Raw genomic sequence first — 57,671 nt, 5'->3', positions numbered from 1 at the left:
AACAAGTGTGTCAAAGTTATTGACTCAATAGGAACAGATTAAAGAACATTTAAGCAGATGAAAAAAACTACCATAGCGATCTATAATTCCTTAAAAATACGGTAATGCGCTCAAACTGCCGTATAGGTACGGAGAATAGCAATGACCAAATGGCAAAATAGGTTGATGGCAGGAATACACTGGATTGGGCAAATCCAAAGTTACATGAAAAAAGCTTTTGGCGCAAGTGAAGCGATAAGCCGGGTACGGCTTGCGCCAAGGGCGATCGCACAAAGCGATAAGTTCCAAGGAAACTGGTCAAAAGGAAATTCTCTTCGAGACTTTGTATGTCTTTTTTTGGTGGGTGCAGGTTTGAGTGTTGCGATCGCAGCTTGTTCTGCCACCACCTCAGCAGCCAAACCCGATGTTAAATTAAACCTCGTGTCATTTTCAGTAACTCAAGCAGCTCACGATCGCATCATTCCTAAATTTGTAGAAAAGTGGAAGAAAGAACGCGGTCAAAATGTCATTTTCGAGCAGAGTTACGGCGGATCTGGAACTCAAGCCGAAGCAGTGATAAAAGGTTCGCAAGAGGCAGATATAGTACACCTAGCACTTCCCCTTGATGTCAATAAAATTCAGCAAGCTGGTTTAATTGAAAAGAATTGGGAATCAAGAGCGCCTAAAAGTAGCATTGTCACTAGATCTGTAGCAGCGCTCGTGACTCGTCAAGGCAATCCCAAAGGCGTCAATACTTGGACAGACTTGACAAAAGAGGGTGTTAAAGTCATCGTCGCTAACCCCAAAACTTCTGGTATTGCTATTTGGGAATTTTTAGCTTTCTGGGGCGCTGTCACTCAAACAGGCGGAGACGAAACACAAGCACAAACCTTTACGACTAATGTTTATAAAAACGCTCCCGTGCTCGCTCCTAGTGCGCGTGATGCTAGCGAGCTCTTTTTCCAACAAGGAAAAGGAGATGTGTTGATCAATTACGAAAACGAAGTTTTTTTGGCTGAGCAAAATGGTCAGAAATTACCTTTTGTAGTGCCTAATGTGAATATCTCCATTGATAACCCCGTTGCCATAGTAGACAAAAATGTCGAGAAGCATGGCACTAAAGAAGTTGCAGAGGCATTTGTAGATTTTCTTTATTCAACAGAAGCCCAACGTGAATTTGCCAAGTTAGGCTATCGTCCCGTTAATCCCACCATCCTTGAAGAAGTGGCAAATAAATATGCTCCAATTCAAACCTTTTTCACTGCTCAGGATTTAGGAGGTTGGGATCTTCTTCAAAATAGATTTTTTAATGATGGAGCACTTTTTGATAAAATTTGGACTTCTAGCAAAGCATAAATGGGGATTGGGGAACTCGGGGTCCCCTCTGGGGATAAGGGGCGATGGGGATTGGGTATGAGTTCTTATCTCTTGTCCCCCTATCCCCTACCCCCTACCCCCTACCCCCTATAAATTACAGGAATTTAAGTTATGAGCTTTTACAGTAGATTCAAGTGTCAGGTTTTGTTAGCATCTATGGTTGTTTTATCTCTTGGTATAACTTCTTGTAATAGAGCCAACGAGAAAGCAACTGAAGTCAGTATAGATGGTGCAGCTGTAGGTTTTCCAATATCTTTGGCAGTTGCAGAAGAATACGAGAAAGCGTCACCAAAGGCAAATGTGAGTGTTGCTTCAAGCGGTACGGGAGGAGGCATAAGTAAATTTTGTGCAGGCGATCTTGATATCGTTGGTGCTTCGCGTACCATTAGAGATGAAGAAATCAAAACCTGTGCCAAGAAAGATATCAATTTTGTAGAAATACCGATTGCTCTTGACGGAATTGCTGTTATTGCCAATCGTCAAAATAACTTTGCTCAATGTTTGACGATTGATGAACTGAAAAAGATGTGGAATGCTAAAGCAACTAATAAAATCAAAACCTGGAATCAAGTTAATCCAAAATTTCCTAACAAGCCACTGAAATTGTATGCCCCTGCTTCTGATACGGGAACATTTGATTATTTCACACAAGCTGTCACTGGAAAAGCCAAAAACGGACGCACGGACTATACACCAAGTCACAACCAAAACATTCTTGTCCAAGGGGTAGCTGGTGATGAAAATGCTCTTGGATATGTTGGTATATCTTATTATTTGCAGAACCAAGATAAGTTAAACTTAGTTGCTGTAGAAAGTCCAAAAGGAAAATGTGAGAAGCCCGTTCCAGTGGACAATGTTGTCAAGAATATTTATACGCCTTTGTCTCGACCTCTATTCATTTATGTGAGTAAGAAGTCACTGGATAACAAACCAGCTGTTAAAGATTTTGTGAATTTCTACATAGAAAACTCTTGGAAATGGGTTGAGTCAGTCGGTTATGTTTCGCTACCCGATGAAGCTTATCCCAAGGTGAAGCAAAAAGTGGCTAAAGGAACAACTGGTACTAAATTTAAGAAGGCAAAACCGGGCGAACCAATTACGAATTTCATTTAATTTGTGGGCTTCAAAAAACAAAATGACTCAGAATGTCTTGACCAAATGTCTCAATATGTAGGGTGGGCAATGCCCACCACATAAAGTTCTTGGTGGGCATTGCCCACCCTACTTGTATTTCAACAATCAAATAGAAGTCCTATACCAAACCAACTTCTCCAGTATCAAGATCGTAACGACCTCCAACAATTTTCAGCTTACCCTCCAACAATCGTTGAGATATAATCTTTGAATTTTGTTTCAATTTCTGAATTTGATACTGAACGTTTGCAATCACAGCTTTATCAACAGCGTCGTCTAATGATTCGCCTTTTGTCTTGGAAATAACGGGTTTGATGGCTTTAACAAAAGAACCAATATGACCGGGAAGTCGTTCTCCCTGAACTGCCGCAGTGACAGCACCACAGCGTTCGTGACCTAAAACCATAATCAAGGGAGTATTCAGAAGATCTACAGCATATTCTATACTCCCTAGCACCTCATTTGTCACAATGTTTCCAGCGACACGAATATCAAATAGATCGCCAATTCCTTCATCAAACAAAATTTCGGGAGGGACTCGCGAATCCGCACAGCATAGCAAAACTGCAAAAGGGTGTTGCGATCGCGAAACTTCTTTGATTCGTGCTTTTGATTGGTCTGGATGCTTACCCTTTTGCCGAACAAACCGTTGATTGCCATCAATTAATCGTTTTAAAGCAGCATCGGGTTCTAGAGATTCAATTTGGTCAGCACTTGCGCGTTTGGGCTGCATACTCCAAAAAGCACTTCCCGTAACTGCAGCTACTAAGGCAATTCCACTGGTTCCCGTTAAGTTCAAAAAACGGCGACGATCTATCAATCCATGATTTTCATTCATAATACCATTTTAGATTTTGGATTTTAGATTTTGGACCCTGAAGAATGTTGGGTTTCGTTCCTCAACCCAACCTACTTTACAAATGACTTTACAAATGACCAATGACGTTACTTGTGACGATCTCACTACAATGATGCAACACATCTCATTGAGCGAATTTCTGTAGCATCTGAAATGTAGCAAGTCCCTCCAAATTTGTTCAAAATTGGTCGAATAATTTCTACTGTTGATTTAATTTTGTCTGGAACACAAAAGGCAATTATGTAAACATTATCCAGCAGAGTCATTTCCAAGTCTTGAGAGCCACCTATAAAACCTTGTCCGGCAACATTTCGGATCAACAAATATCCCGCAATATTTGCCTGTTTTAAACCATCTAACATTTTTCCAAGCTCAGCTGAATTCACAATGATTTCTATTCGGTTAACTGGATGCATAATTTTATCTCCAAAGTAGATTAATTCCGTACAGATATAATGGAATTCCCACAATGATATTGAAAGGAAACGTTACAGCCAGGGCAGTAGAAACATATAAGCTGGGATTTGCTTCTGGAACTGTTAACCTCATAGCTGCAGGAACGGCGATATAAGAAGCACTCGCACACAACACTGCAAACAACAAAGCATCTCCCTGGGACATTCCGATTAATTTCGCAATGAGGAGTCCGATAGCTGCATTAACAAGTGGAATTAGTATTGCAAAAGATATAAGGAAAGCACCTGTTTTTTGCAAGTCTTTAATTCTTCTAGCAGCGACTAGTCCCATGTCAAGTAAAAAGAATGTCAGGATACCGTAAAATAATCCCTGAGTAAAAGGTTCTAAAACGTGCCAACCGTGTTCTCCTGTCAGCACTCCAATCACAAGACTTCCTACTAGTAAAAAGACAGAACTATTTAAGAACGCTTCTTGTAAAACTTCTGACCAAGCGAAATCTCGATCTTTTGAACCGGCTGTAAATAGATTGACGAGAATCAAACCAACAATAATAGCTGGAGATTCCATGAGTGCTAAAGCAGCCACCATATAACCATCGAATGCAATTCCTAGTTCGCTGAGAAATGACCCAGCCGTAATAAAAGTTACAGCACTGATAGAACCATAGGTTGCAGCGATCGCTGCAGCATCATAGACATCAAGTTTGACTTTGAGAACAAAAAAGGTATAAATTGGCACAAAAATAGCCATCAAAATTGCTGCCAGAAGCGTTAACACGACTTCCTGGGTCACTCCGCTTTTGACGAGTTCCACTCCTCCCTTAAATCCTATCGAGAAAAGCAGGTAAAGGGATAATAGTTTTGGAAAAGGAGCCGGAATTTCAAGATCTGATTTGACAAAAACTGCTACCATCCCCAGAAAGAAGAATAAAACTGGTGGATTTAGAATATTTGAGACGATTAGACTTGCATTCATACCTACTCCCCACCTAAAAAAGCAAAGAATGTCAGAAAATTTTCTATCATGAACATAGACCATCACAGCTGGTGTACAACCACTGTATGGCAATTAAGTCACCAGAAATATATAAGTAATTTTAATAACATTTATAAATAAAACTTTTATGGTAATGTAGCTTTCTGATTTTTGACAATAATAATTACGTAATTTCACTGTAAAATTATATTACTATAGTCTTTCTAATACTTGTTGTACTGAAGAAGCCCAATACTCATCGTTATACTCAATATAAATGTCTGTTCTCTACCACTGAATTTCTCCACGAGCTAACCGATTCTCGTAATTCTCTAAATTGGATAAGTAGTCTGAAAAATCTGACTCAACTATTTCTTTGGACTCGGTATCCTCAAGGCATAATGACGAATCTTTACTAGTTTCCTTCCAGAGCAGGAAGTCGATAAACTCGTTTACTTCCTGGACTAAAGATTCTGGAAGAAGATGAATCTTTGTAATTGCTTGGTCACGTAAATTCATAAGCTTTGCCTAACGTTTATATTCGGTATATAATATTTATTTGATGATTTAAATACAAATCAAAAAAGGATTATAGTATTGTAGGAACGGCGGTCAAGCTTCACGCCATTTAAAGAGTATTTGCTCGTCAGCTTGTCTGAACTCGATATCAAATTTATCAAATACTACTTCCCGACCCAAAAGCAATTGCTCTCCGCCTGTATTAGTTTGCAACCACGCTACAGGAGCAAGAAAACTATACTTATCAATTGTCATTTCAACATTTCGTAAAACATACTCTACTCTTCCACCTATGGTTTCTGCCAATAAATTTGATTCCGCATCAGCTAAAGTATATCCTAAATCCTGACCTACTTTTAATGAAATTAAACTCAGTTCAGCCCCGGAGTCTACTAACATTGTTGTAGAAATCTCTATTTCCCTATGCCTGAGTTTTACATGATAATTAGGTTGTCAATCATGTCGAGTTACAGTGCGAAAGCGGATGGGTAAAATTTGAATAGAAGCAGTGCGTCGTGGAACTAAATAAAGTGCAAAATGTTGGTTGGAAGCCTCTGCTAAATCTAAAACTTCCCGAAGGTTTTCACTATGAGCGATTAAACCATTAGCATTGTAAGCAATATATTGATTTCGATAAAGATCTAACAACATCTGCCGATTTTGGTTTAGCCACTTCAGCATCTGTCGGCTTTCATCTTGAGAAAATGTTTTACTCATAGATTTTTCATTTCCTAAGCTTTATTTTATTTTACAAAGTCATCTTTAATCATAACTTGCGATCGCATTATAACGATTTTTGAATCAACTAATAGGTTGTAGCAAGGGATTAGTTCTGATTTCAGATAAACTCTCTTCTAAAGACAATCCTTGAAGAAATTCCCACCATTGTCCCGTATGCCTCATATAAGCTACATTGAAGCGATTTGGACTTGTATACTCTAAACGAGCAAATCTGAATTCAAAGGAGGGAGAAATTGCATTTTTTCCCGGACAGTTATAGATGGAGCAAAAATAAAAATAGTTGCGATACCACTTCCCAAAAATATCTATTACGTAGTTCCAAGGATAATCTTCATCTCTTGGTACTACGTATTTGGGTTTAAGCTCCTTGTCGATAAAATTGTTACACTGCTGTTCAATCAGTTGTTTTTCAGTAGCAGGTACTTGAGGTTTTGGCTTTTTCTCCAGTAGGCGTATCCATCTTTTCTTTGCCATAAGACTTCCCCTAAAGATTATCTTTTCGCTTTCTATTATCTAACTAGTGATGAAAGCTACTGTACACCTATCATATCAACTAGCTGCTAATTTCTCGTAATATTCTCAAAATGCGATCGCTCATATTATCCCAAAGTTTCAAGGAACAATTTCATCTCTTCTACATCACGTAACATTCCTAGAAGATTAAAACCATTCATTGCCTTAATTGCATACTGACGAGCTGATTCTATACTCCCCCATTTTTTTTCCCAACGAGCAAAAGAACGTTGATAGCGAGCAAGACGCCGTTTGTTGTTACTACTTTCGGCTACCGTTAAACCTTTAGTAATTAACTGTTGAGCTTCGTGCCTTTCACCTTGTTTTATAGCTATATCAGCCAGCCAATTTTGAGCAGAATTCATCACTCTATGCCAGTTAATATTTTCTGCTTTTTGTATCACCTCTTGAAAAAGTGCTTTAGCTTTCAACCACTCGTCTTCTAAATGAAAAATTTCGGCACGATGGTAGAGAATAGGAATTATATAACGAGTATGTTGTCGTTCTTCTAGCTCGGCTTGTTGAACGAATTCTTCTTCTAGTGTTAACCAGTGCTTTGCTTCTTTATACCTTTTTTGTCGGATTTTCAACCTAGCTGTTCCTTCTGCTAAGTCAGCTTGAACGCATAAATCCGCATGATCTCGAAGTACCCATGTCCGTCGCAAAATTTCTTCTGCTTCTTGCAAATTCTGTTGCGAACACATCCGAATTAACAGCCAACTTTTTCGGATGGAGAATTTTATAAAAGATGACCATTCATTTCTCCGTTCCGATTGTTCTATCAGCCATTGCAACCAATCCAAGCGATCGTCCCAGTAAGCGTAAAGATTGGCATAATGATATAAAAGCAGCCATAAATCTCTGACTTCTTCATAACGATCTCGATCTTTACACCAGTAAAGAACTGCTCGTAAATTCTCTTGCTCTTCGTCTAACTTGCTGTAATGTATCCACTTTTCCCAATCTTCCCCTGCATTGCTTTGAGCAAAATCTAGATAGTATCTCACCCAGCGCCGACAAGCTTCTTTTTCAAAAACTGGGTATGCAGCGAGTTCGGCTAGAACGTACTCTCTTGTTAGAGAAAGCATTTCATATCGTCCAGTTTCTTGGTTTAAATTCACTAGCGAGAGTTGCTGAAGACGTGCTAAACCATCATTGACAGAATCAGGGGCTGCTGTGAGTCCAGCTACCTCAGCCACAGCAGCAAGTGTTGGAGGATCGGGAAAAATTGCTATTGACAACAGTAATTTGCTAGCTGGTTTTTCCTTGATACCTTGTAATGATTGTTCAAAGCAAAAACGAGCAACATCACTTGTTGTTGAAGCCAGCCTTTCTAGGACAAAATTTAATGAATAGCCACTAGAGACTTGACCGATCGCATACACAATAGCGAGGGGAATTCCTCCAGTCCGTTTGTATAGTAAGCTGGAATTTTGAGTGGTTATTGCGACTCCTTTTTCTTCAGCTTGTTGCTGAATTAATTTCAATCCATCATCTAATGGTAAGTGTCGGAGACTGATGGGAAGTAAAGCAATTCGTTCGCGAGTCGTTAAGATAACTTTGACGTGTGCGGGTAAGTCGTACAAGAAACCAATAACCTTTTCTGTCTCCTCTATTGTTTCCATGTTGTCAACAATCAGCAGAGTTGGTTGTTTGGAGAGACTTTGGCGGACGCGATCGAATTGATCGTCGAGAGGAGATTGAATAATGGTAGGGTCGTTGAGAGTATGAGCAATCTCGCGAAAAATATCCCGTAGATTACGCTGTCCCTGATTTCTTCGCAAAATACTATTGGGAATGAGTTCTTGTTGTTTGGCTGAAGTGAAAATAATGGCTTCAAATTTGGGTGCGCTAGATAGATTTTTCTGACTAACTTTTAGGCAATGATAGGCTGCTGCTAAAACCAAAGCAGTTTTACCTACACCTCCAATCCCATCTACTGTAATGATATGAGCAGCATGCGTGGGTGAAAGTCGTTGCAGTAGAAGTTTCATTTCCGCCTCACGCCCAATAAATTCTGTGTAAGTTGGGGCGGGTAAGTTATGAGCGATTGTGGAACTACTGACACTAGATACTGCAGCGCCCTTACGATATCCGTGTCTTTCCAGAATGTACACTAAGTTACCTGACTTAACACTTTTACTTGGTTCTCCTGTCAAAGCTTCTATATCTCTATAGATACTGCTTACACTTGTTCGGACAACAGCATTTTTTTTCAGCAGATCTATACTAATCTTTTTTAGACTATACCCACATAATAATCCTAGTAATAAGTCTTTTCTTGTATCCCGTCTGTATCGTTTTTGTGTTGCTGCCTCCAAATCAGTCAGTAGACGGTCTATGTCCCATTCCTTCAAAATATTGTGATTCCAGCTTTTGGGTAAATTCCAATCTTCTGAGCGGCTTGACATAAATATTACCTTATAAGTTGATTGTTTATGATTATTTTTATATACTTAATAACATTTTCATAGATAAAATTTTAACAATCCACTAACAAATTATTAACACTGTTAATTGGCTATTTGTAATTCATTAATTACGCTAGTGTTAAAGCTCTACAGAGAGCGATCGCACTGAGAGGTAACTTCTAGCAAATATAAATTTAATACCCTCAATTGTAGCAGTAATAATAGAAACTTTGGCAAAGAATACTACGCTCTACTTGTAGGAGAACTTTGATGAAAATATTGAAACACTTCTTGGCTTCTTTTCTTAGATCGGAAAAACAAAAAGTATGCTTTCCTGGTACAAAACAAGTTTATCTGTTCACAAAGCGTCCCATACTTCACCAAGACTTTACACCAAAATCTGTACAGGACGCGATTAATGAATTGCAAACAATATTATATGCTCAAGGATTCCTTGAAAATATTAGTGGGAATTTTGATTTAGAAACTGAGGAGGCAGTTAAGGAGTTTCAAAGAACAAATAATCTACACGTTGATGGAATCGTTGGAGCGCTAACTTGGGCTTGTCTTTGTTATCCGATGATTTATCGTAGTCTGAAAATTTTGACACCTAAATTACAAGAGTCTGTCAAAGAATTGCAAAGTATTTTGCACAAAGAAGGATTTTTTAAAAAAGAACCTTATGGAGTTTTCGATCGGCAAACGGAAAAAGCTGTAAAACATTTTCAAAGAACTTACGGACTGAAAGACGATGGGATAGTTGGGGCTGCTACTTGGGCTGTCTTGTTGGGAATGCGGCAAAGAAAAGATGTTCGTACTCCTAGAGTGTTTTGTTTTTTGCCATTGCAGGTGTTTTCTTTTTGGAAACAATTCTTAATGCTTGGCTTTATCATATTAGGCATCTATCACAGTCCTATACCAGGTTCACAACCTCAGTTAAATACAGCATTAGCAACTGCATATGCACTGACTTACATTGTGCCTTTTGTACTACAGTGTATTCCATTTAAGCAAGTTAACGAGCAAACATTACCGCTTTTTGAATATGCTCCCTATATGTTAACTGGTATCTTTTGGAAACCCATTCTCAACTTCATTGAGAAACTCGTTAACTAAAAATGAAAGCGATGATAAAGGGCGGGTACGGGATTTGAACCCGCTAATCCCCAAAGTGGTGGAGATGTTATCCGATAATCCTAAATTCTTCGTCCTTGAAAGGCAAGTAGCGAATCAGGATAACCCGCCAAGAAATAAATTGCCCTCAGAATAGAATTCTGGGGCTACACAAACGCTCGTCCGCCTACGCGGACTAATCACAGCCTGCGGAGGCAGCTCCAAACTTAGAGAAGACCAAGAAAATAGATACACCGCCTACGCGGACTAATCATAGCCTGCGGAGGCAGGCTTCGTTTGTATAGCCACGAATTCTATTCGTTAGGTATTTTGACAAAATTGGAATGCTCTCAAGGATATATTGTTTTGCATATCCTTTACCTACAATTCGCCTATAGCCAACATTTGGATAATCCGAGGTATGCCAGGGTCAAAGCCACCTAAGTCCCAAGACAACGGATCTTTAGGATCTACTAATGTAATCCGGTAAGGTGTAAGAGTGATATACACTGCCTTGGTATTGGGATTTACCTTTTGACGGTACTCAGCGAGTGCTTGACTTGGATGTTTGTAACCAGCCCATGATTCGCTGTCTGTCCAGAAACAAACAATGTCGGCTTTGAACTTGTTTTTAATCATCCAGTCATAAGCAACGGACGCATCTGTTCCACCAAAGTTTTGGTTGCTAGCTTTGCGAACTGCTGACCTAAAGCTATCATTGGCGGTGATACCCAAATCGCGGAAGTCGGTGGCAAAACCACGAATCATATAGTTTTTCTCTGCTTTTGCTGTCACTAATGCCATTGTTGCAGCTACTTCACAACAGGTAAGTCCCATATCGACAATTGGGCAACCCATAGAACCAGAGACATCTACGGCATGCATGAAGACTTTACCTGTGGGTTGCACGACATCAAAGGATAGTGCTAAGGACTTTTCTAGGATTTCCACAATTTCATCGACTGGGTTCCAAGTCTTTTTGCTACGTCCCAATGTACCGCCGGATTGATAGGTTTTGAGAGCTTTTAATACATCAATTGGATGTATCCGTCCTTTCTGCAGATGCTCTTTGTTGTTGAGCACTGCTTCTACTCTCTTTAAGTTGGCACGTTCGTTTCGCGCTAACACACCTATTTCGGTGAGGGAACCTAAATTACGTAACAACGCACCAATTGGCATTTCATTGAATAGCAACTGCCAAGCACTTAGATCCATCTTGCCTACAGGTGCAGCCATTTCATGAGTTAAGCGTCCTTGTATTATGGCTTCATTGGTCTTTTCTGGATTCCGCTTCAACCACTCATACCACCAAATCTGCGCTAGTGCTGCTGAAGGGATTTCTTCTGGTAGGGCTTCCCAACCTTTGACAACCCACTCAAACAATCTTTGATGGTCTTCTGTCATTGGTTTGACGTGAAACAACCGCAAAGCATCTCGGTTGGAAAAACCATGACGTTGCTGGTATTTCAGCAATTGGTAAGCCAAACCTTTAACGTCTTCTTTTGCAAACCAATTTTTACCAGCTTCTCGCACAACTTTACCAAATCCTCTCATAGACTTAGTATAGTTTAACCATTCGTAAAAGTGGCTCCCGGTGCGAACAACTTCGGGGAAGATTTCGCAAAATGCTGTCTTTGCTTCTGGTGCTTCTCCCATGGACAACAACACCAAAGCAAGAATGGGCGCACTGTTGTTGATGGCTCGTCCATCGCTAGCATAAAGTATTTCTTCCGCAACTCGTCCGGGATTTTCTGCGCTCGCCTGTCTGACAACCTCAACAAAATCTTCTGTCAGTTCGTGTTTGCCAGCATAGTAAGTGCTTTTGGCAGTACCAACAAGCAAACAGCGCCGCAGCATTTTCCAAAGACCTGCATCAAACATGAACCCGCCCGAACGTCCTTGGATCATCTCTGCTTCCCGTCCGGGAATGGGCTGAGTTTGTGGTGTGGCTGTCTTTTTTTGAGTAAAAAATTTGTAATTCATTGTATTATCTCCCAGCCCTTGCGGACAAAAACAAAGGTGGCGGAGCAGGACTCGAACCTGCGACATCCCGCTTGGAAGGCGATAACCCTCATTCTTCGTCCTTTTCAGGCAAGGGATGAATAAGGATGTTTAGGCGTTCTATCCATCTGAACTACCCGCCACATGAGGATTGGGGATTAGGGATTAGGGATTGGGAATTCAATCCCCAATCTCTAATCCAAAATAAATTGGCGTGGGAGGCAGGATTTGAACCTACGAATGATGGAACCACGATAACCCTCAATTCTTCAGCCTTTACAGACAAGTTTGTGAACAAGGACTATGGGCAATTTGCCCATCCACTGCCTTACCAGACTTGGCTACTCCCACGTGAAATTTCTGGTTTCAGATTCATTTCAATCCAAAATCTAAAATGAATTGGTGTGGTGGGGCGGGACTTGAACCCGCAGCATACCCGATCTGCAATCGATAACCCTTAATTCTTCGGTCTTTTCAGACAAGGGGTGAATAAGGATGTTTTTGGTGCGTTTACCATTTCGCCACCCACCACATAAATAATTCATCATTCATAATTCGTGATGAATTGGTGTAGCGGGGCGGGATTTGAACCCGCGTCTCCGGTGAATCAAGGGAGGGATCGTTAACAGCGATAACCCTCAATTCTTCGTCCTTTTCAGGTTATGTTGGCGCTCTACCTTTTGAGCTACCTGCCACATATCAGCTTGTAATATTTAATGTAGTATATGTATTATCAAGTGTCAAGTGGGTGAGTCAAAAATTTTGCGATCGCTGTAGGGTGAGCATTGTCCATCAACATCGAACGTTTGACAATGCCCCACCCTACTTTTTGAGGGACTTCCAAATAAAAAAATAACCAACTTTCTATTGTGGTACGGAGAGCAGCGCCGTGCGGGGGTTCCCCCCGTTGAGGCGACTGCGGGGCTTCTAGCCCGTTCTTTATTAGTGACGGGCTAGAAGCCCGTACCACAAGATGTATAATTTTTTCTTGAACATCCCTTAGAGCACTGGAGGCGGAGCCTCTGGTAAGTCATTCCCAGGCTCAGCCTGGGAACGAGGGGAAACGAGGAAAACTAAGAAATTACCTAGTCCCTAGTCCCCAGTCCCCAGTCCCATTTTTGCCGAAAATTTTTGGCAAATAGACAATTGTTACAAACTATTGCCATGTTTTTTGCCAAGATAATATTATTATTTTCCTATAAAGACACATGGCATTAATCGGCATGAGTGAAAAAACAATAGAAAGCTACGGCAAGGGTTTTCTAGTTCTACTTTTGCCTATTTCGTTTTTAATTATTTTCCTAGTTGCCACCTGGCGAATCTGGCTAGGGGTAATCCTTCTCGTCTTGGTGCTGAATATTTGGCAATTCTACAAATGGCAACAGTGGACTCAACAAGTGAATCCAATGTTCCATCAATTGCTTAAGGAAAATCAAGGCAGGATTACACCTGTAGACTTGGCAATGAAGGGCAATTTTTCTGGAGAAACGGCAAGACGTTACTTAGAATCAAAAGCAGCAGAATTTGGTGCTCGCGCTCTTAACTCTGAAGATGGAGGTAAAGTTTACTACTTTATCACTGCTAGCACTCTGGGTAGCATTCTTGACGATAGCGAACCACCTAAAGAATTGCCTGCTGAGCGTGTTGCCTACGAACCTTCACCTATTTTTGCTCCATCTCCACCTAAACCGCTTGTGGAAGAACCAGAGGCTGAGTTACCACCTCAGCCAGTTGAAGAAAAACCAACAAAAGCGCTGGAAAAACAGTTGTTTTTTGGTTCTCTGATTCAATCTGAACTTGCTAAGCGGCTTAATGTTTACTCTAGTACCGTCTATAAAAGGAGAGACGATCCAGATTTTCCAGAATGGAGTCGCAGCAAAGATCCAGATGGTATTGCTTGGAAATTCTCGCGAAAAACTAAGGAGTTTTTCCCATTAGAACTAGATGAAAAAGGTTAAAAATCAAAAGAAATTTCTTTTAACTTTTGCCTTTTTTACTTTTGAGAGCCAATAGCTTCTGAGATAGAGTTAAATCCATTTTGTTCTAGCTTAGATAACAAACCTTGGAGAATGCGCTTTGTCATAGCTGGACCTTCATAGATCCAGCCCGTATAAACTTGGAGAAGGCTAGCACCAGCAGTAATTTTTTCCCAAGCGTCTTCCGCCGTGAAGATTCCACCAACGCCAACGATCGGTATTTGACCTGCTGTTTGCTGCCAAATAAAACGAATCACTTCGGTGGAACGTTCTCTTAATGGAACACCACTGATACCACCTGCTTCTTCTTGAGGCGATTTTCCTGTTTTGGGAATGACTTGAGTTCTCAATCCATTCCTACTAATAGTGGTATTTGTTGCAATAATTCCAGCAAGTTGATAGTTTTTTGCCAAGGAAATAATATCAGTTATTGCCTGCCATTCTAAGTCAGGGGCTATCTTGACAAACAGCGGCTTTTTTAGGGAATTTTCCTGTTGTAATGCTGACAAAATAGAACTTAACATGGAAGCATCTTGGAGCGATCGCAAACCAGGTGTATTTGGGGAAGAAACATTGACAACAAAGTAATCTCCATAATCCTTAAGTAAGTGAAAACTATTGCGATAATCAAGAGCAGCATCTTCCAAGGTGGTTATCTTAGATTTCCCCAAGTTTAAACCTATAGGTATTAACCTTAAATTTTGCTTAACTTCTGCTAATCGTATTGCCATTGCTTCCGCACCGCTATTATTAAATCCCATGCGGTTGAGGGCGGCTTTATCTAAAGGCAAACGGAACAAGCGGGGAGAGGGATTTCCTGGCTGTTGGTGAAAAGTAACGGTTCCCATTTCTGCAAAGCCAAAACCCAAGCTAGACCAGATGGGAACTGCAACTCCATCCTTGTCAAAACCAGCAGCTAAACCAAGGGGATTGGGAAACGTCAGTCCAAATAGATTTTGTTCTAAGCGTTCGTCATTAAAACAAAACGATCGCTTCAATTGTTCGTTCATCCAGTTTCCGGGAGGACGAACTCGATTCTGTCCCAACCAGCTCAAGCTGCGGATAGTTTGCTGGTGCAGCCATTCTGGATCTGTTTTTGCTAGATCCAACAAAAGGGGACGAATTGCATCTTTGTAAATATCCAATTGAGTCTTCCCAATTTTTTAATTCAAAACTTCACAATCTCAGAGCGGAATTCGCTCGATCCACGTGCTTTTATGGGCATCTTATATAGTAACAATCTAAGTTAACCAATCATTCAGATGTTGCCCCCTCAAAAACCAACAGCAAGCGACCAACACATATTTTCCTTGGGGCGCGTCCTCCAGAGCCTTAGAGAGGAAAACGATGTTGATGTTTTAATTGAAACCACGATTTCTTACCTTAAAGAGCAGTTTGACTATAAGTTGGTGTGGATTGCTCTTTACGATCGCCTGAACCATATCTTATTTGGTAAGGGTGGTCTCTCTCCTGTCGCTGATAGCAGTTACTTGAGACAGCGAGTTGTACTCAGTCCGGGAGATTTGTTAGAACAAGTGGTCATCGAGCAACGCCCCATAGGTGTAGCTGACTTAAAAGCTGAAAATCGAGCCGAACAATGGCAAGGATTTGCAGCAAAATTTAACATACAGGGAACAATTATACTACCAATTCGGTATAAAGATCGCTGTTTGGGTGTTGTATTGATGGGTTCAGATCGTTGGGGTTATACGCTTGGTGGGGAAGCAAAAGCTCGGCTAGTCATGGTTTTGGGGGAACTGGGGGCAGCACTGTATCAAAGCGAAATAGATTTGCAGCAAAAGCAAACCAAGCGCTTGGACGAGCCTTTATTGCGGTTGTTGGAAAGCGTGAGAACTCTGGGTAACTTAGAGCAAAAACTGGAAGCTGTCGTGCAAGCCACTCACGAATTCGTTTCACCAACCCGAACAAAGATTTACTGGTTCGATCGCGAAAAACGGTATTTTTGGTTGCGGTCAAGCGATCGTTATAGTAAGACGCAAGGCGAACAGCAACAAAGTGGAATTACAGTACAAGAACTTAATGATTTTTATTATGCACTGTCAGTGAATCAAATTGTCTCAATTGGGGAGGGGCGTAGTTCGTTAAAAAGTGCTTTTACAGTCAAGTTGCTGCAACGCTTGAACGTGCGATCGTTATTAGCAGCTCCCATTGTATGGCAAAAAGATTTACTGGGTTTTGTAGCGGTTGAAGCTAGAGACGCTCGAATTTGGTCTGATGTGGAAAAAAACTTCGTTATTGGTGCAGCTGGTTTGCTTTCTTTAACAGCACCTACCGAAGGTATGGAAACCACTGTCAAACAAGTTCAAGAAGATGCTCAACTCACCAGTCAAGTTGCCAAAGCTATCTGTAAAGATTCTGATACTCTAGAAATTTTACGTGTGTGTGCTACCAGAGTCTTAGAACGTTTGGGAGCAACTCGTTTTTTGCTACTCGATCTAGATACAGATAGAGATAGATATAATATATTATACCAAAACTCACATAAAAATCGGAGAAATTTAATACTATCTCTTGATGCTCTTAAAGAATTAGATTGGCAATTACTACAGCATTCATCAGAGGCAGTGGGAATTGAAGATGCTGAGGAAGATTTAAAATTTTATAATTGGCGGTCTGAGTTAGTAGAAAATGGAGTGCATTCTTTTCTCATTAGTAACTGTACTCAAGGTCATGTACCAGAATCTCTTTTACTTGTTACCACTGAAACTCCTCGCTATTGGACATCTCAAGAGAAGGAACTACTGCAAGCAGTGAGCCAACAGATTGGTGTCATTGTTCGTCAATGGCGACTGCATCATGTCACCGAACAGCAAGAAAAAATATTACGTAGTTTTCAGCAATGCTTTCGACTGTTGGAACGAACTCAGACTTCCATCCCTCAACTTGCTGACCAATCTTATCAGTTTGAACGGGCTGCACTCGAACAAATAGCTTTTGTTCTTGGCTGTCCTCTGGCATTACTGTTGTCATGGACAGCCGAACAAGATATGGCAGAAGTGATACCAGGAGTCATGGCTGACAGTCAATTTGAAATTAACACCGATGTCAAGATTCCTATTCAAACCGAACCTATTATTTATTGGGCATTTGCCACAGATGGTTTATTAGCCATCAAAGTAGACGATTTACCCGAACAAACAAAAAAATGGCTTAACGCTACTGGTATCGGTCAAGTTTTAGTCATGGCTTTACGCACTAGCCCAGACTACCAACCCACAGGTGTTGTGTTAATAGCAGATCGTGCAGAACGTCAGTGGTCAGAACAAAGCCTAACTGCTTTAGAATCGTTGATTTGTCAGTTTGCTTGGTCGCGTTGGCATTTGCAAATTACGCAAATTCTCCAATCCACAACGAACAATCTTCAACAATTAAATTGGTATAAGCACCGTCGTTTGGAGGAAATGCAAAGAACGCTTGTACTTTTACTTAGCCAAATGCACGATTTGGGCGTTCCCACAAACGAACTCACTCACACGCGCCATCTACAGTTACTGCGTCAGATGGAAACGATCGCTAACTCAATGACAGGAATGCTCAAATTCGAGCAGTGGCAAGTGTGTGTTAGTCAGGAAACCGTGCCAATAGCTAGTTTACTCAAGCGATCGCTCGAACGAGTCGAACTCTTGCTCAAACAACAAAAGTTGTGGGTAGGAGTGCATGGATTAGGACAACCAATAGACAGCACAGAAAAAACTTATTCTACTTTATATAACTCTTCTGACGGGTCGAAAACCCAAGCCATGACAGTTGTTGGCGACATAGTAAAAATTGAATTAGTTTTATATGAATTGTTAATGAATGCTTGTCGCCGCTCAGTAGGTGGTGGGAGAATTGACATTTGGTGTCGCCGCATGGACGAGCAGTTGCTTGAGGTATCGGTGACAGATAATGGTGTTATTGAAGCTCAACTTTTAGAACAATTACATCAAGATGCACCCAAAAAAGTGCTATCACTCTCCAGTCTTAGTCAACCACCGGGGTTGCACTTGTTAATCTGTCAAAACCTCATGCAACTGATGGGAGGGGAATTGCATTTTTATCAGTTACCAGATGGCCGGGTTGTCAGCCGATTGTTATTGCCTTTGACTAGTTAGCTTACACCTTGGTGCATTATATCAAAGAGTTTAGGAACCGCAGCCTGTAGCAGCCCGTAGCAGATAGTGTATGCTTCATCAGGATAACAATTGCTGTATTTTCATACCATGCTTTTGTAACAAATGCGGTTATAATATACATCCAAATCTCAGAAATCACATTCAAATCAGCACCGTATTTATATGGCACGTGCTCGTTCTAAATCGGACTTGCCTACAAAAATCTGTCCGGTATGTCAGCGACCTTTCACTTGGCGCAAGAAATGGGCTGATTGCTGGGATGAAGTCAAATACTGCTCGGAAAGATGCCGTCGTCGTCGTTCTGAGGCTAGCGACTAGGGACTGGCGATTAGGGACTGGGGACAAGGAGGATAAAGGGAAAGTATTAATAACCAATTCCCCAATCGCCAATCGCCAATCGCCAATCACCAATCGCCAATCGCCAAATTAAATAACCGCAAAGGCACGGAGTAAATAAGTAAACAGATGGATATACAGGTGCAACCTAAATTAATTATTCATGGAGGGGCTGGAGCTTCTCTCAAAGGGAAAGGAGGATTAGAAGTAGTGCGCCGATCGCTCCATAAAATAGTGGAGGAAGTTTATGCTCTCCTCCTGTCTGGAGAAAGTGCTAAAGAAGTCGTCGTTAAAGGTTGTCAACTATTGGAAGATGAACCTCGCTTTAATGCTGGAACTGGTTCTGTGTTGCAATCAGATGGTCAGATCCGTATGAGTGCTTCTCTTATGGATGGTGCTTGCCAAAGTTTTAGTGGAGTGATTAATATCTCGCGAGTCAAAAATCCTATTGATTTGGCTCTTGCTCTCCAAAGCTCTCCCGATCGCGTGTTATCTGATTACGGTGCTGCTGAATTAGCACGAGAATTACAAGTTCCAAGCTATAACGGCTTAACTGAATTGCGGTTACAAGAATGGATACAGGAACGTCAAGATAATTTTAAAAGGGCAATGGCTGGGGTCATTGCTGAAGAAGAATTGCTAGAAACAAGCAGTGCTCGACGCGGTACGATTGGAGTAGTCGCTTTAGATACTCATGGAAAACTAGCAGTAGGTACTTCCACGGGGGGCAAAGGGTTTGAGCGTATTGGGCGCGTCAGCGATTCTGCTATGCCCGCAGGCAATTACGCCACAAAATTTGCTGCTGTTAGTTGTACTGGTATTGGAGAAGATATTATGGACGAGTGTTTAGCACCACGGATTGTAGTACGTGTCACAGATGGAATGTCACTTTCTGAAGCAATGCAGCGCTCCTTTACAGAAGCAAGCAAAAACCACCGAGATTTTGGAGCGATCGCTATTGATGCGAGTGGGACAATAGCTTGGGGAAAAACCTGCCCCACTCTTCTAGCTGCATTTCATAACGGTGAGAAGATTAGCGATACTTTGGAAACACCCGAAGGTACGGAAGTAGGCGGTTGTTAAAAATTATGAATGATGAATGATGAATTATGAAACCTTTCATTCATCATTCATCATTTATCATTCATCATTTTTCAAGCGCCAGCCTGGTTTTTCTACTTGACGAGCACGGGCAATAACTAGACAATCATCAGGGACATCTTTTGTCACAGCAGAACCAGCTGCTATGTAAACATCATTACCTATTGATAAAGGAGCGACTAAAACGCTGTTTGCTCCGGTTTTTGTGCGATCGCCAATTGTGGTTGGATGTTTCTTTACTCCGTCGTAATTGGCAGTAATTGTTCCCGCACCAATATTGACTTTGGTTCCTGCCGTAGTATCACCTAAGTATGATAGGTGAGCTGCATTAGATTGGTCGCCTAGCTTGGTATTTTTTAGTTCTACAAAATTTCCGATTCGGCACTTAGCACCGACAACAACATGACCGCGTAAGTGAGCGAAAGGACCGATTGTGGTTCCTGAATGTACGATACTGTTTGTAACAACAGAATATTGTACGGTAACATTTTCACCGATTTGACTATTTTCAATTAAACTACCCGGTCCAATGCGACTTCCCGTTTGAATAACTGTACTACCTCTTAGATGAGTTTGAGGTTCAATAATGACATCTGGTTGTAATTCTACGGTGTCATCGATTGTAATACTGGTAGGATCTAGAAGAGTGACACCAGCTAACATCCATTTTTCTTTAATTCGCCTTTGTAAAATTTCGTATGCTATAGCAAGTTGCAGGCGATCGTTAATACCAAGAATTTCTCGATAATCTTCTAAATCCACTGCCATCACTGGCTCAATCTGGCTAACCGCATCAGTGAGGTAGTACTCTTTCTGAGCATTATTTGCTTGTAGATGAGGCAAAATTTTAGCTAAATCCTGCCATCTGAAGCAGTAAATTCCGGCATTAATACGCTTGTTCTCTTTTTGCTCTAGCGTGCAATCCTTATCCTCAATAATTTGTTGAACTATATTTTCACTATTACAAAAAACCCGTCCGTAACCCTTGGGATTATCTACTTTTGCTGTCAAGATAGTGGCAGCGTTTTGATTTTTGGTATGAGTTTCTAGCAAATTTGTGAGGGTTTCTGGACGTAGCAATGGTACATCGCCATATAGTACTAATAGGTCTCCAGTGTAACCTTCTAAATAAGGCAATAACTGCTGAACTGCATGACCTGTCCCTAGTTGTTCTGTTTGTTCCACAAACTCCAAACTTGAAATTGGCTGTAGGGCTGCTTTGACTTCTTCTGCTTGATACCCCACAATAACCATCTGCCGACTCGGCGAAAGCGGTTTGACACTCTCAATAACTTGTTCGATAAGCGATCGCCCGCCTAGGGAATGTAAAACTTTAGGCAAGCTGGATTTCATGCGCGTTCCACGTCCGGCTGCCAAAATTGCTACAACTACCATAATGATTGTGAATTGCTTTGACTGATTACTTAATCGAGTCTAAACTCGATTAACACCAGGTTACGCATTTTAAGACTAGCAATTCTTGCAATAAATCGCGACAAACTCCTCAAACTGCTTCATTAGTTCGGGATTTCGCCAACCCTTGTCGGTTTCCTCTGCCATCACTTTGATAGCTTCTTCAGGGGTAAGTGCTTTTTTATAAGATCTTTCGCTGGTTAAAGCATCAAAAATATCAATAATTTGAAAGACTTGTGCTATGCGGGGAATTTGTTCGCCCACAAGCCCATCAGGGTAACCCGACCCATCCCATCGTTCGTGGTGATGTCTGATAAGAGGGATCACACCTCGCATACTGCGTAGCGGTTGGCAAATCTTTTCTCCAATTAAAACGTGCTGCTTCATGATTGTCCATTCGTCAGGAGTCAGTTTTCCCTGTTTCAGCAGTACGCAATCGGGAATACCCACCTTGCCAATATCATGAAGATAGCCGCCCCACATCAAATCTCGAATTTGATTGCGTGTTAAACCCAGGTACTCACCAAAAGCTTGACCCAAATTCATTAACCGTTCGCAGTGATCTCCTGTGTTGGGGTCGCGACTCTCAATGGCTCTAGCAATGGAAAACAGAACTTGTTCGGCGTGGTCTAAATCTTCATTTAATCGCTTTTGTTGTACGAGAGACTTGACACGAGCTGCTAGTTCTAGGCGATCGAAGGGTTTGGTTAAAAAATCGTCTGCACCTACCTCAATTCCTCGAATACGCGATCGCCTGTCATTTAACGCCGTAATAAAAATCACTGGTATGAGCCTAGTTAACTCTTCCTGTTTGAGCACCTGGCAAACTTCAAATCCATCCATCCCTGGCATCATTACATCTAATAGAATCAGGTCTGGTTGTTTTTGCGTTACCAGTTCTATGGCAATACAACCACTATCTGCTTCTATCACTTCGTAGCCTTCCATAGCTAAAAGAGCAACAGCCGTCATCCGACTAGCAGCATGGTCATCAACTACTAAAACTTTCGGTGCATCCAGCTCGCTACCATTCACTGTCCAACATGCGGTTTGTACTGTTCTAGATATTAATAAATTAGATATAGAATTTACACGAGAGTTTACCCAAGAAGCAGGGCTTTCTGGATCGACAAGCTTGATTTCTTTTACAGATGAGATCGACGCATCATCCTTATTTTGCAAAGATGATGTATTATTTGTAACTCCAGTATTATTAACTGGGTTGGACAAGTCTGACTCACTAACAATTCCTTGGGTAGAGCCTGTAAACTTGGATTTCCATTGAACCACAAGGGTACTCCAATTTCAAAATAGTTGACAGTGATGGCTATTAAAAGCAAGTTTACTTTTTATCATCATTTTTATGCTAGCAAAACACGTTTTTTCTTATGAATAGCATAAATATTTCACTTTTTTAAGATATTAGAAATGATGTTATATTCATTCATCTCTATCTCTCCAGTATGAGCAATTTCTGGTTGAGTTAAATCGGGTTTTTTACGGAGATTTTTTAGCATAGTCTTATAAAGAAGAATGTTCCCTTGTTTGCGCTCTCTATTAAAATTCAGTATTGATAATTTAAAGATTTACCTTCAAAGTAAGTATTTACGCATTTTTGTCGTCTACTTTACAATAACTACAAAACTATTGTCATTTTTATTACTTTTCAAGTGACATTAACAAATTTTTTAGTATATTAGGCTACAAAAATTTTTATATAACTAAGCTCATCCTCCTATAGTAATAAATTTTACACTATTTCTCTAAATTTTTAGATAGCCATCTTTTTCGCCAATGGGATGTAGGTTCTAGAAAAGAGGCTTGTTGCTCTTGTTGCCGTCGTTTTAAAATGACATCACCCGAATCGTTCAGTTGTGGATCTCGGTAGGGGATAGCTGCACGAGTTAATAAATGTTCTTCTTCTGCTTGGGACAGAGGAGGGAGAGGGGACTCCTTGTCTTTCAAATGGGCTGCAACAGTACCGGGTGTTCGCCTCCCAACGGGGGATGTGGAACCGATTTCTAGTCCTACGGCTTTAAGTGCAGTTCTTACAGCAGCAGCACAAGAGTAGGTTGCAAGTAAACCGTTCAAATCTAAGCAAAGGGAAAGTTGCTCAATAAATTCAACAGTCCACAACTGCGGACAGTGAGGAGGAGAAAATGGATCGAGAAAAATAGCATCAGCTTGAAACCCAGATTGATTCACAAGTTGAATTGTGCCTCTAGCATCACCAATTAGGAGCTTTGCTGTCAGATAATCTCGGACAACTTGATGTTCGCAAGCCAACTGAGCGAGAATTCGAGTGTACTCATATCCCCAATTGTCATATAAATTATGCGCGATCGCTGCTTGCGGTACGGCAGCATTGAGTTCTAAACCAATAACTTCCACATGACACTTGGGGTTAACTTCCCAAATAGTTTGTAAAGCTGCTGCTGTGTTATATCCCAATCCATAACAAACATCCAAAAGCCGCAAGTGGGATTTACTTGCAGCAAAAGCAAGTTGCGTTGGCACTGAGAATTTAAGAAAACTCTCTTGACGAGCTCCATAGTGACTGTGGAACAATTCGCCAAATTCTTGTGAAAAGAAGGTAAATGAACCATCTGCCGTTGATTCTGGTGTAAAGTTATCTCTCATTTTGTAAGTAACTGGACTAGAATGGATACACTCATAAAAATTGGGCATGGGGCATAGGGCAAAGCAAAAACATTATTGAAATTAATTATGTCCAACAACTGAGACAATGTTTGTAAATTACTTTAAAAACATCCTCTTAAATAGCTAATAGGTATCTTCAGACATCGATTATGCATTACCCGAAGTCTTGGTAGGAGCACGGCGGCAAGAGCGCCCCTACATCTTTTCTACTAAATGTCTAATAACTAATGGTACAAATAGCAACTAGCAATTAGCTAATCAACTTTATGAGCGATAAACATTTCGTTATTTCTTGTGAATGGTTGTTAGAACATCTTGAAGATCCACAAGTTGTTATAGTGGATTGTCGCTTTTCTCTTGCCGATCCGCAACTAGGACAGCAACAGTACAAAAAGTGTCATATCAAAGGGTCATACTACTTAGACTTAAATCTAGATCTTTCTAGCCCTGTTGGAAAACATGGAGGCAGGCATCCTTTACCAGACCCCCATGAATTAGCGCAAAAATTATCAAAAATTGGAGTCAATTCCCAAGGAACTCTTGCGATCGCCTATGATGATTCTCATTACGCCTTTGCTTCTCGATTTTGGTGGTTGTTGCGCTACCTCGGACATGAAAAAGTAGCGGTACTCAATGGGGGTTTTGCTGCATGGCAAAAAGTTGGTTATCCTGTAACGAATGTTGTGCCAGAATACAAAGTATCAAGGGAACTTACTTTTATACCTAATATTCAACCAAACATGGTAGTAGATTTTGCTACTCTGAAAGAGCGAAAAGATTTACAAGACGTTGTGTTGGTTGATTCGCGAGAAACAGAGCGTTACTTAGGAATTAGAGAACCAATTGATAAAATGGCCGGACATATTCCTGGTGCAGTCAATTATCCTTGGCAAGAAGTCACGGACTCTACAGGGTATTTATTGCCAAGTGTAGAGCAACGACATCGCTGGTCTGATGTTGAGAATGCCAAGGAAATTTTGGTTTATTGCGGTTCTGGAGTAACTGCTTGTGTTAACTTACTATCGCTGGAATTAGCAGGCATCCACACAGGAAAACTTTATGCTGGCAGTTGGAGTGATTGGATTAGTTATCTGGGGATTGGGGATTAGGGACTGGGGATTGGGGACTGGTCACTGGTCACTGGTGAGTCCAGTCCTGCAGGCGGGTTTCCCGCCGTAGGGACCTGGCGAACCCGGAGGGTCACTGGTCACTGGTCACTGATTTAAAATCTCCCCAATTCCAAATTGTAATTAATAGTAAAAAACCAGCCGTCAAAATCAATGTTGCCATCGGTGGAACCTCCTAAATTTACACCCCCCTGTAAACTTAGATATGTATAATTAGATACATTATAATTTAAGTGACCGTAGATTCGATGGTATTCGTCTTGTCTGTCGCGACGGGTAAAGTCTGACAAACTAAATTGGTAGTTCAAACCCACTTGAAGTGTTTTTTGCCAATAGTAGTTTAAAGAGAGCCACAGGGTATTGGAGATGCGATCGCGATTATCGAGATCGCTTGGAGGGTTAGTAAAACTGGCTCGCAGTTCATAAAACGTATCTAGCATTAATTTAGGCGTGAGGGGATCTCGTCTCCCAAAAGATAATTGAACGGAATTTTCGTTAAGGAAGCGGTCTCCTGCACTATAAAAACTGCCATTCCGGGCGTAGAAAAACTGTTGATTGCTCCAGCCCAGTTCTCCATACATTCGTGGGGATAGCTGCTGGTAAACGCTAGCATTGAATCTTATTTGGTTATAGTTATATTTAGATTGGTCTAAATAACGGATTATATTGCCATCAATTGACGCATTTAAATAAGTTTTAGAACCAAGGCGCAGAGGAGCAGAAGCTAGAGATAAACCTGTATAGAATAAACCATCTTGTTTTGGGTCTATCTCTGAGGAAAAAATATTACTGGTTTGAAAGTAGCCAACGCGAGCAAATAGGAAGCCTACTGGTTTTGGTTGAATGGTTGGCTTTGCTTGGGGTGGAGGAGGTAGTTGCTCCAGTGGTTTTTCCCGAGCCAAGATTATACCTAATTCTCCATGATTACCTTCAGGTTGTTGATTTTTTTTCAGTAGTTGCTGTAGTCTTTCGAGTCGTTGTTTGCGTTCTATTTCTGGCGATTGCAGGCGTTGCTCTATCTGCGGTGCATTGGGTGGGTTTGTCAAATTACCCGGTTGCCCTTCTAACTGAGGATTTTCAAGCTGAGGAGGGGTTTGTGTATTGGGAGGAGGTTCTTGAGGGGGCGTCTGTGGTACAGGTGCGGGTTGTGGTTGTTCTACAGGTGTTGGCAGTTGGTTTGGATCTGCCTGTGCCTGTAGGTTTGAATCTAAAAAATGACTACAATGAAGAACGCAAAGTTCAGTATTTCCCTCTGTTGAGCGCGGAAATTCTTGAAGCACCAGGTTTTTTGTAATTTCTTTATGAAAACTTTGTAATTGTTCCTGTGTTGGGGGTTGCTCACTGGTGTCGTAATTAGAATCAGTTATGCGTATGCGTCCTAAAAATGGTATCTTTAATATTGGTTCATGATTCTCGTCTTGGGAATGAGGATTGGCAGCCCACGCCGCATCTACTTTGATGAAACAACACCAGGTTGTACTACTGGCTAGTAGAATCAGAAAGAATAAGTTTTTCCAGCCATTGGGTTGCATACGAAATCTTTTTTAGCAAAATTAGACCTAAATATGCACTTAAAGTTCTGTGGAGATATAATAACTTCTCCTCTGAAACTTCAGTAATAGTGGGTGATAACGATTACCTATCGAGTCATCAGAAACTATGAATTTTACAGTATACCATTTAAGATTGTTTTTTTCTTAAAAAAACTTAATAATTTTCTAATGGTATTTACACGTACTTCATAAAATCTAGATGGTTCATTAGATTTAAGCAAATTTACGGAAAATTATTGCTATAACAGATTACAGGTTGAAAAGCTTACATTAAAATTCATTCTTATTGGTTTGGTTCAGTATAAATATTCGAGGCTCCAAACGATGTTACGCAAGTTTTATATACTCCTGGCGATTAGTCTCATAGAAGTTGTCGTACTGCCTTTGCCGAATCGGGCGAGTGCAGCCACTCCTCTAACTCAGGCAGTCATTCAAGAACTTCGCAATTTGGTACAGATCATGCCCCAGAATCGACCGAAGCGTCAAGCACGTCGATCCGATGCCATGACGCCTGGTGATGGGTTATCTACAGGAAGATCTTCTTTAGCAGATTTGCGTTTCAACGATGGCTCTTTAGCTCGGATAGGTGAACAAGCTGTATTTCGCTTCTTACCAAGAACGCGAAATTTGAGCCTCAACAATGGAACTGTAGTGTTACTGATTCCACCAGGAAAAGGTCAAACTCGGATAAAAACTCCAAATGCAGCAGCAGCAATTCGCGGTTCAGCATTATTTGTACGTTACGATCCGATCGCTGACACCACAATTGTTGGTGCATTGACAACTAGCGGCATTGAAGTCATTCCTGATAAAGATCCTTCTCAACGAAAAGCCCTTGACGCGGGGCAATTGATAGTTATTGTCAAGGGCAAATTTCAAGGTTTGTATGATTTTGATTTAAGAACTTTTTATGATACGAGCGATTTAGTTCGAGGGCTAGATTTACCCATGAAAACAGGCGTACCAAGCGCCGATCCAGCGATCGCTAGCGTTCAAGCAGAAACTGCTGCTGCTCTTTCAGCACAGCAACCAGTCGTTGGTGAAGGGGTTGTGGAAAATCCTGCTTTCTTAAGGTCAAACACTGCTTCTACAGATCCACTTAATAACGTTAGTAGAGATAATGCTCCTGTTGGTACTTTCATCGAAACAGGACAAGTTGTATCTAATAATGATGAGCGATCGAATGGTAGAAATGGTAGAGATCCTGGTACAACTAACCCATCGGGTGTCGGCACAACTAACCCATCGGGTGTTGGCACAACAAATCCATCGGGTGTCGGTACAACAAATCCATCGGGTGTCGGTACAACAAATCCATCAGGTGTCGGTACAACAAATCCATCAGGTGTCGGCACAACTAACCCATCGGGTGTCGGTATAACTCCAACAACTCCAACAACTCCAACAACTCCAGCCACTCCTTCCAATCCAGCACCAACTAATCCGACCGGACCTACCTCGTCTCAACCACAACAACCTGCGCCATCACAACCACCAGTATCACCAGTACCCGCACCAGCACCCGCACCTGTTACACCGCCAGTGACACAACAACCAACGACGCCGACGCCCGCACCCGCGCCCGCACCTGTTACACCGCCAGTGACACAACAACCAACGACGCCGACGCCCGCACCCGCGCCCGCACCTGTTACACCGCCAGTGACACAACAACCAACGACGCCGACGCCAGCAACACCAGCACCAGCACCTGTTACACCGCCAGTGACACAACAACCAACGACGCCGACGCCAGCAGCACCAGCACCAGCACCCGCGCCTGCGCCCGCACCTGTTACACCGCCAGTGACACAACAACCAACGACGCCGACGCCAGCAACACCAGCACCAGCACCCGCGCCTGCGCCCGCACCTGTTACACCACCAGTGACACAACAACCAACGACGCCGACGCCAGCAACACCCGCGCCAGCACCCGCACCCGCACCTCTAGCACCTACAGCAGCACCTGTAGCACCTAGTCCATCGGTCATACAACAACCTACGCCATCGCCTGTGAACCAACCAGGGAAAACTTCCATGAGACCGCCCACTTAAAATTCACTAGCTTTGAAAGAATTTCGGATACCAGGATGCATCAAAGCAAGCAACGAGTTGTAAGGATTGGGCATAGTACCCAATCCCTAATCCCCAATCCCCAATCCCCAATCCCCAATCCCCAATCCCTAATCCCTAATCTTGACAGTTGATTGAGAACTCTCATCAGATATTCCTGACCAAGGTGTAGTCGGGTTGTCTGAATCTTCTAGATAAAGGGTATCTGTGGGTAATTCTTCTGGCGACCAAGTTGGTGTTCTCTCAGTTACTTGTACCTCTTCTAATGCCTTCAGCGCCTCAGATGCCGATTGGTAGCGTTGTTGAAAATCTTCGCGCACCATTTTACTGAGAAAATTTGCTAATGAAACGTTAACTTGTGCCTTATCAACCCAAATTACCTCTCCATTTGCATCTCGATTAAGCTCGTGAGGAGCCATACCTGTTAGGGCTTTAATCCCAATCATGCCAACTGCATAAATATCACTGCTGTATTGAGGACGCCCGTAACACTGCTCGCTTGGTGCGTAACCTTTAGTTCCAATACCAATGGTAAAGGCTGTTTGCTCGGAGCTATCAAGCAATTGGGTAGTCATTTCCTTGACAGCTCCAAAGTCAATCAAGACTAATTTACCATCTGAATTGCGTCGAATAATATTACTGGGTTTGATATCTCGATGAATGACATGATATCCATGGACAAAGGTTAATGTTTGCAATAAATCTCGCAAAAGATTAACAACAGGTACTTCATGAAGAGGTCTACCGCTCACTAATTCCTGACTGAGAGCATGACCTTCTATGTATTCTTGAATTAGATAAAATTCTTCTTCCTCTTCAAAATAAGCTAACAACTTTGGTATTTGTTCGTGATCTCCCAATTTTTGAAGAGTTTGGGCTTCTGAATTGAATAAACGTCTAGCAATTGCTAACTGTTCTAATTTGCTATTCGCTGGTTTGAGTTGCTTGACAACACATTGAGGATTGCCGGGAAGTTTAATATCTTCAGCAATATAAGTTTCGCTGAATCCTCCTGCACCTAAAACTTTGATAATTTTATAGCGAGCATCCAGAATTTTTCCTGAGATTGCCATCTCTCGTTCGTGGAGCAAGTCTTTTAAGTCTTCTTGCTGACTGAGAATTTCTTGTACAACCCGGTGAGAAGAATATCTCCGGAAAATATCTACCAATTGGCTTCTTCTAGCAATTTCCTTTGCAAATTCGGTTCCTAAATAGAAAAATCCAATAGATATAATTCCTATGACGGGTATGGCTGTGGGTAAAATAAGTAGCCCAGACACAAAGCTTACATAACTAATTCCTCCCCAAATTATGGCAATACCAAGACTGGAAAAAAACCTCACTACGCCTTTCTGTTTCCAAGAAATAAGTGCAGCAGATCCACCTAATAAACAAAGCACAAACAAACCGCGTCCTTCAGGGCTAGGAATTGCTTGTGCGATCGCTTTATTTTCCATTAGAGTTGCGATCGCATTTGCATGAATTTCTACCCCTGCCATTTTTTCGGGTTGCAACAAATCTCTAGCTGCTGCTGCCGGATGATAGTCATTTGCCAGCTGAGCTGTCGCTCCTATAAGGACGATTTTATCTTCAAAAAACTTTCCTTGCTGTAAATAACTATTCCAGTTTTTTGGGTCTAATACAAACCAAAAGGGAATTTGCTCGAATGTCCCAGGTGGTCCGTAATAATGTATGCGCTCGCCCTTTGGTGAAGGATAATTCACTTGAGATGCTCTCAAAACAGCTTCATCAAAGGAAAGAACTTTCTCAGTTAAAGTATCACCATTTCCTAAAAACTTAGAAAACTCGTTAGCCAATTTGTGAACTTTACCGTTTATTTCCACAGGAAAATTCACCGAACCGACTCCTACAGATCCCACTTGAAACATCTGTTGGGGTTGAGTCAGTTGCATAAACGAGCCTTGATGCGTCTCAAAATTTTCGTATAGCGCTGCTAATGTAACCTTGCTACCATAAAATTGCAAAGCTTGTTGCAAATTTCGATCGTCATCCACACCGTAAGAACTTGGCGTATCAAAAACTACATCTACAGCTACAGAGCGTGCGCCAGCTTGTACTAATTTTTCAATGACTTGAGCGTATGCAGTCCGTTTAAAAGGAAAAGATCTCAGTGGTTCTAAGTAAGAAAATTCTTGGGGATTAGTTTTATAGTACTGTTCGCCAATAGAGATAGACTGTTCGTCGATCGCCAGAATTACAATGTTTTTTGGAGGAATTACCGAGCCTCGTATCAAATAGAACAGGCTTTGCGCCTGGTTTTCCACGTACTCAGTTAAATTAGTATTAAAAGCTGAAAGCAACGCCGCACCAACCACCGAAGTACCAGCCAACAGGTGACCCAAAAGAGCCAACAGTTTCGAGCGACGGACTGCCAAAGTCGAAGTTGCTTTTGTCAGGCGTGATAACGGTCGATTGGCAGCCTCGACGTATTGCTTGGTTGTGGATTGAGGTTCTTCTGCCATGTAAAGAATGCTGGTTAATTTACGTATAACATCAAGCTCTTAGTTTTTGCACCGTATTTGCACCCCCGAACACTGCTGTTTTTTTGCTTCAAAGCAGCCAGCGATCGCTACTAAGTTACTCTATACGGAATCATACTTCGCTGTAAATAAGAAAAATCTTACAAGTATTTGTTTGGAAAGCGTATAAGGGATTTCCAAGAAATAAATTATCCATCTTGTGAGACCCAGAGCAGCGCCCCTATCTCAAGCGCGGAGACGCACTCGCGTTCGGAGTTCGCCCTATCTCCTTACGGAGACGCTTCGCGAACGGGTTCCCAGAGTTGAGGCGACTGCGGAGGGTTCCCCCCGAGTCCCGCAAGTGGCGTGCGACTGCGGAGCGTCCTTGCCCGTCCCATACTAGTGGCGGGCGGGACGCCCGCACCACAAGAGGAGGGTTTCAACAATCGTGTAGGACTAGCAAGCGGCTCCTATATTTTAACTTTTATGACAAAAACTATAAATCCCGTCTTGTAAATACCTTCAGAACCAGCATATTTCATACCTCTTTGGGAGTAAACTTAACAGGTATAGAGCAAATAATGCTGCTATACCATCTATTTTATTGGTAAATTTTAGATTGCGGGTTTTCCTGAGTCTACTTGTGTAAAAAGGTTAGTACTAAGATCGCTAAGGAGCATACCTAAGTCGAATGTTCAGCAAATTTTCTGATATGCGAGAGGTTAAATAAAAGCTATATATGACAATATATTTTATAGATATTAGCAAGATAGCCATTTTATAATTGCTATAATCTATTGTTCAATCTAAATTCTTTTATATTATTAGGTGTAACTTTACTATGGGTTCCCCGATGAATCGTCTGTCTATATTTGTAGACGGAAACAATATGTTCTATGCTCAGCAAAAAAATGGGTGGTTTTTTGACCCAAGGCGGGTATTGGAATATTTTAAAAACGAACACTCAGAAACAACGTTAATTAATGCGTTCTGGTACACGGGCTTAAAAGATCCGCAGGATCAGCGAGGATTCAGAGACGCTTTAATTAGTTTGGGATATACAGTCAGAACTAAGATTTTAAAAGAATATTATGATGATTCCTCTGGTCGTTACTCGCAAAAAGCGAATTTAGATATAGAAATTGTAGTAGATATGTTTAATACAGTCGATCAGTATGACAGAGTAGTATTATTTAGTGGAGATGGGGATTTTGAAAGAGCTATTGAGCTATTACGTTCTAAAAACACTCATATTACAGTAGTATCCACAGAAGGAATGATAGCTAGAGAATTACGTAATGCTACCGATCGCTATATAGATTTAAATGATATTCGAGACTTGATAGAAAAAGTAGATGCTTAATATTTATTAACATACGTTAAGTAGCAGAAAAAGTAAGAAAGACGGTATTTTAAGCCTCAAGGAAAAACTTAACAATAAGTAGCAAATGAAAAACCAATCAGAACGAATTATCATTTTCGACACTACACTCCGAGATGGGGAGCAATGTCCGGGTGCAACTCTGAACATAGATGAAAAACTGGCCATTGCCAAACAACTCGCTCGTTTGGGTGTAGATATTATTGAAGCTGGGTTTGCCTTTGCTAGCCCTGGAGATTTTGAAGCAGTGAGCAAGATTGCTCAAACAGTAGGAACAGAAGATGGTCCCGTTATTTGCAGTTTGGCAAGAGCGCGGCATGATGATATCAAGTCAGCAGCAGAAGCTATCAAACCTGCTGTCAAAGGTAGAATTCATACCTTTATTGCCACAAGTGATATTCATCTTAAGTACAAACTGAAAAAAAATAAAGCAGAAGTCTTGGTAATCGCTGAAGAAATGGTAGCTTATGCTAAGAGCTTCACAGATGATGTAGAATTTTCTCCAGAAGACGCGGGACGTTCAGACCCGGAATTTCTTTATCAAGTGTTAGAACGGGCGATCGCAGCAGGAGCAACTACAGTTAATATTCCTGACACCGTAGGTTATACAACTCCTAGCGAATTTGGTTCTCTCATCAAGGGAATTAAAGATAATGTTCCCAACATAGATAAAGCTATTATTTCCGTTCACGGGCATGACGATTTGGGTTTAGCAGTCGCCAACTTTTTAGAAGCGGTGAAAAATGGTGCGAGACAGTTAGAATGTACCATCAACGGTATTGGCGAACGTGCGGGAAATGCAGCACTAGAAGAATTAGTCATGGCATTGCACGTCCGGAGACAGTACTTTAACCCATTCTTAGGGCGATCGGTTGAATCAGAAGAACCGTTAACAAATATTGACACGAGACAAATTTACAAAACATCACGCTTAGTATCCAATTTGACAGGGATGCTAGTTCAACCCAATAAAGCCATAGTAGGAGCAAATGCTTTTGCCCACGAATCTGGAATTCACCAAGATGGGGTATTAAAAAACAAGCTCACCTACGAAATTATGGATGCCCAATTAATTGGATTGACACAAAATCAAATTGTCTTGGGCAAACATTCAGGAAGAAATGCTTTCCGCACTCGTTTGAGAGAATTGGGTTACGAACTCACAGAAACTGAATTGAATAAGGCATTTGTTCGCTTTAAAGAGATAGCGGATAAAAAGAAAGAAATTACAGATTGGGATTTAGAAGCTATTGTAAATGATGAAATTCAACAAGCTCCCGATTTATTCCGTTTAGAACTCGTACAAGTTTCTTGCGGTAGCAATGCTCGTCCCACAGCAACAGTGACTATACGCACTCCAGAAGGAGAAGAATTGATGGATGCTGCCATTGGTACGGGACCTGTGGATGCAGTTTATAAAGCAATTAATCGTGTTGTCAACGTACCGAATAAGTTGATTGAGTTCTCCGTACAATCAGTAACTGCTGGTATCGATGCACTTGGGGAAGTCACCATTCGTCTTAAATATGAAAACAGAGTTTTCTCAGGTCATGCGGCTAATACGGATATCATCGTAGCGTCAGCGCAAGCTTACGTAAATGCCCTGAATCGATTGTTCGCAGCTTTGCAAATTAAACAACAACAGCAAACTGTTGTGAATAATTAGTATTTATGGGTTTAGGGAGTATTTGAATTTTGTTAAAATCCTATGCGAATAGAATTCGCGGCTATACAAACAAAGTCCGCCTTCGCGGACTCTCCCTGTTTCTCTCGTCTCTCGTTCCCAGCTAGAAGCTGGGAATGCAGACAGCGAGGCTCTGCCTCGCGTGTAGGTTAAATCAGGAGGCGGCGGCGGAGCCTCTGAGAAGGCATTCCCAGACGGAGCCACCGGATCGAGGTGAGAAATCAAAGCCATCATTCGCGACTCTGTATTCTCAAAGAAGTTGAGGGTTAAGCTACTCTTAAGCGCTCGAAAAAGTCTACCCAAACCTACCCACAAGTGAATAAAGCTTGAAAGACCGGAGGAATAGCGGTCAATTCCTCCTCCCCTGAAGGAGTTACCAGCCCCACTATCAAGGTTGGCATAACACTACAAAATAGCATGATATGTATCACGACCTTGTTCGGGAAGCACAATTAGCTGTTGATTGATAACATCAGATTGTAAACCTAATTCTTCAAGTGGAATTAAGCCAAGAAGCGGATCTTCCCCTCCTGGCAATTCTGTGCAGGTAAATTCGCCCTTTCGACCTTCTACAGTCAAACTTACACGTTTGAAAAGCTTAGTTTTACAGATACCTGTGGGAGTTTTGACATCAATTTCTCCTGCCAAAGGTAAACCTAACTGAGTAATCATATCTGTAGGTAAGCAAAGACGTGTTGCTCCAGTATCAACCAAAACATTATTAAGAGTTACAGAACGAATTTCCTCTTGAGAAATAAAACCGCGCTCTGCCAAAATTTCATCTACTAGATTTGTAACAATAATTGTAGTTGTAATTATTCCCATGTTGCGCGTATCTGTTTTTGACATGGTTAATTCCTTCAATAGCATCCCTTTATGTTAGTTAAAGATATGGGGATAATTTCATGACTGTGTATCACTTAAACTCCTTTGGAATGACTTCAAACAACTCACCCATTCCACACCCAAAAAAATCACATAAAACAGCTAAAGTATCGGTATCATAGCGCTTTGCAATGTTCTCGCACAATCCTCTAATAGCTGCATTTGTAAGCCCTGTTGCCTGAGCTAATGCAGATCTCGTCATGCCTTGAGCATCAATTAAATCTTGCAAGCGGCAACGAATTTTTACCTTCGACTGCTGCACAGCTCTTCTTTCGTCTCTTTTTGTAAATTTGGGTGGAACGGGAGGGTTCATTAGTACTGCTGTCATACAAAAATCCTTCGTTCCTATTGTCGATTACTAATTTAACATTTTTCTTGATTAATGGTTAAACCATTTAAACGATTAATCGCTATAATAAAGAGAACAACGAAGGCGATTGCTTACTTATAGCGATCGCCTTCAACAAAACCCATAATTATTTCTTATCATGCCACAACTTCAAGCTCTTGCGTCAAACGAACAAGTCCTTGCTCAACGAGAACTCAACCAGTACATTTTTGCCCAAGCCAATGCCATAGCACCAGAAACCCCTAGTGATTCTTTTAATGGACTTGCTTGGTCAACCCAAAACATCCTGACCCACGCTATGATGCTTGCCCAACAGAAAGAGCATTTATCTAATAAGGAGTATAAAAAGCTTATAAAGCAGTACGGTTGGAAAAATGAAGACCGCAAGTACTTAAAAGTAGCGATCGCTTTCAAGGACTTTTCAAGTCAAGATTTAGCTCAAATCGAGCCAGCAACGCTCTTCCGCTTGGCAAATAACCCCAAAAAGTACCAAAGCGTTATCGATCGGTTGCTCTCTTCACCGGAAATTAATCAACAAACAGTTCGAGAACTGATTGCCAAGCAGCAACAACTCAGCGAACCAAAACAAGAACAAACCAGCATCTGGCGGCGGACAAAGAATGGTGGGAGATACTGTCAAATCCCACCCATTCACGAAACGGACGATCGCACGGGAACAACATTGCAAAAGATGATGGATGAGGAAGGGTTGACGGCACAGAGCATTGTAGCTGAGGCTATAGCATTACGGCAGGCGTACAACGAAGGTCGATTAGTGTTAGTGGAAAGCCTTGAGTCACGGAGTGAAGAAGTTTGGGTTGAGGACTCAAACGTGGACGTTGAGGTGTCTGAAGAAACCACGGAGGGTGAATGGACTTTCGAGCCTGCACCGGAAAAAAATGATTGGACTTTCGATAGTACGGAGTCTGATGACTTACCTCAACTCGAACGGGTTGTATCATCTGTTGAGCGATCGCCCCTAGAAGAGTTGATTGAGACGTTTCAAGTAGCTAAAACTTGGGAGGAAATAAGAGTTGCTGTAGCCGTTCGTGAAGACTACAAGCAAGAGGCATGGCAGGCGCTAACACCAGTTGAGAAGAAGCGAGTTAGAGCGTTAATGCCAATTCAGGTGAGAAAACTAAGAGAGGCGAAAAAGGCTGGCTTGATTGTTGATTTTCAAGAACTGAGAGAGGGTGTTTATCAGGTGCGGCGACTGGGAAATGTGTTAGGGGAAGTGGTGAGTGCATTGAGGTTGGATGCTTTTTTGGCACAGTTAAGAGGTGATGGGTAAAGCTTTGCTTGAAGGGGGATGAATTTAGATTAGTGCGATAAGCGAAGCTTAACGGCTATACTGCCGTATCGCCAGAAAACCCATTGAATTATGAAGATTTTGGATTTAAATTTCCAAACTCAAGAAGCGCTTTTCTCAGAGGCAATATTAGGCACTCTCAAATGCAGATAAATTATTTCGGACAAATTCGCGGAACGAAGTTGGTTTTTCTCCAAGAATTTGTGGGATATTGTCATAAGTATCAGCAAAGTCAGGAAGTTGTCCGGCTTGTAGCAATTCCATCTGACGAACAATACATTCAAAGTAAGCAGGTTCCATTGTTTGACCGATGGGTAGCTTTCGCAAATCGGAGGCGGGAAGTGGCTCGTATGTAATCGCTTTGCTAAGTTCTTCCGAAAGAATTTGTGCGGCTTCATTCATAGTCAGGGCTTCTACACTTAGGAAATACTTTTGCCCAATATGCTTTTGGGGAGAACGCAACGCTACTGCTGCAACACGCGCAAGGTCAAAACAATCTACCAATCCGACACGTTCCTGACCGAAGAACATACGAAGTTTTCCATCTTGTACAGCACCGAAAAAGTTTTGCATGAAAGCGTTGGGACAAAGATGAGTCCAACCAATACCGCTAGCTTCAATATAAGTTTCCACAAGTTGATGCCAAATATAATGGCGAATTAACTTTGTCTGCGGACAACCGGGTTGATGGAAAGTACCTACATGGACAATATATTCAACTCCAACGTCTTTGGCTGCATCTGTCAAGTTTTTACCTTGGCTAAGCATATCTACGGTGTAGCCAGTAACCATAAAAAGATGCTGTACGCCCTGTAGTGCTTTTTCGTAAGTCGATATCTGGTCAAGGTCAAGATGTACGGTGGAAATACCTCGTTTTGTAAAAGTTTCTGCTTGTTCGGGTTTGCGAATGGCAACACGTAACTGAAGGTGATCTGAACCACCGTCTTGTTCCAACAAGTTAACGAGGTGAGAACCCGTTCTACCAGTAGCACCGAGAATCAAAGCAACAGGATTTGAAGGACTCATCTGATTTTGACCACTAAAAATTACCAAGGAACGGGCTTGCGTGAATTAAAGAAACTACCTGTTGGACCGTCTTCCGGTAGTGTAGCAAGCCATACAGGAGTGTCAGCACCTTCTTCTACTGTTCCTGGTGCATCCGCACTACCCATATCTGTCTGTACCCAACCAGGACAAGCAGAATTGACTTTGATTGGAGTATCAGTAAGTTCCTTTGCAAATTGTACCGTAATTTCATTAAGTGCTGTTTTAGATGCTTGATAAGCTAAACCTCGGAATTGAAAGTAGTGTGAGTTTGGATCGAGAGTATCCGTAAGGGAACCAAGCGTACTTGAAATATTCACTATTCGACCTGCATTACTCTTGCGAATAAGGGGGAGCATTGCTTGAAGTACCGCAAAAGCACCAAAGACATTTGTCTCAAATGTTTCTTTAAAAACTTTTAAGTCAAGATCGCTGGGATTTATACCCCAGTCATGAAAAATACCCGCATTGTTTACCAAAACATCTAGCTTGCCAAAACGTTCTTCAATATTTTTGGCAGCTGTAGCAATAGAAGAGATGTCAGTCACATTAAGTTTAATAGATTGTACGTCAAGTCCTTGGGCTTGTAACTTTTCCGCAGCTTCAGCCCCTTTGATTTCATCTCTAGCACCTACAAGGACGGTCAACCCTGCTTTTGCAAGTTGACGGCTAATTTCAAAACCTAGCCCCTTGTTAGCACCTGTTACCAAGGCAATTTTTTTGTCGTAATTCTGCATAATTTGGTTGTGCTTAATTTGTATAGTCTCAGAAGAGTATGTCTTGACAAGTCTTTGTTGTTTTAGAAGCTTCAGTATTTTATAGAATTTCAGACGCTGCCATCTTGCATATTATTGCGAAATATATTTAATTCTTGTTTTATCTTGTTTACCAGATTCCTCAAATCTTGCATATACTTTAATTAGACGCAACGTTACGTCTTACAAAAGAAGCAGTCTATACTTATGTCACAAAAGGTAGAGAATAACCGCACTCAAATAAAATCTCCCGCGAAATCACCTTCAACACGCAGGCGAAATCAGCGTTCCCATCAAGCAATTCTTCAGGCGGCTTCGGAGTTGTTGGAAGAAAAGGGTTATGGAAGTGTTTGTATTGAAGCGATCGCAACTCGTGCGGGAGTAGGGAAGCAAACTATTTACCGGTGGTGGTCATCCAAAGCAGCTGTTATTATGGAAGCCTGCGCTACCCAAGCCACAAGCGAGATTTCTACACCAGATACAGGTTTAGTGCAAAAAGATTTATACACAATTTTGCAACAACTGTTTAACCTATTGAAAAAAACCCCTACAGGTAATGCCATCGCCGGACTCATTGCGGAAGCTCAAACAGATCCAGAGGTGGCTAAAGTATTTTACGAGCAATTTGTGCAAAGCCGCCGACAAGCTACATACACCATTTTAGAACGAGGAATTGCACGGGGTGAATTGCGATCGGACTTAAATTTGGAATTAGCGATTGATGCAATTTATGGTCCGGTTTGGTATCGGTTGTTGTTGAAGCATGCACCGTTGGATGACTCTTTTGCCAAAGAATTGGTGAATTTGGCTATGGTGGGAATACAAGTTTAGGTATTGAGGAAAACGCTTGTGGACGCCTATATAGCCGACTACCTAGGATGAAGCAAGAAGTAAACTGCGATTGCTTAATACGCATTTGGAGGATTTTGTGGAATTTGACGTGGATAGTAGGAAGTTTTGAACCGCCGAGGTGCAGAGGACGCAGAGTAAAGAGGTGAATCTAAATAGTGGGAAGAGTACTTCTACTGAAGTTCCACTTTTTTTATGAATTTTGCGATCGCTCGTAAGTATGAATTGCTTCCTGGTTGATAAATTTGGAAATGTCCTCCGCCTGGAATCAGCAAAATTTGTTTGGGTTGTGAAGCTGCGTTGTACAGTTCCTGGCTCATGTATGATGGGACAACAGTGTCGGCGGTTCCATGAATAAACAGAACTGGAACACGTAGAAAGCGAATTTTGGAGAGTGAGTCAAAACGTTGTGTCAAAAGTAAATCAACGGGAAACAACCAAAACCCATCTCTGTGCTTGATTGTTTCTACCATTGATGTGAACGAGCTTTGCATGATGAGCCCCCTCACTTCTGGATGTTGCACCGCCAAATCTAGAGCCACTGCACCCCCTAAGGATTCTCCATATATGACAATATTATTGGGAGGAATGTGTTTTTCTTTTACTAAATAATTCCAAGCCACTTGGCTATCTTGATAAATTTGCGACTCGCTAGGAAATGAACCTTGAGTGCGACCAAATCCTCGATAATCAATTACCAAGACAGAAAATCCTAACTGCCTTAATCCATGCAGTCTTGCTACGTGATTGTAGTAACTTTTATTTCCTGCTGCACCGCAAAAGTACAAAACAACTTTAGGAGAAGAAAGAACCTGCACGGGTTCATTTGGAATTTTTAAAAATTTCTCCTGAGGTAATGGTGCGCTAACCCACCAACCGTGAAGATTTTCGCCTTGAGTAGCAGTTGATATCAATACATCCTGATAGGGAAGTCTAAAATCTGGAGAACTGGGTAATGTTAGAATTTTAGGATTGGGGCGAAATATAATGTAACGCTGTCGCAAAAAGAGCAACACACAAGTAGAAAGGTAAGCGAGCGCCAATAATCCTGTAATAGATATCAATAGTTTGTAATGATGAAACAGATTTTTTTTACGTAAAGCAAGTTGCTGAGATTCAGTCATTCTGAACATTCTCTACTGTAAAATTGGTGCCATGAAGTTTGTTATAGTGAGCGATCGTTTCTTCTACTGAATAAGACTCCTCATTGCTCTCAGTCATAGCACGTTGAAAATTAGTAACATCTCTTGCATCTTCCGACGCTTCTAAACGCTTTAACTGATAATTGGGAATAGGTTCTTTAGATACAATGGCGTAAAGTACATCTGGGTCTAGATCTGCTCCCGATTGCCATTGAATGGTACCTACCTCAAGATTTACCTCAACCTGAGTAAAGTATTCTTGATTTTGTAAGGGAGCGAAAACACCAGTAAATTTAACAATTTTACTGATATCAACAACTCCTTCGACGCCATCTTCAAAACAGATGTGTAGTTGATAATTTTCTTGTGGTTGAACTACGACTATATCTTTTAACATAATTTACTCCAGTGGTAAAATTTTGTTTAAAGGTTGGTTATCCCTTGCCAGTTCCCAATCTGCCATTAATTCAGATTGATGTAAAGTAGCCCATTCTAATACCAGTTTAAATAGCCTAGAGGTTAGCTCACCTTCTAAAATTTCTAATGTTTCAATGCTAACTATAGCTTTTTGTTGATTATAGCGAACATGGAAGTGTGGCGGAGGATGGTTGTTATAGTACATAGTAATAAGAATTCCAAAAAATCGGCTAATTTCGGGCATTGGCTTTGCTACTGTGTAATTATGATAGTTTTAATAAGAATTATTGTTCAAACTGTAAGCTAGTCTGTAAATTCCCTCCACTAACTGCTGCTCTGTCAATTCACCATAACCAAAAATAAACTCACCCGTCAAATGCTGTCTAAGATAATGAGGGGCAGCAGACATGATTCCTACACCTGCTTGCTCTGCACGTTGCATAATCTCTTCATCACTAAAAGGTGTTTGCAACCTCACCATTAAATGGATTCCTGCTTTTTCTCCTAATATCGTCGCTTTCTCTCCAAAATTCATGTTGAAGGCTTTCACCAAAACTTGACGGCGTTTGTCGTAAACCGCTCGCATTTTTCTAATATGTCGTTCTAAATGTCCTTCCTCAATAAAGTCTGCAAGCACCTGCTGTTCTAGTAGTGGTAAATGCCGATCGCTTAACCATTTTGCACGAGCAAAAACAGAAACTAAGCTTTTTGGTAACACTAAATAACCAATTCTTAGGGAGGGAAACAGTACTTTTGAGAACGTACCGATGTAGAGAACTGAGTCGCTTTTGTCTAAACCTTGTAAGGCAGGAATAGGGCGATCGCCATAACGATATTCACTGTCATAATCATCTTCTACGATAAATGCCCCAGTTGCACCAGACCAAGTGAGTAATTCCAAACGTCTTGGCAGAGAAAGTATTGCTCCTGTGGGAAATTGGTGAGAGGGTGTGACATACACGAGCCGGATTTGTTCTTTTGCACGTGCTAAGTCTTCAACCACCAAACCAAACTCATCGACAGTAACAGGTAAAAGTTTTGCGCCTTGCGTTTCAAAAATGAGTCTTGCACTCAAGTAACCGGGGTCTTCCATGGCAATAACGTTCCCAGGCTCAATGAACAAACGCATAATTAAATCTAGTGCTTGCTGTGTGCCGTTCACAACTAACACTTGGTCTGGATCGCAGTTGACAGCACGGGAACGGGAGAGGTAGCGTGCGATCGCTTCTCGCAAAGGTTTGTATCCCAGAATATCTCTTGAATAATCCAGCCATTCCAAGTTAGAGCAACAGTAGCGAGACAGCAGCTTGCGCCATAGTTCTATGGGGAATTGGTCAAAAGCAGGTCGCCCGTAGCGGAAGTTAATTAACAATTCCGGTTCGGGAACTCTTGGTACATTCTCTGTCTGAAGTAAACCGACTCCGTATTTAGAGAGTTGAACTGGCGGACGAGTTTTTGTTCCGGTCGATTGAACTGGTGCTGAACGCAATAGATCGTCGGGAAGTTGAGAGCAAACGAAAGTACCTGAACCCATAACAGTCTCTATATAACCCTCACTTAAAAGGCGATCGTAGGTTTGAGTTACAGTCGTGCGGGAAATACTTAGAGATTTAGCAAGTTGACGGGTGGAAGGAATGCGATCGCTAGGTAACAATCGTCCCTTCAAAATAGCTTGGCGCAGTTCCTCGTAAAGCTGTTGGTGGAGTGGTATTGGGGAATTGCTGTTTATCGTAATGGCAAAATCCATTAGGCATCTTCTATCAAATCATCATCTAATTCCACACCTTAATCAATTTATGAGCAGCCTCCGACATTTCCGTAGTATAAGGCTGCCACGTATTATTTTTCATCGCTTCTGTTAGTGCAAAATCAAGAAATAGTCGCATCAATAGCGAGTATTCTTTGCTAGTCATTAGAAGTGTATATACAGGGTGTACTGATATGTTAACAGTTCATAGGCTGTCACTTTATGGAAACTACAATCATTGCATTTGGTGAATCATTGCATTTAGTGGGACGGGCGTCCTCGCCCGTCTCCGTTCTGTTCTATAGGACGGGCTAGAAGCCCGTACCACAAGAGCGAGGTTTACTGAGGTTGTGTTAGTTCAAAAATTATTAGCTAAGTTTGCTTGAGTTATGACGACCTACTAAAGTGGACTTATACAAAATAACAAAAGTGGCTCTTGTTAAAGACAACTTAGGAAAAGTATGAAGGATAAAGTAAAACATTTACATCCTTCATACTTCTTTTATGTTGATTGAACAACGAATCATTATCAAAGAAGCAACGGCATCAGAAGACTTTCTCATTGCCGAGCATTTCTATAAAATGTGGTTGGACATAGGGTTTCCAGATGATGCCATCGCCCTGAGCGCAAGCCGTACCCGGCTTATCGCACCCGATTGGTTAAATATTACCCTTCAGTTTGTAGAAAAAGCACGTCGAGAGTTATTCTATAAAGCTTTTGTGGCAGAGGTTGAAGGTGCAGTTGTCGGTTCTGCCAGTTGCCAGCTCCATAGCGGTCTCTACCCAAATATTATCAAGCAAGAATACCGCAAATACGGATATATTTGGGGCGTTTATGTTGAACCTTCATATCGCCGACAAGGAATTGCCAAGCAACTGACAAGTAAAGCTGTCACCTATTTGAAAGAGATTGGTTGTACGCGGGTAGTTCTCAACGCTTCTCCATTAGGAAAACCAGTTTATGAGAGTCTTGGTTTTTCTAGTAGTAATGGTATGCAATTAGATTTGTAAAATATTCAGAAACTTGAGTATTGTTCGCTCTACTTCGTTTTTTTGTAATTGGGATACACATTTATGACTACATTAAATAATCAAAGTGATAAGGCGGGAACGGCTTGCGCTCAGGGCGATGGCGAACTGTTGACTGTTACAAAACGCAATCAGATTAAGCGAGTTCCGCAACGGGGTCATTACGAATCTCAGGTAATCTATGAAATTTTAGACGAAGGATTAGTTTGCCATGTAGGGTTTGTTGTTGATAACCAACCCTATGTTATTCCTACTGCTTACGGTCGAATTGAAGACAAACTTTATATCCATGGTTCCCCAGCAAGTCGTATGCTTCGTTCTTTAATTCATGGGATTGAAGTGTGCGTCACAGTGACTTTACTTGATGGATTAGTTCTAGCAAGATCCGCATTTCACCATTCTATGAATTACCGTTCCGTCGTCATATTTGGTACGGCGACTCTAGTACAAGATACACAACAGAAGTTAGAAGCATTGAAAGCTTTTACCGAGCATATTGTACCGGAACGATGGGCAGAAGTACGGCAACCCAATCGTCAGGAATTAGAAGGAACTTTAGTGCTTTCATTGCCGATAACAGAAGCATCTGCTAAGGTGCGGACAGGACCACCAAAAGATGATGAAGCTGATTATGCTTTACCAGTATGGGCTGGTGTTTTGCCTTTAAAACTAGTTACAGGAAATGCAGTTCCAGATTCACGTTTGAATACTAAAGTGTCTTTACCAAATTATGTACAAAAATACACGATATAATTACAAAGGTGAAGAGAAGATTTTTGTACAATAGTCAACAATGAATTACATCTTTTTTATCTCACGCAAAGACGAGGCAGCGCGTTGCGGGGGTTCCCCCCGTTGTAGCGCCTGCCGTCACAAAGGCGCAAATTACTCCCTTTCCACTATAAGATTACGATTTTCTTTTCCTCTTTCTTCGTGTCCTTTGCCTCTTGGCGGTTCATACAAATAAGTAATCTTCGGGTAGGAAAGGATAAGAATTCATTCTTTGTGGTCTAAATAAATAAAACCTGCTATTGTATTCAATTAATAAACTGAGAAAAGTAAGTATATGCTTGATGCTTTAGCTTTTGGATTTTAAACGCGATCGCACTTATTCTTTACCTAAAACTTTTTCTATAACTTTTGCGCTCGCTCAAGGGATTCCAATTGCTGCCCAATTAAATCAAGTGGTAAATAGGAGTGCATAGTATCGAGCGTGGGTATAGACTTCTATCTTAGCGAGAGTTCTACAGACCTCACCCTCCCAACTTTAGAGAATGTTTGTAAAGTATACCGCTGTGTCAAGATCCCCAGATAGCAATTCCTCATCTTTTTTCTCTGCGCTTTGGTGCGCCTAGAAGGTTCAAAAATAATTTATTTAACCGCAGAGGCGCAGAGTACGCAGAGGTAAGAAGAGAGACTATTTACCCTACGTATATTTTACAACTTTTACACAGCTTGCCACATATCATACATAAACTTCCGGACTCAAATCCTCAGTATTGAAGAGTGTATTTAATTACTGTCTATTCTATAGCTACTTATGAATAACCCTGCTACAACATCATGGAACGAAGTCCGCGCTGCATTTCAAAAAATTTGGGGTTATGAGGACTTTAGACCACCGCAGGGAGAAATTATTCAAAGTTTATTGGCGAAAAAAGATGCACTGATTATCATGCCCACAGGTGGTGGGAAATCTATCTGTTTTCAGTTACCAGCATTATTACAAACTGGACTTACGCTTGTGATTTCGCCATTAGTGGCGCTAATGGAAAACCAAGTACAGGAATTACAACAACGTCACTTAGCAGCTGCTCTTTTACATGGTGAGTTACCAACGTTTCAACGACGGAAAACTTTGCAAGCTTTAGAAAAACAACAGTTGCGGTTGCTTTACCTGTCGCCGGAGACTTTACTCAGTCCACCCGTATGGGAAAGATTGTGTCAACCTCAACTTATGATTAATGCTCTGATTTTAGATGAGGCACATTGTTTGGTGCAGTGGGGAGATACTTTTAGACCTGCTTATCGAAGATTGGAAGCTGTCAGACCTGCACTCCTTAAATCTAAGCCAGTTGGAACAAAGATAGCAATTGCCGCTTTCACTGCTACTGCTGACCCCACAGCCAAAGCAATAATTCAACAAGTCCTACAATTACACGAACCGACAGTGTTTTGCATCAATCCTTACCGTCCCAACATTAACCCTTCTGTTCGCATAGCTTGGACGCCAAGGGGGAGAAAGCAACAGATTTTGAAGTTTTTGAAGGATAAAACAAAACAAAGTGGGTTGATTTACGTTCGCACAAGACAAGATAGTGAAGATTTAGCTGCATGGCTGCAACAGAAGGGATACTCTACCACTAGCTATCATGCAGGGCTGGGTGCAGAAGACCGTCGCGCTGTAGAAGCAAAATGGCTGAGTGGAGAAATATCTTTTGTGATTTGTACGTCTGCTTTTGGTATGGGAATCAACAAAAGTGATTGCCGTTGGGTGATTCATTTTCACTCACCCTTACTGCTATCAGAGTACGTTCAAGAAATTGGACGTGCAGGAAGAGATGGTAAACCAGCCCAAGCCCTAACTTTAATAAGCGAACCTACAGGATGGTTAGATCCAGAGGACAAACAAAGGCAAAAGTTCTTTGAAAAGAAAGTGCGATCGCTCCAAAACTCCGCTCAGCAACTTGCGAAAAAACTGCCTTCTACTGGTGAAGTGGCAACAGTGACACAACAATTTTCTGAAGGTGCCATCGCACTCTCTTTACTGCACAGTAGCGGTCAACTCAAGTGGCTCGACCCATTCCACTATACAATTCTTCCCGGTACAAAAACCTCACCCGTCACACAATTAAGTGCTACCAAGCAGATGAGCCAGTATCTTCTAACTAAGCAATGCCGTTGGGGATTTTTATTGAACGCTTTTGGTTTTCACAAAGAAGTCAACTGGCATTGCGGGCATTGTGATAATTGCTTAAAAAATTATGAATTATAAATTATGAATTATGAATTGAGAATTTTTAATTCATAATTCATAATTCATAATTTATAATTCTAAAATTGTCTTAAGAAACGTAAGTCGCTGGCATAGACGCGGCGAATATCATCGATTTGGTGGAGTACCATGGCAAAACGTTCTACTCCAAAGCCCGCAGCAAAGCCAGTGTATACTTCTGGATCGTAGCCAACAGCTTTAAGTACGTTTGGATCGACCATTCCGCAACCCATCACCTCCAACCAGCGACCGTTCCATTGCAAGTCAACTTCTGCAGAGGGTTCGGTGAAGGGAAAATAGCTGGCGCGGAAGCGAATTTCCACGTCGCCAAACATTTCTTGTAAAAATACTTTTACAGTTCCTTTAAGGTCGGTAAAGGTTAACCCTTCATCGACTGCTAAAAGTTCTATCTGATGGAAAACTGCTGAGTGAGTCGCATCAACATTATCTCTTCTGTAAACTCGTCCGGGAGCGATGACTCGAATGGGTGGTTCCTCGGTTTCCATGTAACGAATTTGTACTGACGAGGTATGAGTCCGCAAGAGATTTCCATCTGGTAGATAGAATGTGTCCTGCATATCGCGGGCTGGGTGATCCGGAGGCGTGTTGAGTGCTTCAAAGTTGTAGTAGTCGGTTTCCATCTCTAAACCGTTGGCTACCGTGTAGCCCATACCAACAAAGATGTCTATTGCTTTATCGATTATCCCATTGAGCGGATGGACGCGACCTTGAGGACGGTAGATTCCTGGCATTGTTACATCCAAAGTTTCAGCATCTAGCTGTGCTTGAATTTGAGCTTTTTCTAAAGCTGCGTGTTGCCGATCTATACTGTCTTGTAGGGCATCTTTTACCGTGTTTGCGATCGCCCCAATTTTTGGTCTTTCTTCTGCACTCAATTGACCCATACTTCTCAACAGCGCCCCTAGCTGACCTTTCTTACCCAGGTAGCTGACTCTTAGTTCTTCAAGGCGTTCTAGTGTATCGGCGGCGGCGATTGCCTTTTCTCCTTCCTCTTGCAGTGCTAAAAGTTGCGCTTCTAAGTTGTTAGTCATTAGTTAATAGTCATTAGTTAATAGTCATTTGTCATCGGTCATTTGTCATTTGTCATTGGTCATTTGTCATTTGTTATTTGCAAAGAACGAATGACGTTAGCATGGCATCCACAAGCCAAAGACAGCAGTCAAAGCCAAACTGTTGTTTTCCTGCACCCAGGACTAAACTATTATATTAGATTCTTGCTCAATCAGTGACCAGTGACCAGTGACCAGTGACCAGTGACCAGCAACAACTAACAACTAACAACTAACCACTAACTACTAACAATGAAATTACTAATTAGTAATGATGATGGTATTTCATCTCTGGGTATTCGTACTCTTGCCAACACCTTAGCGGAAGCAGGTCACGATGTGAATGTAGTGTGTCCGGATCGGGAACGTTCTGCTACCGGACATGGGTTAACTCTACACCAGCCAATCCGTGCTGAAATTGTGGAATCTATCTTTCATCCAACTGTCAAGGCTTGGGCTTGCGATGGCACTCCTTCTGACTGTGTTAAGTTGGCTCTGTGGGCTTTGTTGGAATCCCCGCCAGATTTAGTTCTTTCTGGTATTAATCACGGTGCCAATTTGGGGACTGAAATTCTCTACTCTGGTACTGTGTCTGCAGCAATGGAAGGCTTGATTGAGGGGATTCCTAGTATCGCCTTTAGTCTTGCTAGCCACAAAAGTAAGGATTTTCAACCCTCTGCTGATTTTGCCAAAATTTTAGTAGGGCAAATTGAGAAAAACCCCTTGCCAGAGTTGATGTTACTTAATGTCAATATTCCTCCTGTCAAATGGGAAGAGATTACCGGGGTGACTCTCACCCGTCAAGGCGTGCGACGTTATGTCGATGTTTTTGATAAGCGAGTCGATCCGAGGGGGAAAACTTATTATTGGTTAACTGGTGAAGTTCTGGAGGACGTTGAACCACCGATTGGTTTGAATCTTTCTCAGAACATACCTATTGACGTTCGCGTTATCCGTGAAAACTACATCAGTATCACACCTTTACAATACAATCTTACCTATGCACGGGGACTTAGTGAATTATCTAAGTGGGAATTTAAGTTTCCATAAAGTTTATAAAATGTACGGATAACTCCGTCTAGTTACCGAAATGCAACTGGGCAAAATTTAGGTTATAAAGTGAGGAGTCCATTTTGAGGATAAACGATAGATAAATATTTAAAGATATGAAAACTCAGCTAAAAATTTTTTCATTCCTAAAAACAAAAACAATGTGTTACCAGAGCACGCTGTCTTCCTGAAAAGTTCTTTTTTAAGAAAAGCCTGAAGACAGCATAAACTTAATAATTAAAGTAAAAATTCTTTGTATCGATCGCCCACTCAGTCCAGCAAGCAAAACTCATGTCTAGGGTAGAAAATTTATTTTCCGTGTATTTTTGGGGCGTTCGCGGCAGTATTCCCTGTCCGGGACCTGACACCGTTCGCTATGGCGGTAATACCCCTTGCGTTGAGATGCAAGTGGGCGGCAAACGCTTAATTTTTGATGGAGGCACGGGTTTACACGTTTTAGGACAATCTTTGTTGTCCAAAATGCCGATAGAAGGACATATTTTTTTCACCCACTCCCATTGGGATCATATGCAAGGGTTTCCCTTCTTTAGCCCGGGTTTTATTATGGGAAACACTTTTCATATCTATGGTGCGATCGCTCCTGATGGCTCCACCATAGAACAGCGTCTCAATGACCAAATGCTGCATCCCAATTTTCCGGTTCCCTTGCAAATCATGCAGGCGAATCTGGATTTTCACGATGTCATACCGGGACGTGCAATATATATTAATGATATTACTGTAGAAACTGCCCCACTCAATCATCCTGGTGAAGCTGTAGGATACAGGGTAAATTGGCGCGGAAGATCTGCTGTTTACGTAACTGACACCGAACATTTTCCTGACAGAATAGATGAAAATGTTCTTAAGTTAGCTCGCGATGCTGATATTCTTATCTATGATTCTACTTATACCGATGAAGAGTACCATTCTTTAACCAGACCTAAAATTGGTTGGGGACACTCTACTTGGCAGGAAGCTGTGAAAATAGCTCAAACGGCTAATGTCAAAACTTTAGTTATCTACCATCACGACCCCTCTCACGATGACGAATTTCTAGATCGTGTCGGTCAAGAAGCAGCAGAGAAATATCCGGGGGCTGTGATGGCACGTGAAGGCATGGTACTTCAAATTCCCGTACCCATTACTTTATCAGAATCTTTTCGGTGTTAGGAAATTCTTTGTTTAAAGATGTATCAAGGAAGTAAAGGTAGATTTTGGATTAGATTGGTGATTAGAAGCTTATGCGCTTTGCACGCAAGTGCCAACAGCCTCTCAGCAAAAAACGGTTAACCGCTAACTCAAGCAGTTTGCCGTTAGCCATCACTCATCAGCCGAAAATTATAATAAGGCTGAGACGCGATCGCCTTTGGCGCAAGCCTCCCCCGGCTTATCGCTAATTAGCTGATAGCTTAAACATTCCTAAAATCCCAGAATCGACGTGCTAAATCTGTCTCAAAATGGGTTTTCTGTGTGGGTTACTTCTTCAACCGAATTGGCTCTAACACCGACGTGTGTTGCTCTAGGCAAATTTGACGGCGTGCATCGCGGTCACCAACGGGTTATTCAACCTATATTGTCTGATGTCACGGCATCCTCACACGCCTACTCCACGGTGGTCACCTTTAATCCCCATCCTCAAGAATTTTTCACAGGTCGCGCCCGCACCTGGTTGACACCGTTGGATGAAAAAATTTTTCAGTTGCGATCGCTTGGGGTAGAACAATTAGTACTGCTACCCTTTGATAAAGAATTGTCCGCGTTAACTCCCGAACAATTCGTAGAAAAAATTCTCATCCAACAATTACAAGCCAAACGGATTAGTGTCGGGCAAGATTTTTGTTTTGGCTCCAATCGTAGTGGGACTGCTCGAGATTTGCAAATCCTTGCTGCCAAGTTTGACATTCCCGTCACCATTGTTCCCATAGAAACTTGTGCATCTCCTGAAACTGCAGACAACAGCGAGCCCAGCGATTCTAATTTCCCAGCTCGCATTAGCACCTCACTCATCCGTCAAGTTCTACAGAATGGTGATGTTTGTCAAGCAAACAAGCTGTTAGGAAGACCTTATACCTTAATAGGTCACGTCATCAAAGGTCAACAAATTGGGAGAACAATTGGGTTTCCCACTGCCAACCTACAGTTGCCAAAAGATAAATTTTTGCCAAGTTTTGGGGTTTACGCAGTTCGTGTTTTTACTCTCAGTGAGACACTGAACGAGCCAGAAGATACTTACTTAGGCGTAATGAATATAGGTAACCGTCCAACAGTAGATGGTACGTATCAATCCGTAGAAGTCCATTTATTTGATTGGTCTGGCGATTTATACGGTAAAAAACTAGCAGTACAGCTAGAACAATTTTTACGACCCGAGGAAAAATTTTCTTCATTAGAAGCCCTAAAACAACAAATTCAACAAGACTGCATTGCTGCAAGAGCATTTTTGGCTGGTTAGTTGGGAATAATAATGGGGACTGGGGACTGGGGACTAGCGACTGGGGAAGGTTCTAATTCCCAATCCCCAATCTCTATTGCCCCTTATCCCCAGAGGGGGCCCCGAGTTCCCCAATCCCCATACTATGAGACAACAAATTGACGCTTTAACACAAAACCTAGGACTAGCGATTGTTGGTAAAGCTGAGGCAATAAGGTTAGTACTCGTTGCCTTGCTAGCAGGCGGTCATGCTTTATTAGAAGATGTACCAGGGGTAGGCAAAACCCTCCTCGCCAAATCTTTAGCTCGTTCTATTGATGGTAAGTTTCAAAGATTACAATGTACTCCCGATTTACTCCCAACTGATATTACAGGTACTAATATTTGGAATCCAAAAAGCGGTGAATTTACTTTTCTTCCGGGTCCGGTATTTGCTAATGTCCTACTAGCAGACGAAATCAATCGTGCTACACCTCGCACCCAGTCAGCCTTGCTAGAAGTGATGGAAGAACACCAAGTCACGGTGGATGGTGTTTCTCGTAACGTTCCCTTACCATTTTTTGTCATTGCGACTCAAAACCCAATTGAATATCAAGGGACTTTTCCCCTACCAGAGGCGCAGATGGATCGATTCATGTTATCCGTGAGTCTCGGCTATCCTACTGAAGCAGAAGAACTTCAGATGCTGCAACGCCATCAAGAAGGTACCAATGTCGCCGATTTACAGCCCTGTATCTCTTTAGCAGAAGTACAGGAATTACAACGAATATGTTCAAAAGTCAAGGTAGATACTTCACTACAACAGTATATTCTTGACTTAGTGCGAGCAACGCGACACGATGAGGAAATTACACTTGGTGCCAGTCCTCGCGGTACAGTTGCTTTACAACGAGCAACTCAAGCCCTAGCTTTTCTGTTGGGGAGAGACTATGCCATTCCCGATGATGTAAAATTCTTGGCACCTTACGTTCTTTGCCATCGTCTGATACCGAGTGGAGGACGCAGAGCAAAAACGGTGATGGAACGATTATTACGTTCTGTACCTGTTCAGTGACCAGTGACCAGTGACCAGTGACCAGTGACCAGTGACCAGTGACCAGTGACCAGTGACCAGTGACCAGTGACCAGTGAGCAGCAATCGATCCAAAATCTAAAATCCAAAATTCCCAAACAAATGTCAAAGATTGTTAAACGTCAATTCCGCAATCAAAAATTAAAGAGAACGCCGCTTGGGTTCCTCTTAGTTATTCTGGCTTGGAGTTTGGTTATGGGTTGGCTTTTAGCAATGGCAACTCATGCTCAAGGCGCACCTTCTACTCCCTCTTCTCACGGGTCACGGGTCACCGATCGCTGGTCACTGGTCACTGGTCACTGGTCACTGGTCACTGATTCTGAAGTCGGTACTGTTGATGTCGTTCCCGCACAACACCAACTTGGGCAAGAATTATATTTGGAAAATTGCTCGACTTGTCATATTGCCTTACCTCCTGCTGTTTTTCCTACCCAAACTTGGAAAAATTTGTTGGAGGACTCACAGCACTATGGAGTACAACTTAAACCATTAGTCGATCCGCCACGTATTTTAGTTTGGAGGTATCTTTCTACTTTCTCTCGTTCCCAATTGCTAGAAGACGAACAAATTCCCTATCGCGTTGGTAGTTCTCGATATTTTAAGGCATTGCACCCCCAAGTTAAAATACCAAAGCCCGTCCAAATTGGCAGTTGTGTTACCTGTCACCCATCCGCCTCAGACTTTAATTTTCGTCGCCTCAGTCAGGACCAGTGACCAGTGACCACCTGACCAGTGACCAGGGGGAATTTTCTACCTTTTCTACCCCCAATCCCCAATCCCTAATCCCTACCTCCCAAGGAGGGGAATCGCTACCTCTCCTCAGTTGGGCTTTGGTGCTTCAACTGTGAGCAAAATGATACTATTGAAACAGTCTAGATTTAAGATAAAAATTCAATTCCTACGCTGAGAAATCTGATTGGCTGTTAATAATGCTGTTTTCGAGCAAATTTTCATGACTAACCCATCTCAATTTAAGGTTGGGTTTGGTTAAGTGTTTATAATTAATCCCAATCCTTTAGTTTCCGTCCCCTTAATTCTGTTCAATAATCTGCCATGCTAAAAACTTTGTTGGGCGACCCCAACGCTCGTAAACTTAAAAAATATCAACCTTACATTACAGACATTAATCTTCTGGAGGAAGACGTAAAAGCCCTTTCGGATGACGAACTAAAGGGCAAGACTGTGGAGTTTAAACAGCGTCTTGGGAAAGGCGAAACTCTTGATGACATCTTACCGGAAGCGTTTGCTGTGGTTCGGGAAGCAGGACGCCGAGTTTTGGGGCTGCGTCACTTTGATGTTCAATTGTTGGGTGGTATTATTCTCCACACAGGGCAAATTGCTGAGATGAAGACTGGTGAGGGTAAAACTCTGGTTGCAACATTACCGAGTTATTTAAATGCTCTCACAGGTAAAGGCGTTCACGTCATCACAGTGAATGATTACCTAGCCCGTCGTGACGCGGAATGGATGGGACAGGTACATCGTTTTTTGGGATTGACCGTGGGGCTAATTCAGCAATCCATGACGCCAACGGAACGTAAGAAGAATTACGATTGCGATATTACTTATGTCACTAACAGTGAGGTGGGTTTTGACTACCTGCGGGACAATATGGCAACATCTATGGCGGATGTGGTACAGCGCCCGTTTAATTACTGTGTTATTGACGAAGTAGATTCCATCTTGGTTGATGAAGCGCGGACGCCTCTTATTATCTCAGGACAAGTCGAAAGACCAACGGAAAAATATCTTAAAGCAGCCGAAATAGCTCTAGCATTACAGAAAGACGAGCATTATGAAGTAGACGAAAAAGCTCGGAACGTACTGCTGTCGGATGAAGGTTTTGCAGAAGCAGAACAACTTTTGGGAGTTAAAGATTTATTTAACCCAGAAGACCCTTGGGCGCATTTCATTTTTAACGCGATTAAAGCAAAAGAACTTTTCCTGAAGGATGTAACATATATTGTCCGTAATGGAGAAGTTGTCATTGTCGATGAATTTACAGGTCGAGTTCTTCCGGGACGCCGTTGGAGTGATGGACTGCACCAAGCCATTGAAGCTAAAGAACACGTAGAAATTCAGCCAGAAACTCAAACTCTAGCGACAATTACTTATCAAAACATGTTTTTGCTGTATCCCAAGTTATCTGGTATGACGGGAACGGCAAAGACGGAAGAAGCAGAGTTTGAAAAAATTTACAAGCTGGAAGTTGCGGTTATTCCTACTAATATGACGAGGAAACGCCAAGATTTGCCAGATATGGTCTTTAAGACAGAAGCAGGTAAATGGAAAGCGATCGCACAAGAATGTGCCGAAATGCACGCACTTGGTAGACCTGTTCTCGTGGGAACTACGAGTGTAGAAAAATCAGAATATCTCCGGCAATTGTTGAGACAAATGGAGATTCCCCACGAATTGCTGAACGCTAGACCGGAAAACGTGGAGCGGGAAGCAGAAATTGTCGCACAAGCAGGACGGAAAGGCGCTGTAACGATTGCGACTAACATGGCTGGGCGTGGTACTGACATCATTCTTGGTGGTAACGCCGAGTATATGTCACGTCTCAAGATACGGGAATACTTTATGCCTCGCGTTGTCAGACCGGATGATGAAGATGCTTTTGGTATCCATCGGGCTGCTGGCTTACCTCCGGCGGGAACGGGTGGCGGTCAAGGTTTTGTACCCGGTAAAAAGGTGAAAACTTGGAAGGCTTCACCACAAGTATTCCCAACTCAACTGACAAAAGAAGCAGAAAAATTGTTGAAAGATGCAGTTGATTTTGCTGTTAAGGATTATGGGGAACGGAGTTTATCGGAGTTGGAAGCCGAAGATAAAGTCGCTATCGCTGCAGAAAAAGCACCAACGGACGACACCGTCATTCAAAAATTACGGGAAGCTTACAACCGAGTTAAGCACGAGTACGAAGAGTTCACCAAAAACGAACACGATGAGGTGGTACAACAGGGCGGTTTACACGTCATTGGTACAGAACGTCACGAATCGCGCCGAATTGATAACCAGTTGCGGGGACGTGCGGGACGCCAAGGTGACCCCGGTTCGACAAGATTCTTCCTCAGCTTAGAAGATAACTTACTGCGGATTTTTGGAGGCGATCGCGTTTCGCGTTTGATGACAGCATTTAACGTAGACGAAGATATGCCTATTGAATCTGGAATGCTAACCCGTAGTTTGGAAGGTGCTCAGAAAAAAGTAGAAACTTACTACTACGACATTCGCAAACAAGTCTTTGAGTACGACGAAGTGATGAACAATCAGCGTCGTGCGATTTATGCGGAACGCCGCCGTGTTTTGGAAGGACAAGACCTCAAAGAACAGGTGATCAAGTACGCTGAAAAGACGATGGATGACATCGCCGACTATTACATCAACCCCGATTTACCTTCAGAAGAATGGGAATTGGAAAAATTGGTTGAAAAAGTCAAAGAATTTGTTTATCTGCTAGCCGATTTACAGTCAAGTCAGCTAGAAGATATGACAATGACCGAGATTAAAGAGTTCTTACACGAACAAGTAAGAATTGCTTACGATCTCAAAGAAGCTCAAATTGACCAAATTCAGCCCGGATTAATGCGTCAAGCAGAAAGATTCTTTATTTTGCAAAGAATCGACACTTTGTGGCGCGAACACTTACAGCAGATGGACTCTTTACGCGAATCTGTAGGATTGCGAGGTTACGGACAGAAAGATCCGTTAATTGAGTACAAGAGTGAGGGGTACGAATTGTTCTTGGATATGATGGTCAACATCCGCCGAGACGTAGTTTACTCCTTATTCATGTTCCAACCACAGCCTCAGCCAATGATGCAAACATCTTCAGAGATGGTTTAGGGAAAAGGGAGTAGAGAGTAGGGAGAAGAAAATTTTCATTTATTCTGATGTATGAAAGTAGATGATGGCTACTTTGTAAATGATACAAATCTGACTCCCTCCCTCGTTCCCAGGCGGAGCCTGGGAATGTTGTTTTAGGAGGCTCCGCCTCCCGTACTCAGAACTAAACTACATTCAAGATTTCACGGCAAAATAGAGAAAACCACAAATTATTGAAAGTACCTATGGAAATTGCACAAAACATAAGTGTAGATCCAAATGTTCACCACGGAACTCCTGTCATCACCGGAACCCGTGTTCCTATCTCTATTGTTATCGGTTCTCTTGCAGGCGGTATGAGCAAAGAAGAAGTCATGCAAGAATATGAGCTAACTCAAACACAGGTTGAAGCCGTACTAACTACCCTACAGCATATTCTGTAAACTGCCGCATAAATGGAGAGTGAAATCCCAATACAATATCCTCCTTTGGTACTCCAGCAATAACTAAATCTGCTGCAATATCATCCTCCGTACCATTCCATTGCAACCAAATTTTTCCACCTTTTAGATCGATGTGTATGATACAACTATGTACCCAATCCTGACCTTCCCAGCCTATATAAACGATTTGGTAATGGTCGCGTTCCGTGTCAAAAATTGTCTCAACTTCAACATCTCCGTAGGCGGGTTTTTGTCTACCATACTCTCCAAGTATCTGTTGTACAAGCTGCCGATATCGTACTATTTTTTCCATTCCACAATCACCTCAGATTCAATATTATAAACAATCATTTTGACTTGATTTTCCTCCACCATTTCCCTAGGAAATTCAAGTTGAAAAAATGTTCTATAAGTCATCGAAGGTACTGCCAAGTATAAAATCCGATCTGGTTCTCGCCGTCGCAGTGCGCTTCTATAATTGATAAATTGTCCTAGTGCAGTGTGGAATTCTGAGATTGCAGACGACTGCTCCAGAAAACTCTTGACTTCAACAGCAATTTTTTCGCCTTCCCTTTCTGCCGCAATCAGTTTTTCTGCTGCCAAATCAATGTACATTTTTACACCACCCACACTAAATGTCAATGGGTCGTGAGTTATGTGCCAACCGTCTTTCTGTAAAGCTTTTTTTACAACCTCATGAAAGACATCTCTAGCAGACATAAATACACACAATAATATTTCCTACCTCCATGCTACAGTAAGTGGAGACATTGTGTAGGAACAAAAAACATATGGCAGATCGCAAGAGGTGAAAGTATTTTCAGGAGTTAGTTCAAATGAGTAAGCTAGTCATACCAAATTTTACAGGAAACCAATTGGGACAAGTAACCGTTACCTTAACTCTTACAAATCTCATAGACCAAGTTTTAGCTCAGCGAGGTTTTATTTCTCCTGAAGAAGTTCGCTCTTGCATCCTGGACAATGTTTTAGTAGATACAGGAGCAACAATGCTATGCTTACCCACTGCTATTATCGATCGCCTAGGTTTAGTGCAGTCTGGAGAAGTGAATGTGGAGACAGCAGCCGGAATGAAGCAGGGGCGGATTTTTCGAGCTGTTGACCTATGTATTGAAGACCGTCGAGGAACTTTTGATTGTTTAGAATTAACAGAAGTGCCTTATGCTTTGCTAGGTGTAACACCAATGGAAGTTCTTGGAGCATTTACTAGAACTAAGATTTGTTGATGATTTAAAACATAGTTGACAATATCTAACATGGGGAATCAAATAA

The 57,671-nt window shown here is 41.8% G+C and carries 51 protein-coding genes and 4 tRNA genes; 25 read left to right on the top strand and 30 right to left on the bottom strand.

Translation table 11 applies throughout. From position 1 onward, the window contains the following. The first annotated feature begins 141 nt into the window (after positions 1-141). A complete protein-coding gene (locus tag ACKTT2_RS36400) occupies positions 142-1,335 on the top strand; it encodes a sulfate ABC transporter substrate-binding protein (RefSeq protein ID WP_407895852.1) in 1,194 nt (397 codons plus the stop codon). A 132-nt stretch (positions 1,336-1,467) separates the two neighbouring features. Then, the gene (locus ACKTT2_RS36395) at positions 1,468-2,469 is read left to right on the top strand and encodes a PstS family phosphate ABC transporter substrate-binding protein (protein ID WP_407895851.1); all 1,002 of its coding nucleotides are present in this window, start codon (positions 1,468-1,470) and stop codon (positions 2,467-2,469) included. A gap of 139 nt (positions 2,470-2,608) precedes the next feature. Here ACKTT2_RS36395 and ACKTT2_RS36390 read toward each other — a convergent pair whose 3' ends face one another. The 8 genes from ACKTT2_RS36390 to ACKTT2_RS36355 form a co-directional block, all read right to left on the bottom strand. Continuing rightward, the gene (locus ACKTT2_RS36390) at positions 2,609-3,328 is read right to left on the bottom strand and encodes a carbonic anhydrase (protein WP_407895850.1); all 720 of its coding nucleotides are present in this window, start codon (positions 3,326-3,328) and stop codon (positions 2,609-2,611) included. 125 nt (positions 3,329-3,453) lie between these two features. Continuing rightward, positions 3,454-3,765 (bottom strand): P-II family nitrogen regulator, encoded by a 312-nt coding sequence (locus tag ACKTT2_RS36385; protein ID WP_407895849.1) that lies wholly within the window; start codon positions 3,763-3,765, stop codon positions 3,454-3,456. A 4-nt stretch (positions 3,766-3,769) separates the two neighbouring features. Continuing rightward, on the bottom strand, positions 3,770-4,741 hold the full coding sequence (locus ACKTT2_RS36380) for a sodium-dependent bicarbonate transport family permease (RefSeq protein ID WP_407895848.1): 972 nt from the start codon (positions 4,739-4,741) through the stop codon (positions 3,770-3,772). Between the two features lie 288 nt (positions 4,742-5,029). Continuing rightward, positions 5,030-5,260, bottom strand: a complete 231-nt coding sequence (locus ACKTT2_RS36375) for a hypothetical protein (protein ID WP_407895847.1) — start codon at positions 5,258-5,260, stop codon at positions 5,030-5,032. 93 nt (positions 5,261-5,353) lie between these two features. Continuing rightward, complete coding sequence (locus tag ACKTT2_RS36370; RefSeq protein WP_407895846.1) at positions 5,354-5,659, bottom strand: retropepsin-like aspartic protease; 306 nt, start codon at positions 5,657-5,659, stop codon at positions 5,354-5,356. Positions 5,660-5,713: 54 nt separating this feature from the next. Continuing rightward, a complete protein-coding gene (locus tag ACKTT2_RS36365; protein WP_407895845.1) occupies positions 5,714-5,977 on the bottom strand; it encodes a DUF5678 domain-containing protein in 264 nt (87 codons plus the stop codon). An 84-nt stretch (positions 5,978-6,061) separates the two neighbouring features. After that, the gene (locus ACKTT2_RS36360; RefSeq protein WP_407895844.1) at positions 6,062-6,475 is read right to left on the bottom strand and encodes a DUF3024 domain-containing protein; all 414 of its coding nucleotides are present in this window, start codon (positions 6,473-6,475) and stop codon (positions 6,062-6,064) included. A 125-nt stretch (positions 6,476-6,600) separates the two neighbouring features. After that, entirely contained in the window at positions 6,601-8,925 is a 2,325-nt protein-coding gene (locus tag ACKTT2_RS36355) for an AAA family ATPase (RefSeq protein WP_407895843.1), read from the bottom strand. A 270-nt stretch (positions 8,926-9,195) separates the two neighbouring features. On the opposite strand from ACKTT2_RS36355, the gene ACKTT2_RS36350 reads away from it, so the two are divergent. Further along, the gene (locus ACKTT2_RS36350; RefSeq protein ID WP_407895842.1) at positions 9,196-10,041 is read left to right on the top strand and encodes a peptidoglycan-binding domain-containing protein; all 846 of its coding nucleotides are present in this window, start codon (positions 9,196-9,198) and stop codon (positions 10,039-10,041) included. Positions 10,042-10,419: 378 nt separating this feature from the next. Here the strand turns inward: ACKTT2_RS36350 and ACKTT2_RS36345 are convergent, their stop codons facing one another. The 5 genes from ACKTT2_RS36345 to ACKTT2_RS36325 all read right to left on the bottom strand — a co-directional run bounded on the left by ACKTT2_RS36345 (position 10,420) and on the right by ACKTT2_RS36325 (position 12,735). Then, entirely contained in the window at positions 10,420-12,021 is a 1,602-nt protein-coding gene (locus ACKTT2_RS36345) for a TROVE domain-containing protein (RefSeq protein WP_407895841.1), read from the bottom strand. A gap of 36 nt (positions 12,022-12,057) precedes the next feature. Next, a tRNA-OTHER gene (locus tag ACKTT2_RS36340) sits at positions 12,058-12,182 on the bottom strand. A 67-nt stretch (positions 12,183-12,249) separates the two neighbouring features. Next, a tRNA-OTHER gene (locus ACKTT2_RS36335) sits at positions 12,250-12,390 on the bottom strand. 53 nt (positions 12,391-12,443) lie between these two features. After that, a tRNA-OTHER gene (locus ACKTT2_RS36330) sits at positions 12,444-12,570 on the bottom strand. A 35-nt stretch (positions 12,571-12,605) separates the two neighbouring features. After that, a tRNA-OTHER gene (locus ACKTT2_RS36325) sits at positions 12,606-12,735 on the bottom strand. A gap of 527 nt (positions 12,736-13,262) precedes the next feature. Here ACKTT2_RS36325 and ACKTT2_RS36320 point away from each other — a divergent pair. Continuing rightward, a complete protein-coding gene (locus ACKTT2_RS36320; protein WP_407895840.1) occupies positions 13,263-13,997 on the top strand; it encodes a hypothetical protein in 735 nt (244 codons plus the stop codon). Positions 13,998-14,032: 35 nt separating this feature from the next. Here ACKTT2_RS36320 and ACKTT2_RS36315 read toward each other — a convergent pair whose 3' ends face one another. Beyond that, complete coding sequence (locus ACKTT2_RS36315; protein WP_407895839.1) at positions 14,033-15,160, bottom strand: quinone-dependent dihydroorotate dehydrogenase; 1,128 nt, start codon at positions 15,158-15,160, stop codon at positions 14,033-14,035. Between the two features lie 117 nt (positions 15,161-15,277). Between ACKTT2_RS36315 and ACKTT2_RS36310 the strand changes: the two genes are divergently transcribed. The 3 genes from ACKTT2_RS36310 (at position 15,278) to ACKTT2_RS36300 (ending at position 19,570) form a co-directional block, all read left to right on the top strand. Further along, positions 15,278-18,130, top strand: a complete 2,853-nt coding sequence (locus ACKTT2_RS36310) for a GAF domain-containing sensor histidine kinase (RefSeq protein ID WP_407895838.1) — start codon at positions 15,278-15,280, stop codon at positions 18,128-18,130. 183 nt (positions 18,131-18,313) lie between these two features. Further along, positions 18,314-18,469: a DUF2256 domain-containing protein gene (locus tag ACKTT2_RS36305; protein WP_407895837.1), complete on the top strand. Its 156-nt coding sequence runs from the start codon at positions 18,314-18,316 to the stop codon at positions 18,467-18,469. Positions 18,470-18,616: 147 nt separating this feature from the next. After that, the gene (locus ACKTT2_RS36300) at positions 18,617-19,570 is read left to right on the top strand and encodes an isoaspartyl peptidase/L-asparaginase (protein WP_407895836.1); all 954 of its coding nucleotides are present in this window, start codon (positions 18,617-18,619) and stop codon (positions 19,568-19,570) included. Between the two features lie 57 nt (positions 19,571-19,627). On the opposite strand, the gene glmU is transcribed toward ACKTT2_RS36300, so the two are convergent. The 3 genes from glmU to ACKTT2_RS36285 form a co-directional block, all read right to left on the bottom strand. After that, complete coding sequence (gene glmU, locus ACKTT2_RS36295; RefSeq protein ID WP_407895835.1) at positions 19,628-20,983, bottom strand: bifunctional UDP-N-acetylglucosamine diphosphorylase/glucosamine-1-phosphate N-acetyltransferase GlmU; 1,356 nt, start codon at positions 20,981-20,983, stop codon at positions 19,628-19,630. Between the two features lie 75 nt (positions 20,984-21,058). Further along, a complete protein-coding gene (locus ACKTT2_RS36290) occupies positions 21,059-22,291 on the bottom strand; it encodes an HD-GYP domain-containing protein (protein ID WP_407895834.1) in 1,233 nt (410 codons plus the stop codon). Between the two features lie 465 nt (positions 22,292-22,756). Continuing rightward, positions 22,757-23,641, bottom strand: coding sequence for a tRNA (5-methylaminomethyl-2-thiouridine)(34)-methyltransferase MnmD (locus ACKTT2_RS36285; protein WP_407895833.1), 885 nt, complete (start codon positions 23,639-23,641; stop codon positions 22,757-22,759). Between the two features lie 287 nt (positions 23,642-23,928). On the opposite strand from ACKTT2_RS36285, the gene ACKTT2_RS36280 reads away from it, so the two are divergent. Further along, entirely contained in the window at positions 23,929-24,771 is an 843-nt protein-coding gene (locus ACKTT2_RS36280) for a sulfurtransferase (protein ID WP_407895832.1), read from the top strand. A gap of 113 nt (positions 24,772-24,884) precedes the next feature. Here the strand turns inward: ACKTT2_RS36280 and ACKTT2_RS36275 are convergent, their stop codons facing one another. Then, complete coding sequence (locus tag ACKTT2_RS36275) at positions 24,885-26,321, bottom strand: porin family protein (protein ID WP_407895831.1); 1,437 nt, start codon at positions 26,319-26,321, stop codon at positions 24,885-24,887. Between the two features lie 345 nt (positions 26,322-26,666). Between ACKTT2_RS36275 and ACKTT2_RS36270 the strand changes: the two genes are divergently transcribed. Next, on the top strand, positions 26,667-28,400 hold the full coding sequence (locus ACKTT2_RS36270; RefSeq protein WP_407895830.1) for a FecR domain-containing protein: 1,734 nt from the start codon (positions 26,667-26,669) through the stop codon (positions 28,398-28,400). Between the two features lie 128 nt (positions 28,401-28,528). Here the strand turns inward: ACKTT2_RS36270 and ACKTT2_RS36265 are convergent, their stop codons facing one another. Beyond that, positions 28,529-30,901 carry a CHASE2 domain-containing protein gene (locus ACKTT2_RS36265; protein ID WP_407895829.1) on the bottom strand — a complete coding sequence of 791 codons (2,373 nt, stop codon included), beginning with the start codon at positions 30,899-30,901 and terminating at the stop codon, positions 28,529-28,531. 838 nt (positions 30,902-31,739) lie between these two features. Between ACKTT2_RS36265 and ACKTT2_RS36260 the strand changes: the two genes are divergently transcribed. Together ACKTT2_RS36260 and ACKTT2_RS36255 are read left to right on the top strand one after the other, a co-directional pair. Then, positions 31,740-32,261, top strand: coding sequence for a LabA-like NYN domain-containing protein (locus tag ACKTT2_RS36260; protein WP_407895828.1), 522 nt, complete (start codon positions 31,740-31,742; stop codon positions 32,259-32,261). A gap of 85 nt (positions 32,262-32,346) precedes the next feature. Continuing rightward, positions 32,347-33,945 (top strand): 2-isopropylmalate synthase, encoded by a 1,599-nt coding sequence (locus ACKTT2_RS36255; RefSeq protein ID WP_407895827.1) that lies wholly within the window; start codon positions 32,347-32,349, stop codon positions 33,943-33,945. Positions 33,946-34,368: 423 nt separating this feature from the next. Here ACKTT2_RS36255 and ACKTT2_RS36250 read toward each other — a convergent pair whose 3' ends face one another. After that, entirely contained in the window at positions 34,369-34,812 is a 444-nt protein-coding gene (locus ACKTT2_RS36250; protein WP_407895826.1) for an aspartyl protease family protein, read from the bottom strand. Positions 34,813-34,879: 67 nt separating this feature from the next. After that, positions 34,880-35,176, bottom strand: a complete 297-nt coding sequence (locus ACKTT2_RS36245) for a helix-turn-helix domain-containing protein (protein ID WP_407895825.1) — start codon at positions 35,174-35,176, stop codon at positions 34,880-34,882. Positions 35,177-35,336: 160 nt separating this feature from the next. Here ACKTT2_RS36245 and ACKTT2_RS36240 point away from each other — a divergent pair, with 160 nt between their 5' ends. Beyond that, positions 35,337-36,488, top strand: a complete 1,152-nt coding sequence (locus ACKTT2_RS36240) for an Alr2735 family protein (RefSeq protein ID WP_407895824.1) — start codon at positions 35,337-35,339, stop codon at positions 36,486-36,488. 147 nt (positions 36,489-36,635) lie between these two features. On the opposite strand, the gene ACKTT2_RS36235 is transcribed toward ACKTT2_RS36240, so the two are convergent. Together ACKTT2_RS36235 and ACKTT2_RS36230 are read right to left on the bottom strand one after the other, a co-directional pair. Then, complete coding sequence (locus tag ACKTT2_RS36235; RefSeq protein ID WP_407895823.1) at positions 36,636-37,532, bottom strand: NmrA family NAD(P)-binding protein; 897 nt, start codon at positions 37,530-37,532, stop codon at positions 36,636-36,638. 20 nt (positions 37,533-37,552) lie between these two features. Next, positions 37,553-38,287, bottom strand: coding sequence for an SDR family oxidoreductase (locus tag ACKTT2_RS36230; RefSeq protein WP_407895822.1), 735 nt, complete (start codon positions 38,285-38,287; stop codon positions 37,553-37,555). Between the two features lie 225 nt (positions 38,288-38,512). Here ACKTT2_RS36230 and ACKTT2_RS36225 point away from each other — a divergent pair, with 225 nt between their 5' ends. Beyond that, positions 38,513-39,136 (top strand): TetR/AcrR family transcriptional regulator, encoded by a 624-nt coding sequence (locus ACKTT2_RS36225; RefSeq protein ID WP_407895821.1) that lies wholly within the window; start codon positions 38,513-38,515, stop codon positions 39,134-39,136. A 191-nt stretch (positions 39,137-39,327) separates the two neighbouring features. On the opposite strand, the gene ACKTT2_RS36220 is transcribed toward ACKTT2_RS36225, so the two are convergent. The 4 genes from ACKTT2_RS36220 to pdxR are packed head-to-tail and all read right to left on the bottom strand — an operon-like array spanning position 39,328 to position 42,460. Beyond that, complete coding sequence (locus ACKTT2_RS36220; RefSeq protein ID WP_407895820.1) at positions 39,328-40,278, bottom strand: alpha/beta hydrolase; 951 nt, start codon at positions 40,276-40,278, stop codon at positions 39,328-39,330. Then, positions 40,271-40,693 (bottom strand): DUF2442 domain-containing protein, encoded by a 423-nt coding sequence (locus ACKTT2_RS36215; RefSeq protein ID WP_407895819.1) that lies wholly within the window; start codon positions 40,691-40,693, stop codon positions 40,271-40,273. Before ACKTT2_RS36215 ends, ACKTT2_RS36220 begins: the two co-directional genes overlap by 8 nt. 3 nt (positions 40,694-40,696) lie before the next feature. Then, positions 40,697-40,957, bottom strand: coding sequence for a DUF4160 domain-containing protein (locus ACKTT2_RS36210; RefSeq protein ID WP_407895818.1), 261 nt, complete (start codon positions 40,955-40,957; stop codon positions 40,697-40,699). 30 nt (positions 40,958-40,987) lie between these two features. After that, positions 40,988-42,460, bottom strand: coding sequence for a MocR-like pyridoxine biosynthesis transcription factor PdxR (gene pdxR, locus ACKTT2_RS36205; protein ID WP_407895817.1), 1,473 nt, complete (start codon positions 42,458-42,460; stop codon positions 40,988-40,990). A gap of 504 nt (positions 42,461-42,964) precedes the next feature. Between pdxR and ACKTT2_RS36200 the strand changes: the two genes are divergently transcribed. The 3 genes from ACKTT2_RS36200 to ACKTT2_RS36190 all read left to right on the top strand — a co-directional run bounded on the left by ACKTT2_RS36200 (position 42,965) and on the right by ACKTT2_RS36190 (position 46,484). After that, positions 42,965-43,471: a GNAT family N-acetyltransferase gene (locus ACKTT2_RS36200; RefSeq protein WP_407895816.1), complete on the top strand. Its 507-nt coding sequence runs from the start codon at positions 42,965-42,967 to the stop codon at positions 43,469-43,471. Positions 43,472-43,534: 63 nt separating this feature from the next. After that, positions 43,535-44,242: a pyridoxamine 5'-phosphate oxidase family protein gene (locus tag ACKTT2_RS36195; protein WP_407895815.1), complete on the top strand. Its 708-nt coding sequence runs from the start codon at positions 43,535-43,537 to the stop codon at positions 44,240-44,242. A gap of 787 nt (positions 44,243-45,029) precedes the next feature. Continuing rightward, positions 45,030-46,484 carry a RecQ family ATP-dependent DNA helicase gene (locus tag ACKTT2_RS36190; RefSeq protein WP_407895814.1) on the top strand — a complete coding sequence of 485 codons (1,455 nt, stop codon included), beginning with the start codon at positions 45,030-45,032 and terminating at the stop codon, positions 46,482-46,484. A gap of 59 nt (positions 46,485-46,543) precedes the next feature. On the opposite strand, the gene pheS is transcribed toward ACKTT2_RS36190, so the two are convergent. Then, positions 46,544-47,536: a phenylalanine--tRNA ligase subunit alpha gene (gene pheS, locus ACKTT2_RS36185; RefSeq protein WP_407895813.1), complete on the bottom strand. Its 993-nt coding sequence runs from the start codon at positions 47,534-47,536 to the stop codon at positions 46,544-46,546. 270 nt (positions 47,537-47,806) lie between these two features. Between pheS and surE the strand changes: the two genes are divergently transcribed. From surE to ACKTT2_RS36145, 8 genes are all read left to right on the top strand, one after another. Then, positions 47,807-48,604, top strand: coding sequence for a 5'/3'-nucleotidase SurE (surE, locus tag ACKTT2_RS36180; RefSeq protein WP_407895812.1), 798 nt, complete (start codon positions 47,807-47,809; stop codon positions 48,602-48,604). A 291-nt stretch (positions 48,605-48,895) separates the two neighbouring features. Continuing rightward, a complete protein-coding gene (locus ACKTT2_RS36175) occupies positions 48,896-49,777 on the top strand; it encodes an MBL fold metallo-hydrolase (RefSeq protein WP_407895811.1) in 882 nt (293 codons plus the stop codon). A 71-nt stretch (positions 49,778-49,848) separates the two neighbouring features. Continuing rightward, complete coding sequence (locus ACKTT2_RS36170; protein ID WP_407895810.1) at positions 49,849-50,004, top strand: hypothetical protein; 156 nt, start codon at positions 49,849-49,851, stop codon at positions 50,002-50,004. 41 nt (positions 50,005-50,045) lie between these two features. Then, positions 50,046-51,059 carry a bifunctional riboflavin kinase/FAD synthetase gene (locus ACKTT2_RS36165; protein WP_407895809.1) on the top strand — a complete coding sequence of 338 codons (1,014 nt, stop codon included), beginning with the start codon at positions 50,046-50,048 and terminating at the stop codon, positions 51,057-51,059. 124 nt (positions 51,060-51,183) lie between these two features. Next, positions 51,184-52,092 carry an AAA family ATPase gene (locus tag ACKTT2_RS36160; protein WP_407895808.1) on the top strand — a complete coding sequence of 303 codons (909 nt, stop codon included), beginning with the start codon at positions 51,184-51,186 and terminating at the stop codon, positions 52,090-52,092. Between the two features lie 120 nt (positions 52,093-52,212). Then, positions 52,213-52,824: a cytochrome C gene (locus ACKTT2_RS36155; RefSeq protein WP_407895902.1), complete on the top strand. Its 612-nt coding sequence runs from the start codon at positions 52,213-52,215 to the stop codon at positions 52,822-52,824. A gap of 339 nt (positions 52,825-53,163) precedes the next feature. After that, entirely contained in the window at positions 53,164-55,959 is a 2,796-nt protein-coding gene (gene secA / locus ACKTT2_RS36150) for a preprotein translocase subunit SecA (RefSeq protein ID WP_407895807.1), read from the top strand. A gap of 224 nt (positions 55,960-56,183) precedes the next feature. After that, entirely contained in the window at positions 56,184-56,381 is a 198-nt protein-coding gene (locus ACKTT2_RS36145) for a DUF433 domain-containing protein (RefSeq protein ID WP_407895806.1), read from the top strand. Here ACKTT2_RS36145 and ACKTT2_RS36140 read toward each other — a convergent pair. Further along, entirely contained in the window at positions 56,359-56,694 is a 336-nt protein-coding gene (locus tag ACKTT2_RS36140) for a XisI protein (RefSeq protein WP_407895805.1), read from the bottom strand. The two genes, ACKTT2_RS36145 and ACKTT2_RS36140, sit on opposite strands and share 23 nt — an antisense overlap. Continuing rightward, positions 56,682-57,101 carry a XisH family protein gene (locus ACKTT2_RS36135; RefSeq protein WP_407895804.1) on the bottom strand — a complete coding sequence of 140 codons (420 nt, stop codon included), beginning with the start codon at positions 57,099-57,101 and terminating at the stop codon, positions 56,682-56,684. Before ACKTT2_RS36135 ends, ACKTT2_RS36140 begins: the two co-directional genes overlap by 13 nt. 116 nt (positions 57,102-57,217) lie before the next feature. Between ACKTT2_RS36135 and ACKTT2_RS36130 the strand changes: the two genes are divergently transcribed. After that, positions 57,218-57,625, top strand: a complete 408-nt coding sequence (locus tag ACKTT2_RS36130) for an aspartyl protease family protein (protein ID WP_407895803.1) — start codon at positions 57,218-57,220, stop codon at positions 57,623-57,625. Positions 57,626-57,671: the final 46 nt, after the last annotated feature.

Source organism: Scytonema hankhaensis NUACC26, from assembly GCF_045865695.1.
GTDB lineage: Bacteria > Cyanobacteriota > Cyanobacteriia > Cyanobacteriales > Nostocaceae > Scytonema.
Note: the sequence above shows the minus strand (reverse complement) of the source record. Positions and strands in the feature narration are given on the sequence as shown.

Excerpts from the sequence above, each read along its gene's own strand:
- ACKTT2_RS36400 (WP_407895852.1), top strand. The coding sequence starts at position 142 with ATGACCAAATGGCAAAATAGGTTGATGGCAGGAATACACTGGATTGGG.
- ACKTT2_RS36395 (WP_407895851.1), top strand. The coding sequence starts at position 1,468 with ATGAGCTTTTACAGTAGATTCAAGTGTCAGGTTTTGTTAGCATCTATG.
- ACKTT2_RS36390 (WP_407895850.1), bottom strand. The coding sequence starts at position 3,328 with ATGAATGAAAATCATGGATTGATAGATCGTCGCCGTTTTTTGAACTTA.
- ACKTT2_RS36385 (WP_407895849.1), bottom strand. The coding sequence starts at position 3,765 with ATGCATCCAGTTAACCGAATAGAAATCATTGTGAATTCAGCTGAGCTT.
- ACKTT2_RS36380 (WP_407895848.1), bottom strand. The coding sequence starts at position 4,741 with ATGAATGCAAGTCTAATCGTCTCAAATATTCTAAATCCACCAGTTTTA.
- ACKTT2_RS36375 (WP_407895847.1), bottom strand. The coding sequence starts at position 5,260 with ATGAATTTACGTGACCAAGCAATTACAAAGATTCATCTTCTTCCAGAA.
- ACKTT2_RS36370 (WP_407895846.1), bottom strand. The coding sequence starts at position 5,659 with ATGTTAGTAGACTCCGGGGCTGAACTGAGTTTAATTTCATTAAAAGTA.
- ACKTT2_RS36365 (WP_407895845.1), bottom strand. The coding sequence starts at position 5,977 with ATGAGTAAAACATTTTCTCAAGATGAAAGCCGACAGATGCTGAAGTGG.
- ACKTT2_RS36360 (WP_407895844.1), bottom strand. The coding sequence starts at position 6,475 with ATGGCAAAGAAAAGATGGATACGCCTACTGGAGAAAAAGCCAAAACCT.
- ACKTT2_RS36355 (WP_407895843.1), bottom strand. The coding sequence starts at position 8,925 with ATGTCAAGCCGCTCAGAAGATTGGAATTTACCCAAAAGCTGGAATCAC.
- ACKTT2_RS36350 (WP_407895842.1), top strand. The coding sequence starts at position 9,196 with ATGAAAATATTGAAACACTTCTTGGCTTCTTTTCTTAGATCGGAAAAA.
- ACKTT2_RS36345 (WP_407895841.1), bottom strand. The coding sequence starts at position 12,021 with ATGAATTACAAATTTTTTACTCAAAAAAAGACAGCCACACCACAAACT.
- ACKTT2_RS36320 (WP_407895840.1), top strand. The coding sequence starts at position 13,263 with ATGAGTGAAAAAACAATAGAAAGCTACGGCAAGGGTTTTCTAGTTCTA.
- ACKTT2_RS36310 (WP_407895838.1), top strand. The coding sequence starts at position 15,278 with ATGTTGCCCCCTCAAAAACCAACAGCAAGCGACCAACACATATTTTCC.
- ACKTT2_RS36305 (WP_407895837.1), top strand. The coding sequence starts at position 18,314 with ATGGCACGTGCTCGTTCTAAATCGGACTTGCCTACAAAAATCTGTCCG.
- ACKTT2_RS36300 (WP_407895836.1), top strand. The coding sequence starts at position 18,617 with ATGGATATACAGGTGCAACCTAAATTAATTATTCATGGAGGGGCTGGA.
- glmU (WP_407895835.1), bottom strand. The coding sequence starts at position 20,983 with ATGGTAGTTGTAGCAATTTTGGCAGCCGGACGTGGAACGCGCATGAAA.
- ACKTT2_RS36285 (WP_407895833.1), bottom strand. The coding sequence starts at position 23,641 with ATGAGAGATAACTTTACACCAGAATCAACGGCAGATGGTTCATTTACC.
- ACKTT2_RS36280 (WP_407895832.1), top strand. The coding sequence starts at position 23,929 with ATGAGCGATAAACATTTCGTTATTTCTTGTGAATGGTTGTTAGAACAT.
- ACKTT2_RS36275 (WP_407895831.1), bottom strand. The coding sequence starts at position 26,321 with ATGCAACCCAATGGCTGGAAAAACTTATTCTTTCTGATTCTACTAGCC.
- ACKTT2_RS36270 (WP_407895830.1), top strand. The coding sequence starts at position 26,667 with ATGTTACGCAAGTTTTATATACTCCTGGCGATTAGTCTCATAGAAGTT.
- ACKTT2_RS36265 (WP_407895829.1), bottom strand. The coding sequence starts at position 30,901 with ATGGCAGAAGAACCTCAATCCACAACCAAGCAATACGTCGAGGCTGCC.
- ACKTT2_RS36260 (WP_407895828.1), top strand. The coding sequence starts at position 31,740 with ATGGGTTCCCCGATGAATCGTCTGTCTATATTTGTAGACGGAAACAAT.
- ACKTT2_RS36255 (WP_407895827.1), top strand. The coding sequence starts at position 32,347 with ATGAAAAACCAATCAGAACGAATTATCATTTTCGACACTACACTCCGA.
- ACKTT2_RS36250 (WP_407895826.1), bottom strand. The coding sequence starts at position 34,812 with ATGTCAAAAACAGATACGCGCAACATGGGAATAATTACAACTACAATT.
- ACKTT2_RS36245 (WP_407895825.1), bottom strand. The coding sequence starts at position 35,176 with ATGACAGCAGTACTAATGAACCCTCCCGTTCCACCCAAATTTACAAAA.
- ACKTT2_RS36240 (WP_407895824.1), top strand. The coding sequence starts at position 35,337 with ATGCCACAACTTCAAGCTCTTGCGTCAAACGAACAAGTCCTTGCTCAA.
- ACKTT2_RS36235 (WP_407895823.1), bottom strand. The coding sequence starts at position 37,532 with ATGAGTCCTTCAAATCCTGTTGCTTTGATTCTCGGTGCTACTGGTAGA.
- ACKTT2_RS36230 (WP_407895822.1), bottom strand. The coding sequence starts at position 38,287 with ATGCAGAATTACGACAAAAAAATTGCCTTGGTAACAGGTGCTAACAAG.
- ACKTT2_RS36225 (WP_407895821.1), top strand. The coding sequence starts at position 38,513 with ATGTCACAAAAGGTAGAGAATAACCGCACTCAAATAAAATCTCCCGCG.
- ACKTT2_RS36220 (WP_407895820.1), bottom strand. The coding sequence starts at position 40,278 with ATGACTGAATCTCAGCAACTTGCTTTACGTAAAAAAAATCTGTTTCAT.
- ACKTT2_RS36215 (WP_407895819.1), bottom strand. The coding sequence starts at position 40,693 with ATGTTAAAAGATATAGTCGTAGTTCAACCACAAGAAAATTATCAACTA.
- ACKTT2_RS36210 (WP_407895818.1), bottom strand. The coding sequence starts at position 40,957 with ATGCCCGAAATTAGCCGATTTTTTGGAATTCTTATTACTATGTACTAT.
- pdxR (WP_407895817.1), bottom strand. The coding sequence starts at position 42,460 with ATGGATTTTGCCATTACGATAAACAGCAATTCCCCAATACCACTCCAC.
- ACKTT2_RS36200 (WP_407895816.1), top strand. The coding sequence starts at position 42,965 with ATGTTGATTGAACAACGAATCATTATCAAAGAAGCAACGGCATCAGAA.
- ACKTT2_RS36195 (WP_407895815.1), top strand. The coding sequence starts at position 43,535 with ATGACTACATTAAATAATCAAAGTGATAAGGCGGGAACGGCTTGCGCT.
- ACKTT2_RS36190 (WP_407895814.1), top strand. The coding sequence starts at position 45,030 with ATGAATAACCCTGCTACAACATCATGGAACGAAGTCCGCGCTGCATTT.
- pheS (WP_407895813.1), bottom strand. The coding sequence starts at position 47,536 with ATGACTAACAACTTAGAAGCGCAACTTTTAGCACTGCAAGAGGAAGGA.
- surE (WP_407895812.1), top strand. The coding sequence starts at position 47,807 with ATGAAATTACTAATTAGTAATGATGATGGTATTTCATCTCTGGGTATT.
- ACKTT2_RS36175 (WP_407895811.1), top strand. The coding sequence starts at position 48,896 with ATGTCTAGGGTAGAAAATTTATTTTCCGTGTATTTTTGGGGCGTTCGC.
- ACKTT2_RS36170 (WP_407895810.1), top strand. The coding sequence starts at position 49,849 with ATGCGCTTTGCACGCAAGTGCCAACAGCCTCTCAGCAAAAAACGGTTA.
- ACKTT2_RS36160 (WP_407895808.1), top strand. The coding sequence starts at position 51,184 with ATGAGACAACAAATTGACGCTTTAACACAAAACCTAGGACTAGCGATT.
- ACKTT2_RS36155 (WP_407895902.1), top strand. The coding sequence starts at position 52,213 with ATGTCAAAGATTGTTAAACGTCAATTCCGCAATCAAAAATTAAAGAGA.
- secA (WP_407895807.1), top strand. The coding sequence starts at position 53,164 with ATGCTAAAAACTTTGTTGGGCGACCCCAACGCTCGTAAACTTAAAAAA.
- ACKTT2_RS36145 (WP_407895806.1), top strand. The coding sequence starts at position 56,184 with ATGGAAATTGCACAAAACATAAGTGTAGATCCAAATGTTCACCACGGA.
- ACKTT2_RS36140 (WP_407895805.1), bottom strand. The coding sequence starts at position 56,694 with ATGGAAAAAATAGTACGATATCGGCAGCTTGTACAACAGATACTTGGA.
- ACKTT2_RS36135 (WP_407895804.1), bottom strand. The coding sequence starts at position 57,101 with ATGTCTGCTAGAGATGTCTTTCATGAGGTTGTAAAAAAAGCTTTACAG.
- ACKTT2_RS36130 (WP_407895803.1), top strand. The coding sequence starts at position 57,218 with ATGAGTAAGCTAGTCATACCAAATTTTACAGGAAACCAATTGGGACAA.